A 57,671-nucleotide genomic window follows, 5' to 3' on the forward strand; every position below is an offset into this window, starting at 1 on the left:
GCTCCGGAAGCCTTAGTTACACTTATGTAGATAAGAAAATTTTATACTTTCTTATCTACTAAAAAAAACCCCTCATTTTCATGAGAGGCTGTGTGAAATCCCTGTTACTCCTTCTTATTATCATCTGAAGGAACATCTGGTTCATCGTTCTTTTTTTCTTCTAATTCTTCTTTGCGTTTTTCTTCTGACTCTTTTTTAGCATCTTCATACGATTGAGGCTCAACATCGTCTTCTTCTCTCTTCGACTGAATGTTCACTTTTAAATCTGTATTTTCTTTTACGTTGTTTGTAGTGTCTTCTTTTGCCTCATTGCTTTTTTTCAGATTGTCTTTCTTATCTTCCTTAACTTCCTCTACTTCTTCTGGTTCTGGAAGGAATCCATCTTCAAATAATGATTTAATTTGTTTAGCATCTAGAGTTTCTACCTCAAGAAGTGTTGAAGCTACTAGTTCTAACTTATCTTTGTTTTCTGTAAGAATCGTTTTTGCACGGTCATAACAGAAGTTAATAAAGTTTTGCATTTCTTTATCAATTTCATGTGCGATCGCATCACTATAGTTCTGGTCGTTTTGAATATCCCTTCCTAGGAACACTTCTCCACCACCACTTGTAAACTGTAGCGGGCCAATCTTATCACTCATACCATATTCGGTAATCATCTTACGAGCAATTCCAGTCGCACGTTGGAAATCGTTGTGAGCACCAGTACTTACTTCACCGAAAATAATTTCCTCAGCTACTCTTCCACCTAAAAGCCCAGTGATTTTATCGAGTAATTCCGGTTTTGTCATAAAGTAACGATCTTCTTTAGGTAGCATAACAGCATACCCGCCTGCTTGACCACGAGGTACAATCGTAACCTTATGCACCATATCTGCATCATCAAGTACCATACCAATAATCGTATGTCCACTTTCGTGATACGCAACAATATTGCGCTCTTTTTTAGAAATCACACGACTCTTCTTAGCAGGGCCGGCAATTACACGATCAATAGCTTCATCTACATCAAGCATATCAATTTTCGTCTTATCATGACGAGCAGCTACCAATGCAGCTTCGTTTAGTAAATTCTCCAAGTCAGCACCCGAAAATCCTGGAGTACGTAGAGCAATTGTTTTAAGTTCTACTGTGTCATCAAGTGGTTTATCCCTAGCATGAACTTGTAACACTTCTTCCCGACCCTTAACGTCTGGGCGATCCACTGTAATTTGACGGTCAAAACGACCTGGACGTAAAAGTGCCGGGTCAAGAATGTCTGGGCGGTTTGTAGCAGCAATCATGATAATTCCTTCATTAGCTCCAAAACCATCCATTTCAACAAGCAATTGGTTTAGTGTTTGTTCACGTTCATCGTGACCACCACCAAGGCCAGCACCACGCTGTCTACCTACTGCATCGATTTCATCTATAAATATTATACAGGGAGCATTTTTCTTTGCATTTTCAAACAAGTCACGTACACGAGAAGCACCAACACCAACAAACATTTCCACAAAGTCTGAACCACTTATGGAGAAAAATGGTGTACCTGCTTCACCTGCAACCGCACGAGCAAGCAATGTTTTACCTGTCCCTGGAGGTCCTACTAAAAGAACACCCTTAGGGATACGTGCGCCAACTGCTGTGAATTTGCGAGGGTCCTTCAAAAAGTCAACAACTTCAACAAGTTCTTGCTTTTCCTCATCTGCTCCTGCAACATCTTTGAAGCGAACTTTCTTTTTATCCTCACTATACATTTTAGCCTTACTTTTACCAAAGTTCATTACACGGCCACCGCCGCCACCTTGAGATTGGCTTAGTATAAAGAAGAAAAATAGACCTAATATTAGAAAAGGTATCATCGTTGTTAAGAAGGTAACCCATCCGCTTGGTTGTTCTTCTTCTGCAACGTTAAGTACACTTTGTTCATTAGCTTGCTCTGTAATGCTTGCAATGATTTCAGTATTGTCCGGAACTTGTGCAACAAACTCCTGATCATTTGACAACGTTCCAGTATAACGCATAATTCCATTTGCTGGTTGCATTGTCATTTCATCAATTTCACCATTATTTAAAGCATCGAAAAATTCTTGTACATTAAATTGTTCTGCTTGATCATTTTGTCCATTAAATACCCCTATTACGCCAATAACGACTAGAAATATGAGTAAATAAAAGATGACATTTCGAAATATCCGGTTCATTACTTACCTCCTCCCAAGCGGGAAAAACTATATTAAATAGTACCATAGGAAAAAGTGCTAATACAACTAATTCCACTTACAAAAAACATTTTGTTTTGCAGAGGGTGAAAACTATGTACTACAAAAGCAAATTTTACCTTTTTGTGACCATTGTTAACGTAACTCTTATATCTTTATGCTTCTTCTCCACCATATATTTCAGGCTTCAATACACCGATGTATGGTAAGTTACGATACCTCTCCTGATAATCCAAGCCATATCCTACTACAAATTCATCTGGTACATTGAATCCAATAATATCAGCTTTAATTTCTGCAGTTCTTCCTGATGGCTTGTCTAGCAATGTCACAATTCTTATAGATTTAGCCTTACGATATTTAAATAAATCGACTAAGTAACTTAACGTGAGACCACTATCAATAATGTCTTCAATGATAAGTAGATCTCGTCCCTCTACTTTTGTGTTTAAGTCCTTTTCAATTTTTACTTCCCCAGACGAACGCATTGCGCCACCATAACTGGAGACATCCATAAAGTCCATTTCAAGGTGTGTTTCTGTGTAGCGAAGTACATCAGACATAAAAGGCATTGCCCCTTTTAAAACGCCGATAGCTAAAGGGAACTTACCATCGTATTCTGTTGTGAGCTGTTGGCCAATTTCAGCACACTTTTTTGCGATCTCTTCTCTTGTTACTAATATTTTCTCGATTTCATTATGCATCTTAGATCCTCCTATGCATGACCCTTATCATAATCTAGTTGAATAAATGAGGTGTTTTTTCCTTGCTTTGTAGGGTAACCTTTCTTTAAACCGACAATCCACAAAATCTCACCATTACTATCATGAACGATTGGCCATCTGTCACGAGCAGTTAATGGTATTTTTGCATCGATAAAAATATCTTTAACCTTTTTGCTTCCTTTTAACCCTTTCCACCGCATCCGATCACCTGACTGCCTCGTCCTTATATGTAGTGGGAGTGATATTTGAGATGTATCACATACAAATGTATCCTGATCCTTATTCTCAATCTCATCTGCATAAGAGGCAATTATCCTTGAACCATCAGGTAATTCTGTCTCGCCTGGAATAGATATTATTTCTTGAAAGGAATATTCTAGGCTTTTGTTTGGGAAATCACAAACAATTTTTTGATATTCTTTTTTAATTTGTAAATGATGAGGAAAGTCAATCTTTACATTGCTTCTTTCATTTCTTAATAAAGCAAAAAATTGTTCTTCATGTACATATGATAAATTTTTAGGCAATTCATCATATAGGTAACTTAATATTAGATGATAGGCTCGCCTTTGTAAAGCAGATGAGTAGGTTTCAAATAAGTTACTATTAAATGATGCTTTTTTCTTATTTTCATCTAAAATTACCACATGATCAACAAGCTTTCTTGCTTCTTTCATTAAAAACTGCTCATCTTCTTGTAACGACTCACTTAAACGTTGCACCGTATTATGTATATTACTATTTTTGACTTTTAGTAGTGGCAGAAGATGTTTGCGAAAATAATTTCTAGTATAGTTAGTCTCTTCATTTGATGGATCTAATCGTGGTGTAATGTTGTTTGTGTAACAATAATCTTCTAGTTCTTTTTTATCAACACATAGAAAAGGGCGAATAATATACCCAGTAGCAAATGGACGCTTCATCGGAATACCGGATAAAGCTTTTGGATTACTTGATCGAACAAAGCTCATCATCATTGTTTCAATCTGATCATCACCATGATGCCCCAATGCGATATAATCTGCTTGGTATATTTCCATTTGTTCCTTGAAATAGGCATACCGTAAATCACGAGCCGCTACTTGTGTACCTAGATGCTTATCTCTCTTATACGATGGGACATCTAAAAAAGTTCCATCAAATTTAATATTCCATTTTTCACACATTGCCTTTACATAATAAAGATCTGCCTTAGATTCCTCAGCGCGTAATTGATGGTCCACCGAAATAGCCACAATTTTTATATTCCATTCCTCCCGTATAGAACATAAAAAATGTAGGAGTGCCATTGAATCTGGACCACCAGAAACACCAATTAATACGGTCGTATTTCTTGTTAGTAATTGATGTTTCTTCATAAACGCAGTAACAACGTCATTCATGTATGCCCTCTCCATTATATTACTGTTTGATAGAATATATTAATCCTATCATACCTTTTTTCCCAAACAAAGAAACTTGCGATACTATGGTAAAAATAAGGAGAATACATAATAAAATAAAGCAATGAAGAAAATCGAACCTGTTTCTATTAACAGTGGTCTTTTAGAAGTTTCTTTTGCATCTGTACCCTTTCTTTGTTGTCTAGTTCGCTGAACACGATATAATGTAGCGGCAACTTCCTGTTTCATCTCCGCACTAGATTGATATTTTCCATAAATAGCTTTTTTAAGGCAATCCCGGTAAATTTTTAGTTGTTTCACTTCATTTAACTTGTTCAGAAGTGTCACTTCAGGCTTTGGCCCTTTTTCAAACCTCCTTGGGTAATAGATAGTTAAGATAACCATCACAAGTGCAAACAAATCATAACTTGGCTCTGCTTTTCTCGAACCCATAGTCCAGTATCCACGATCGTAGAATTCGGTGTATTCCTTAATTGCTCTTCCTACCTGGGTTGTACCTCCAACGTCTATCCAGCGAATTCTAGTAGGTGAACTCACAACTAATAGATTTTCGGTTTTAAAATCTCCAAATACCCACCCGCTTCGGTGCAACTTTTCTAAATCTTCGAGGATTTGGAGCATAAAGACGCCTACCCATTCACCGCCGTTAGCTTTAATAAAGGTTGATATTGTTTCTCCCTGTAAATATTCCATTACATAGAAAGTGAATTTCATGCCATTTGGCGCTTCCCAATCATCGACATCCAATAAATAAGGTCCAAGACGATTTCCTTGGACCTTTTGGAGCGACTTTAATACATTTACTTCCGTAGTCATCGACGAACTTTTATCACTTATTTTCAATGCTGCCTGTTTTCCTTGATATTCACATAGATAAACAGTTCCAACTGCACCTTGACCAAGTGTTTTTTTAATTAAGTAGGTCTTTTTATGCCATTTCCCTTTAATACGCATTCCAGGTCTAATGTCAATGCCATGCTTCTTCCACGTCTGGTTCATCTTCATCTCTAAAGCTCCTTAACAAGCTTTTCTTGCCAAACTGATACATCGCTTCCCGAATTGCCGGTCCAGTGGGAGTAATTCCACCACTTGAAAGCTTAGGAAAAATAGTGGAAACCGCATCTAGCTTCGGGGACCAGTCAAACACTTTTTGAATATCCTTCCTTTTACCTGGGAAGCTAAAAATACAAAAGCGATTCCGTCCTATTCGTGCATTTAAGCTTATAGACAGATCAATCAACGCTTCCTTAACAGTAGGAAGTTTATCATGCATACTTGCACTTGTGTCGATTAATACGAGCACTTCTAAATCACATGTCTCCCCTAAATCTTCTACAACTTCCATTATCTCTCCACGTTTTTCAGGGTCAAGATCTTCCATATTTTGCTTTGGTCCAAGAATTTGTTGCAGCTCTTTGTTCACAAATCCTTGTAACGTTTGTGTCATCGCTTGCTTTGTTACCATCTGGACTGTTTGTGATAAAGCTTGCTTGTAAACTAACTGACTAACACCACCACCAGATGATGCAACTTCTTCTACCTCTTGTAACCCTTCAGGATCTTCTGTTTGATCATCATCTAAAATACCGATTACATTAACCGTTATTCCTTGCTGGTAAGCTAATGCAGCAGTTGCAGAAGGATCTTCACCCTTGTTAGAGCACCCGTCTGTAATTAATAAAATCTGCTTCAACGTACCTTTCTTCACACAAAACACCTCCAACTATTCCAGTACCATCATCACCAGAAAAAGGAATATTTATACATAGAATAGAAAAGCGGAGAGGGCTTGCCCAGCGGTGACATGCGTAAGCAAGTGACCGTAGAGCAACGGTTTTATGCTCGAAGTGTCAATTGCTTACGTCACGAACCGCTAGCTCGCGCAGCTAGACAAGAAAAGCGGAGGCGACTGTTCAGAAGCAGACGCATAAGCAAGGAACCGTAGAACGCATGCGTTTGAGCGTTCGAAGTGTTCATTGCTTATGACGGAAGCTTCTAGGAGCCGCAGCTAGACAAGAAAAGCGGAGCGAGCTTGCCCAGCGGCGACATGCGTAAGCAAGTGACCGTAGAGCAACGGTTTTATGCTCGAAGTGTCATTTGCTTACGTCACGAGCCGCTAGCTCGCGCAGCTAGACAAGAAAAGCGGAGGCGACTGTTCAGAAGCAGACGCATAAGCCTTTCCGGGCGCTTGCGCTTTATTGTTACTGTGCTTTTTCCACATAATGTGGGATGGAAGCCCACTGTGGTGTGTTTTTTACAACTTTTGCTACGAGTACCGTCATATCGTCTTCAATAGCACCTGACCTTGTGCGAATTACTTCCTCTAAAACCAAATCTGCTATTTCCTGTGGATCGTTGGTTTCCATATCTCGAATTTTTCGTTTCAACCAAACATCTGTGTTCTCCACATGTTTTGGTCCGTCAAATATTCCATCGCTCATCATGATTAGCAAATCCTCGGATTTTAATTGCTCGCTGACGATGTCGACGTCAAATTCCTGAATGATTCCCATCGGTAGGTTGCTAGCCTCTACTCTTAACATTTGATCGCCTCGCTTTATAAAGCTAGGGGTAGAACCAATTTTTAAAAATCGCACAAATGCATTGTGCAAGTTAATAACAGCTAGGTCGAGTGTCGCAAACATCTCATCTGTTGAACGCAAAGCCAGTATAGAATTTATTGATTTAATTGCTACTCTTTCCGGAATACCCGTTTGCAATATTTGCTGCAATAACCTTAGTGTTTCACCACTTTCTTCTCGCGCCCGTTTTCCATTCCCCATCCCATCACTGATTGCCATAGCATATTTTCCTGCCCCTAACTCTATCGTCGTATAGCTGTCACCAGAGATTAATCCTCCACCTTTGGCAGCATGTGCAACACCTGTTTCTACAACAAATTCTTTAGCCGAACCAAAAGACAGATAACAATATCCATTAGGGAAAGGGGAAACCTCTTCATTCTTCACTATAATCATTTCATTTAGAATATCTGATAATACTGGGGCAATTAATTTCGAACCTTCCCCATGATAGTCATAAAATGAGGCAGTGATTTCTATATCGACATTCCCCTTCTCTAACTGATAGATATCTAGTTTTTCCAGTTCAATGCCCATATGCTTTAACGCATGCATAATTTGAATTTCTTGATTTTCATGATGTTGTCGTTCTTTTAATATCTCTTTTGCAAAGTCTTCCATTACTTCAGATACACCTTGTAATTGATCTGCTACAAAACGCTTACTTTCTAGTACCTGTTTTTTTAATTTTCGGTTGGCTTCAAAAAATGACAATTCTTCTTTCATTGTTTCCAGTACTTTTTTTGATTTTACACAGTGATTTTCGAATTCACGGACTAATTTTCGATTTGGTTCAGGGTTCTCTCCTAAATCATCTTTTAAGTCCTCCATTAATTCATAGGTTTTGTCAAATTGCTGCTGCCAACAGCGGTCTTTCATAAAGCACGATTGACACGTTTTTTCAGTTACTTGACTTAAAAAATAATCCGTCTCTCGTTTTTCTATTTTTTCATCTTGCGAAAACTCCTCCGCCGTCGTAAAACTTTTAGACAATGCTTCAAATACATCTGAAAACTGTTCAACTCGTTTTGCTGTCACATTACGAACCTTTTGTAAATATTGTTCTTGTTCATTTGTATATTCCTCTGTACCAGGTATATAACGTGAAAGCTTTTTGAACCAACTTGCCGGGGTTAAGAAGAAGAAGGCTATAGCGATTGACGATTCTAATACAGATGGCAGTAGTGTTGATGAATCACCATAAATTCCAACTAAAAATGTTCCAACTAATAAACCAGCTGCAACTCCTACTTTCTTTCCCTCTTTCAGTAACCCTCCTAGTAATCCCGAAAACGCCAACAGACTCATTTGATATAAATTTGCTACATTGGCTAAGGATAAAATCAAACCCGCAACAACACCTACCGTAGATCCTATTGCAGCGCCGCCTACAAATGCCAATACTAATACAAAGTAACGTGAAAAAATTTGCTCAATAGAAGCATCATATAACTGCCACCCAATTGTTCCTGTCAAAATCGAGGCAATCAAAATAATCATACATACAATTTCTTCATTTTTTAATGTGGGTTTATATTTGTTTGGTGATAATAATGGAATACTCTGCATAAAGATTAATACTAGGACAGTTCCTAAAATACCTTCAACAAGTAAAAGCATCCATTGATACGTGGAAAGTTGATCGGTTATCGAATATAAAAATATACGTGGTGCCACAGTGGACAAGAATACAAACACCGGAATTATGATTTGTTGCTTAGAAGTACGTTTAAATATACCTGCAAGCAAAATAAATACAATCATTGCTAAAGCAACGAAAACACCGTGCCCAATGGAATAACTAGCTGCCCCAGCTAGAACTGCAAGCATAACCGTTGGAGTTTTCTCTTTATGTACAATCCAGATCGTTGCTAAAAACGCTACTGCAAACGGAGATACCATTGATAATATTATAGCTCGTCCCAATAAGAAGCCAACAATATAAAACAGCCAGCCCTTTTCCAGCAAAATCGATTTTACTTGATTATAAACTCTATGACGAAATTTCATCCAGTGATTATTATTTACCCCGTACGTTTTTGATTCCACTCTTGGAATTGAATCCATCATATAAAACCACTCCTATCTATGAAGCATATTAAATCATATGATGCGTTCTTTTTTTGTCAAAACAAGAGAGCATGTCAAAAAAATCGTTCGACTACATTCTTAAGGGACATGCTGATTTCTACACGAACTAACGTATTCCGTTATTACATCCTCCAAGCTGGTGGTTTATTTTGGCATTTTTATTTTATAAGCTGATTTAGGATCAAAGCTATAACGTGCCCCCTATGCTGAACTGCCATCTTCCGACTAAAGATTCGACTAATCATTCCAAAGAAATCCTATTGACACAATTTATCGCCTGTTGTATTATAGCACTTGTGACTTATTTGGCGGTGTAGCTCAGCTGGCGAGAGCGTACGGTTCATACCCGTGAGGTCGTGGGTTCGATCCCCTCCGCCGCTATTCATTAAAAACCTGGTGTGCTAATGCATACCAGGTTTTTTATATACCTTATTTACATAGACCAAAAGCGGATGCGTCTCGAAAAACACGAGAAGCATAAGCAGATCGCGTAGTTTGGATACCTTTCCCATACAGAGTCGAACTGCTTATGTCTCGAGTGGCTAAGCGCTGGACGAGGTTTACACAGTTAATAAATTATCTATAGAGTCCTAATTTTATAATTTCCAAAACAACAAAAAGGCAGGTACCAACATGTTGTGGTACCTGCCTTTTTGTTCTATTAAAATATAGAGCATTGTCATAGACAGCAACTGCTATCCTCTTTTAGCACCTCGACCCCCACGTTTGGATTCCGTGTGCTTCTTTAAAGAGGCTAAACGGTCTTCAGAGTCTTTAAGAAATTTGTTCATTTTTGATTCAAACGTTTCACCGCGATCGCGATTATTTCTTGGACGTTTTTGTGGTTTATCCTTTGCTTTTTTAATGGATAAACCAATTTTACCATCCTTCTCAACATTAATAACTTTTACCGTTACCTCATCACCAACAGTAAGATGTTCATTAATGTCTTTGACATAGTTGTCAGCAACCTCACTAATATGGACAAGTCCAGTTTTTCCTTCCCCAAGCTCTACAAAAGCTCCGAAATTAGTGATACCAGTTACCTTTCCCTGCAGCTTGCTGCCTACTTCGATTGACATAAAAAAAATGCTCCTCCTTAGAATTTTAGAAACCTACCTATCGCCAATGGCGAAAGACAAAGCTTTCACATATATTTTAGACCTTAGAAACTAATTAGCTTCTAATGTCATTAAAAATATTGTTACTATATATTATAGCTAACCTTATAAAAGTGTGTCAATATGAGGGTTTCTCATCAGGCATCTTAAAAATTAGCTCGCCTTCTTTGGAGAAAAAATAGTTTGTACGCGCTATCTCTAGTACATAATCCTCATTATTTAACAGATTAATCTCTTCACGAAGATTTTCTTCTTCTTCTTTTAAAGACGTGTATTCTTCCTGTAATTGTTCATATTGATCAGCCTTTTCAGATTGAAGTGTGCGTTGTTTGATATGGTAGGCCGCCATGGATCCAATCGTAATCATTACCAAAATAGAAAATAGCACAAGACGGCGAAATAATCGCTGTTTTTTCTTTCTCTGCCTTTCTAGGTAAGTATCATATTGCTGCATATAATTTGAATCTAATCTAGTTACTGTTTTTTCTCTTTTAGACACAGGCTGCTTACCTCCTCATGTGCTTCAAGTATTTCTTAACTATATTCTTCATTTTATAATAAAATCCTTTAATTTTCTTTAAAAAGATTTTGGTATTCTCAGGTAATAGTCGATAGAGTAATCCTAGAATCCACTTTATTGGTATATAAATCACTTTTACTACGAAAAAAAAGATAGCATTGATTATATGTACTATAAACAAAAGACACGTCAGTAACAAGTTTATAATAAATTTGATTGGAATAATAATAAGGTATTGGACCATTTTTTCCAAAAATCGATAAATCGCCGCGATAATGTTAATGATGTGTTCCAACAGCTGCTTATACCAGCTCGCAAATAATGACTGGTATGTTGCAAAGCCTAATAAACAAGCAAGGAATACATATAGTCTTAATTCCCCTGCATTTACTAGAAATAGCACATAAAACAAAACAAGAGTCTGGGTGAACCAAAAACAAATTTCCATAAAGTATAATAGAAATATGTTACCCTTCCAGTAAACAGATACCCGACGAAAGGTGTCCAGTGTCATACCTAAATAAATACCACCTGAAACCATTACAATCATCGTAATAAACTGATCGTTTAAAGTCATCTAAATAGCTTGCTAAAGAATCCTTTAGCTTTCTCCTGGTGATGCTCGTCTACATAGGAAAGCTCATAAATTCTACCTTTAATCGATACAATACCTTCACCAACATCTAAGTTCTGTAATTGGAGATTTTGTCCACGTACAATTAAATAGCCCATTACAGTTTCGAGCAAAAACTCCTCATTATCAAAACTATCTACTTCCTTGACACCTGTGATCTCTAGGCTTTTACGGTTATTAATTGTTAGTTGATGATCCTGTTGTACGCGTGTAGTAATTTCTTTATCATAATAATTCATTTTTTCGCCCTCCTTATCAGTATTACTGTATGAAAGGAGGGACAAGTATAGAACTATATCAACTATTAAATTTTCTCTTAACTATTAACTTGTTCTTCTTTAATAATGTTATATAGCATTTCGGCTTGATCTTTTTTTACTGTTTCTTTTATATCGTTTATTTGTAATGTTACTAGTTTTTGGCCAAATTTAATTACTAGTTCATCACCTGGTTCCACATTTGATGATGCTTTTGCCTTATTTCCATTAATGGTAATGCGGCCTTGATCTGCTACTTCCTTTGCCATAGTACGACGTTTTATAAGACGGGAAATTTTTAAAAATTTATCTAGTCGCATTTCTATCACTCTCTTCCTTTAGCTTGTTCCCACAAACTATCCATTTCTTCTAATGTTACTGTACTAATATCTTTATCGGCTTCATTTAATTGATTTTCAATATAGGTGAACCGGGAAATGAACTTTCCATTGGTTTGATGTAGGGCGATTTCTGGATTGATTTTATAATACCTAGCTACATTGGCTAGTACAAATAATACATCCCCTAACTCTTTTATTATTTCTGTATTATCTTTTTGTTCAATTGCCTCATGGACTTCCTTTAACTCTTCATCAAGCTTTAACCAGATATCATTAACATCATCCCAGTCGAAGCCTACTTTTGCAGCTTTTTTTTGTAACTTATAAGCTTTGGAAAGTGAAGGCAGGCCAATAGGTACACCGTCTAGTACTGATACGCGCTGCTCCCCTTTCTCTTCTTGTTTTAACGTATCCCAATTTTTATAAACATCTTCCACTGAATCCACACTTGTATTTGCAAACACATGTGGATGTCGATGAATCATTTTGTCTGTGATCGAACGTATAACATCATCGACCATAAAATAGCCCTCACCCTCACCAATTTGACTATGAAGCATAACCTGCAGAAGAATATCGCCTAATTCTTCAACAATCCATTCATCATCCTGTGCGTCGATTGCCTCGATTAATTCATAAACTTCTTCAATCGCATATTCACGTAACGACTCATGTGTTTGTGCTTGATCCCAAGGACAACCGTTTGGACCGCGTAATGTTGCAATAACTTCTCTTAGACGTGTAAAGGTATGATGTAACATACTAGGTGGAGCGGGTGGTATATAGACACTCGTTAAATTAGTTACTTCAAGTGAATGATCAAGTTCTTCAAGGGAAATAGTTGTAATCTTTTCGTGATGGCTGCCTGCCGCTTCTACTACGGTTATTTGGTAATCGGGTGGCAAATCTTCTAATAGCGCTAGTTTTACATCACTTGCTATCATCCGGTCATATACTTGGCAAAAAACAATATGGTGCCGATAATCAAGCTGGCTCCGATCAAAGGAAGTGCCATCAACAAACTGAAATCCATCAATTGGGTCTATTCTTAAGGATGTAAATAAATCATCTAAATAGCTATGCCCTCCAATAATCTCCACATCAGCTTCCGTGTGTTCGAGTAATAACTGTACAGTCTTCTCAGCTAGCATTGGGTGGCCTGGGACAGCATAGATAACAGGGGCATTTTTAGCAAAACCGATTATCTTTTCAACTATGCTGCAATAGACATCTTCAAACATCTCATGTGATGTATAGACATTATCAAAGGATTCAAAGACAACCCCCTCATCCCGCAATTCAGATAAGACAGGATGATCAAACGTACGTACTACGATTTTCACTTCTTTATTTGTTAGTTTTTTATATACACCTAATGGCAACTGATTAATGTCACCCGCACCTAAACCGATTATTTCTATTTTTTTAGTCATGGATGTTCCTCCCTTTATGTATTCGAATAAAAAACCCTGCAAACGGAAGCATGGAAAGTTCTACTTCTGTATATGCTTTAAAGCGTAGTAACAAAAATATGTAAATAAAAGCGCCCGTTATAACTGCGAACATAACATAGACTAATAATTCTAAACGTGATGAAATGGTTACATATGTAGTAGCGTACTGAATGATATATAAATAGATGACCATCCCACCACTTGCTATCATAAGTGCTTGCCATTTAATTTGCCTTTTATAATCCAGTCTTGGTAATTTCCTTTTTAACTCCACTAACACTATTACGCATAGTATCAATAGACTAATAACAGTAGCAATGGCACCACCTGTAATGCCCCATATCGGAACTAGCATTTGGTTAGCGGTCCACTTGATAAAACAAGCAATTACTATAAATCCTGCTGTTCGTTTAATATACCCTAATCCTTGAAGAATAGAGGCTGCTGTTATAGCAATAGAGCTTAGTAAAACAGCAATAACCAATACTTGTAAACTAACTGTTCCGCTATCATCTTGAAATAGTAATACATTCACTTGTGGAAATATTACTATTAAGCCAATTGTAGCACCTACTGCTAAATAAAAACTAAACGTTAAGGCACGCTCAATATACAAATAGATTGCATTAGGGTCTAATTCCAGCTTCCTCCTAGATAACGTAGGAACAAGCGCTAATGCAAAAGAGGAGCCGAGAACTGTTCCAAGTTGTATCAATGGTTGGCCTCGGTCAAATATCCCTTTAGCTTGCATTGCATCTTGTTGCATAAGACCATACTCCATCAAACTTGGAATTAATGTAAACGTATCTGAAAATTGAATAACCAACAACACCATGTGATTTAGTGAAGCAATAATACCAAAAATTAATAGCGTCCTTACATAGTAAGTCCAGGGAATAAGATAATTCCGTTTGGCCATAACAGTTGGCTTCTTTTTTATAAAAAATACAGCTAAAATGATGACTGCCGTAACTGCACCTAACACTGAAGCCAGTACGGCTACTTGTCCAATTATATAAATATCCTTACCTTGCATAGTAATGATCCATGCAGCAGCAATAATGATAGATACTCGGATAAGTTGTTCACTAACCTGAGAATAGGCAGTAGGTTTCATCATATAATTACCTTGGAATACCCCTCTAAGTAAGGCTGAAAAAGGGATGAGTAAAAAAGCAAATGACGCATATTGATAGGTACTTTCCAAGCTAGCATCCCCGACCCAAGCGGCAAGAGAGCCTGCATTTAAGTATAAAAACAAAAATACCCCGCCATTAACAAGGATTAGAATAGAAAATATCGGGACATAGAATTGCTGAAACGATAACCCTTTTCCATCTGCTTTTAGTTCTACTGTCATTTTTGAAATTGCTGAAGGAAATCCGTACAAAGCTAAAACCATCGTAATACCGAGGATCGGATAAACCTGTTGATATATATAAAAGCCCAGATCCCCTGTCATATTTTGCAGTGGAATCCGGTAACCTGCACTTAATATTTTACTTATCAATCCTGCTAAGGTAAGAAGTAATGCACCTTTTACTAACTTATTTGTCTCATTACCATCCATGATTAACGCCTTTCCGTTATTTTATAGCCATTATAGCATAGATGGATAAATGTATAGAAAGCGGATAAAACAGCGGTAATATTAGTCCGCTATTTTATCCGCTTCTTAGAAAATAATTGCTTATCGCCAAATTCATACTGGCGTAAGTGGGTTATCACTTACACGTTAAACCAATAAATCTTATTCTTTCCTACAACCTACTCCATTTGTTTTGCCAAAAAGCTTGCGGCCGTTTCAATTGCTTTTTGTTCCACATTACTAAGTTTGTTGCCATCTTTTGAAATCATCATTACACACCCAATTGGGTCACCATTTGCTATGATTGGACTTATACAATAAGAATCAACATCTTCATCTTTCCCTTGAAGTAATTCTACAGATCCAACTTCAGATTCCATTTCTGGCGATCTGTTTTCCATTGTAGATTCTAATTTAGAACCGATGTTTTTATTTAAGTAATCTTTCTTTGATTCTCCTGCGACAGCTATAAATTCATCCCGGTCACAGATGAAAACTGGGAAATGAAGAGAATCAAATAATGCCTCTGCATATTCTTTAGCAAAATTACTGAGCTCACTTATTGGTGAATATTTTTTTAGAATTACTTCGCCTTCTCGGTCCACAAAGATTTCCAGTGGGTCCCCTTCCCGAATTCTTAGGGTCCTTCTTATTTCTTTCGGGATTACGACCCTTCCTAAATCATCAATTCGACGTACGATACCTGTTGCCTTCATTAATGAAGCCTCACTTTCCTATGATGATTTTCTCTGATGAACTTACACTTTCTTCAGTTAGATTTAATTAGAAAAACTTGGCCGGTAAGCTTTTATATGGCGAAAAGTCCCCATCTTTGTAGTTTAAACCTAGAATGTAAGTTACTTCCCAAAAGTGCAAAAATCACCAGTTGTGGTTTTAGTATGAATCATCTGGAAAGAAGTATACACAATATTTTCTATTCAACACGGTCTACTGTAGACAACTTATCGATAATATCTTCCATTATGTCATATCGCTTATGTTTCGTATCTTTGGATCCTGTAAATGTTATTTTCAATTTATTGTTCTCAGTCCCTAGTTGTATACCACGTCCAAACGCATTTGCAAGTTCAAATAACTTGGAACCGTCAATTTGTTTACTACGATTCTCATCAATCAACAACTCTATTTTCTTGTTTTTTTCTGTCACGGATTCAACTTTTTCACGTTTTGCCAGCATTTTTAATGAAGTGACTACAAATAATTGCTCTACTTCTATAGGATACTCACCAAAACGGTCTATTAACTCATCTTTTAGATCATCCATATCTTCTGATGTACTGATCGTTTGAAATTGTTTATATATGTCGATCTTTTGTTTTTCATCTTTAATATATGACTCTGGGATAAAGGCATCAATTGTGAGCGCCATTTCAGGTTCAAATGGCTTGATATCATCCAATTCTTTGCCTGCCTTACGTGCATCAATTGCATCTTTTAGCATTTGAGAATACATATCAAAACCTACAGAATCAATAAACCCGTGCTGTTGAGCCCCTAATAAATTACCAGCTCCACGGATCGATAAATCACGCATTGCAATCTTAAACCCTGACCCTAACTCTGTGAATTCTTTAATGGTCTCTAATCGTTTTTCAGCAATTTCCGTTAGCACTTTATCCTTTTGATAGGTAAAGTATGCATACGCTACACGATTCGAACGTCCAACACGCCCTCTTAGTTGATATAATTGACTTAGTCCCATACGATCTGCATCATTTACGATTAATGTATTAACGTTTGGAATATCTACTCCCGTTTCAATGATCGTTGTACTCACTAATACATCATATTCTCCTTCTAAAAATCCAAACATGACATTCTCTAGTTCTGTTTCATTCATTTGACCATGTGCGACTGCAATTTTAGCATCATCTACAAGATTTCCAACGTCACGGGCTACTTGATCAATATTTTCAACCCTGTTATATAAGAAAAATACCTGTCCGCCCCTAGCCATTTCTCTTTCGATAGCTTCCCGGATTAGTATTGGATTGTATTCCAATACATATGTCTGAATAGGAAAGCGATTTTCTGGTGGCGTTTCTATTACAGATAGATCTCGGACACCTAGCATCGACATATGCAAGGTTCTTGGAATCGGTGTTGCAGTTAACGTCAAAACATCCACATTTGATTTAAGTTGCTTGATTTTTTCTTTATGTTTAACTCCAAAACGCTGTTCTTCATCAACGACAAGTAAGCCCAAATCCCTGTAATTAATGTCTTTAGATAATAACCTGTGAGTACCAATAACAATATCCATAGTTCCTTTTCGTAAGCCTTCGGTGGTCTCTTTTTGCTGTTTTTTTGTACGAAATCGACTCAGTAAACCAATGTTTACCGCGTGATCCTGAAATCGTTCTTGTATTGTTTCATAGTGCTGCTGTGCTAATATAGTTGTTGGAACTAAGATAGCCACTTGCTTGTTGTCTGCTACAGCCTTGAATGCTGCACGAATAGCTACCTCTGTTTTTCCATACCCTACATCCCCACACAGTAATCGGTCCATTGGCTGCTCTTTTTCCATATCCTGCTTTATTTCTTCGATACACCGTACTTGATCATCTGTTTCCTGATACGGAAATGAAGCTTCAAAATCTTGTTGCATGTCAATATCTTCGGAAAATGCATAGCCTTTTCTCGCTTCTCTCTCAGCATATAGCTTAATTAAATCGTCTGCAATATCTTCAACAGATGACTGTACTTTCCGCTTAACTTTCGTCCATTCACTGCCACCTAGCTTGTAAAGTTTCGGTTCTTTGCCTTCTGAACCTACAAATTTTTGTACTAAATCGATTTGATCAATTGGTACAAATAATTTATCATCACCAGAATACTTAATTAGCATGTAGTCCTTATGTAAATCATTAACTTCGAGCGTTTCAATTCCTATATACTTCCCTATTCCGTGATTGGCATGGACAACATAATCTCCTATTTTTAAATCCTGATAATTCTTTATTCGTTCTGCATTTGATATTTTTTGCTTTTTACGGGGTCGTTTCGTCCTTTTTTTGAACAATTCATTTTCCGTAATAATAACCAGCTTGTGCATGGGAAATTCAATACCACTACTAATATTACCAATTGCTATTGTTGGTTTTTCAACAGGGAGAACTAAATTTTTTGTTGTAGTTGCCTCGATATCATAATCCGTAAAAATAGATTGTATTTTTTCAGCCCGTTTTTCATTAGGTGCTAGAACAACAATTGAATTTTCCCCTTTTTCCCAACGCTTTACCTCATTTTTAAATAAATTCATTTGACCATGAAATTCCTGCATTGCTCTTGAGGAGAAATTAATTATATTTTGTGGTTGTGTATTTGGTATATGTCTTAAAAATACGGAAAAATATAATCGTTGATGATACATTTTTTCCCAAATTGCATGCCAATCAAATGAAAATGTACTATCAATAACCATTTTATTAGACTCCAGTAGACTACTGTACCATTCAGCTTCTTCTGTGTCTAAGTTAGTTGCAGTCTCTTGAATTCTGCTCAACTCATCCATAATAATTAGTCCATTAGAAGGTAAATAATCTAACAAACTAGTAGGATTTTTATAGAGGAATCCGATATACTTATTCATTTCCTGAAAATGTTCTAAGTTTTTCAACCGATCAATATCATATTCTATTACTTCTAGTAACTTTTCTTTTGCTTCATTTGACTTACGTTTTTTCAGTGTTTTAGCTAGCGCTTCTTCAAGTCGATTCGCACCTGTCAATATGTCTTCCTGGTTCAGTAAAAGTTCTGTTGCAGGGCCAATTGTTACTTCTTTCTTTTTGTTCAACGAACGTTGTGTTTCCGCATCAAAATAGCGTATAGAATCTATTTCATCATCAAATAATTCTATACGTATTGGATGTTCTTCTGTAACAGGATATATATCAATGATACCTCCACGCAAACTAAATTCACCAGGCGTGTTTACCATAGATACTCGTTCATAGCCCATATCTACTAATGACGTTAAATATACATCCACATCAATTTCTTCTCCTAACCGAAATGGAAGTTGGTAATTTTCCCAATAGTTAGGAGGCGGTAAAATACGCTTTAATGCAGCAACCGGGACAACTAGAATTCCTGATTTTCTTCTTACCCATTCCGTTAATGCCTCAATCCGCTGACTTCTCAGCTCAGGACTAGCAATAGCAATTTCTGAAGCAATTAATTCGTTAACAGGGTATAAATGAATATCGCGTTCATCCATGAATTCTGATAAGTCTTCATATAGCTGTTGGGCTTGCACTAATTGATGTGTTACTAGTAAAACTGGTTTGTTTATAGATTCGTTTATAATCGATACAAGCAAACTTCTCCCAGAACCGGATAATCCAGCTACTAATTGCTCTTTCATCCCACTAGAAATACCACTTATGATCGATTCTACATCTTCCTTTGATCGTAAATATTCATTTATTCCGTTCATCATTAAACCCCCGAAGTATAAATAAAAGTGCAGGCGACTGTTTAGGGTGAAACGCATAAGCAAGGAACCGTAGAGCTCATGTACTTAGAGCTCGGAGTGTTCATTGCTTATGACGCGAACCCTAGGAGCCGAAACTAGATAAATAAAAGTGCAGGCGAACTGCATATTAGTTGGTATAATAGCGCAAAAATGCCTTGGTTTCTAAACCAAAGCCTTCCTTGCATATTTTATTGTATAAAAAAATCTAATTCATGATAGTGCGGGTTATGTCCCAATGATTCTTCACAATTCTCGCATATTACTGTTATATGGACATCTCCATTATTCTGATACTCGATCATTTCTTTTCTATCTTCGACTGACAATTGATCAAAACCAAGCATGGTTGAATCAATAACCTGCTGATCTAACTTTCCAACGACATGTCCACAGTGCCTGCATTTATAGACAATAGACATAGAAAAAACCTCCTCGAATAAACATGGGGTATAATAAAGTTTATCCGAAAAGAAAACTTTTATACGTTTTTAAGATAGCATCTTGGTTCCATATAATTGTATGTGACTATTAACTATTAAATTCATTCATCACTTCATTAAATGGCTTTTCCATCCATGCAATACATGCATCCGCAGCATTGTTAATGCTTTTAGAAGCATCTTCCTGCTGGTGTTTTGGAAACTTTCCAAGTACATAGTCAACTACTGGAATCGGTGTAGTTGGTCTTCCAATACCAATACGAATTCGATTGAATTCTTTCGTACCTAAATGGTCAATTGTTGATCGGATGCCGTTATGACCTCCGTGACCACCTTTTTGACGCAACCTGATTTTACCAGTAGGAAGGTCTAAATCATCATAAATAACAAGCGTATCTTTCACATCAATATTATAGAAATCAATTAATGGTCCAATCGCTTCACCAGAAAGATTCATATATGTCTGCGGTTGTAGGAGAATTACTTTTTCTCCATCAACATTTTCCAGTGTATAGTTGCCATTAAATTTGGTTTTATTAAGTTTCCATTTATATCGGCTTAATAATTCATCAATAACCATAAAACCAATATTATGTCGCGTTTTTTTATACTTTCTTCCTGGATTACCTAAACCTACAATACATTTCATTTCATTTCTATCCTTTACGTTGGGTTACTTTTTTTATGTAATCACAGAGTCACCTATACAATAATCCCTCCTATAAAGAATGTTATACATGTCAATCTTTTAATAGGAGGGCTTTATAAATTATTTTACTATTTTACTAACGTCTTATTTTTCTTCTTCATCATCAGAAGCGCCCACTAATTCTGGCTCTGCGTTTTCTTCTGGAGCTTCTTCCACATCATTTAATGTGTCCGGTGGAACAACAGTAGCGATTGTCGTTTCCTCGTCATCGGTAAATTCGTACTTATCCGATTTCGGTAAATCCGCTATTGCGATTGAATCACCAATTGCTAATGAAGACACATCAACAGAAATCTCTTCTGGAATATCCGCTGGTTTTGCACGTACTTGCAATTCATATAATGGCTGTTGTAGTACTCCACCATCTTTTGTGCCAATTGCTTCACCCTCTAAATTAAGAGCTACTTCAACATCCATTTCCTCAGACATATTTACAATATAAAAGTCAACATGTTCAAGTTCATCTTTAAGTGGATCCATTTGATATTCATGAAGCATTACATCTACTGGCTTATCGCCCTCAATATCAAGAGAAATGATTGCATTTCTTCCTTCGTCGCGTACAGTCTTCACCAAATCTATGCTATTTACAGCAATAGATTTAGACTCTTTTTCTTTCCCGTAAACTACTGCGGGAACATGTCCACTCTCTCTGATTTGTCTAGTTGCAGATTTTGCATAACTATTTCTTTTAGTTGCTTTTAATGTTACTGCCATGTTATCACCCTCCATTATTTGAACTTGGTATGACCAAGCTTGAAAAACACTTTGTTATGATGAATTTGGGAGAATTTCTACCCCAAAATATTTACCCGATTATTTCATTGTATAAACGCTTAATCAAATAAAATACTTACTGATTGCATCTCATGTACACGAATTATTGCTTCACCAATGAGCGGTGCGACAGATAATTGTGTAATCTTATCACTATGTTTCTCTTCTGGCAACGGAATTGAGTTTGTAATGATTAGTTCTTTTATTTTTGAATTATTGATTCGTTCGATTGCTGGACCAGATAAAACGGGATGTGTACAACATGCATACACTTCCTTTGCACCATTTTCAACTAGGGCATTAGCTGCAAGTGTTATAGTTCCAGCTGTATCAATAATATCATCAATTAAGATCGCTGTCTTGCCTTCGATATTTCCGACGATGTTCATAATTTCAGCAACATTTGGACGCGGGCGTCTTTTATCGATTATTCCGATAGGTGCTTTTAGTCGGTCAGCCATTTTACGTGCACGTGTAACACCGCCATGATCTGGTGATACAATAATGATATCCTCTAGGTTTTTCTTCTTAAAGTAATCAGACAAAATTGGTACACCTTGTAAATGATCAATTGGAATATCAAAGAAAGCCTGAATTTGTGGTGCGTGTAAATCGAGCGTAATTACTCGATCTGCACCTGCTTTTTCTACTAGGTCCGCCACAAGCTTAGCGGTTATCGGTTCTCTGGATCGTGCCTTTCGATCCTGTCTAGCATAACCGTAATAAGGCATAACGATATTTATAGACCTTGCTGATGCACGCTTTAATGCATCAATCATGATTAATAATTCCATGATATGTTGATTAACAGGTGAGGATGTTGATTGTACAACGTATACATCACAACCACGAATACTTTCTTCGATGTTGATTTGAATTTCTCCATCACTAAATGCAGTTACAGAACACTGGCCTAGAGAAGTTCCAATATGATTTGCAATATCTTCTGCTAATTCACGATTTGAATTTAACGTAAATACCTTTAAGGATGAGTCCCTGTAGTTAGATGCCATGAAATAAACCCTCCGCTAATCTTTTTGTCTGTTTTTAATTTTAGATGCATAGCCTTCTTTATTCGTTTGTCGTGCACGGGCTATCGATAAAGAATCTTCAGGTATATTCTTTGTGATCGTAGAGCCTGCAGCTACATACGAGCCTTTTCCAATGGTCACTGGTGCAACCAGGTTAGAATTACAGCCGATAAATGCATCATCTTCAATTGTTGTTAGAAACTTCTTTTTTCCATCATAGTTCACTGTTATTGTACCACAACCTACATTCACATTGTTACCAACTTGTGCGTCGCCAATGTAGCTTAAATGGGAAACTTTGCTGAAGTCATTAATCTTTGTCTTTTTTATTTCAACAAAGTTGCCTATTTTAACTTCATTTCCAATGGCTGTTTCTGGTCTAATATGAGCATATGGACCTATTTTTACCCGCGCACCAATTTGACTGTCGTTTGCAACACTTTGTTTTATTACTGTTGCCTCTCCAACCACACAATTTGAAATTTCACTATACGGGCCTAATTCAGCATTGGTTTTTATAGTTGAGTCACCCGTAATAATTGTTCCCGGGTGGACGATTACATCTTGTTCAATTATAACATCTGGGCCGATATATGTGTTATCTGGGTCAATGATGGAAACGCCATTTCGCATATGTTTTTCGTTAATTCGCATTTTCATTGTTTTTTCCGCTTGAGCAAGTGCTACACGATCATTAACACCTAGCGTTTCTTCAAAATCAGGTGTTAATGAAGCAATAACCTTCTCGTTTTTATTCTTGAGTATTTCGATGACATCTGGCAAGTAATATTCACCTTGTACATTATCATTTGAAACTTCCTGTAATGCTGCAAATAATGCCTTATTATCAAAACAATAGGTTCCGGTGTTAATTTCATCTATTTGACGCTCTTTTTCACTTGCATCTTTATGTTCAACGATACGTTCCACTTCATTTTTTTCATTACGAATCACCCTGCCATATCCTGTAGGGTTGGGTGCTTTAGCAGTTAAAATGGTGGCTTTTGCACCTTCTTGTTCATGATGATCAAAAAGAGCTTTGTATGTCTCACTTGTTATCAACGGTGTATCACCACATACAACGATAGTTGTACCTTCTTTATCCTGTAATACGTTTTCTGCTTGTATTACAGCATGACCCGTTCCCAATTGTTCTTCTTGCAAAACAAATTGACTTTTATCTCCTATATGATCGATTACTTTGTCAGCACCAAAACCGACTACTGTAGCCATTTCATCTAATTGAACTATTTCTAACTGATCTATAACGTGTTGAAGCATTGGACGGCCTAGAACAGGATGAAGTACTTTATATAACTTCGACTTCATTCTAGTGCCTTGTCCTGCTGCAAGTATGACAGCATAACGATTTGACATGAAGAAACCTCCATTCTGATTATCCATTACGAATATATCCTAAATACCAAGTCATTTCAACAGATTAGAAGTACCAGAATGTAATTTTAGGCTGTTTTCACACGCATTGTTGCTTTTTCATCCTTCATAGTTGATGTAAAAATGCGACGTAACTTTATGTGACGGTTAACCTACCGCTACGGAAATACACTTCGCTTTCACCCATCCGGGTACAAGTGCGACATCTGCTTCGTTTCACTGCGCAGTGTCTTCTACCCGTGGGCGGCTGATGACCCTCCTCGAGCTAACGCTCTCTGGGTCTCAACTAGGCCTCTTCTCCCACAGGATAAGGAAAGCTACATAGCTAGACATCGCACGCAGAAAATCGGTTTGTATTTTCAAGGAGTCTACGTGTATTTCCTCCGCTGTTATTTCCGTTACTGTCGTGGGACTGTATCTGTATTGATAAAACACCTTACCAGTTTGGGTGAGCGGAGGGCGGTGACTCCTGCGGGAACAGCACGTGTCCGAAGACCCCGCTTAGATGCGCCTGCGTCTTCTAGTAACGCTTCGAAGTATGCTTCCTCAGCGCAAGGGAACGAAGAAGATGATTCAAGTAGTACCCTGGCTGAGGCCGTGCCCGCGGAAAGCATCCGTCCGTAGCGATCCCGGACGGCAGCAATAGAAGTAAGCCTAAAGTTACGTCGCAGTCTATATCTATTCTCTCAAAAGAAAAAATCTTTACGGAAACAGCCTAAGTAAAATAGTCATACTATCTGTACACAGTTTTGATCCTATGTAGAACGAAAACTAAATTCAATTATGATTATCTATCTATTTCAGGCAAAAAAAGAAGGCTAATCCATGTAAGATTAGTCCTCTTGTTGTTCGTACGAATTAGGAAGCTCCTGCTTCTTCATATTCAACTTCAGCTTCACCTGCACGGCGGTATTCTTCTAAAACTGCATCCTGAATTTTTGCACGGGTATTCGAATTAATTGGATGTGCAATATCTCTGAACTCGCCGTCAGGAGTACGTTTAGATGGCATAGCTACAAATAGTCCATTATTTCCGTCAATTACGCGGATATCATGGACTACAAATTCCTGATCCAAAGTAATTGATGCAATAGCTCGCATTCTTCCCTCTGTATTCACGCGGCGTAATCTTACGTCAGTTACTTCCATGATGATTCACCACCTTTTCCCTTTTGAACTTATTACAAATATTCAACAAATTTTAAAAAATTCCTGCTTAATATTAAAAAAAAGTTAAAAAAAGATTAAAAAGATTACTTTAAGAGGTAAAATGTCCTGTTTGATTAGAAAAAACGTAGATATTTCTATTATTGTATAAATAAAAAACCTTTCTTAGGTTATAAAAAGAAAGGTTTATCTATTATTAAGTGAAATTTCCACGACGAACTTCAATTCGTTTATGCTTCAAGTCTACGTTAGTTATTTTTACTAATGATTTATAATGATGAACAATACGCTCATCCTCTTCGTCATCTGCTTCAACCAAGACACCTATAGCCTGTACATTAGCATTAAATTCTTCCAATAAACTTGTCATTCCAGTGATGGTGCCTCCTGCTTTCATAAAGTCATCAATAATACAAACATTAGCTCCCTCTTTTAAACTGCGCTTTGGTAGCACCATTGTTTGTATTTTACGGGATGATCCTGAGACGTAATTAATACTAACAGATGACCCTTCTGTCACTTTTGGATCTCTTCTCACAATAACAACTGGTACATTCAAAAATGATGCCACTGCATAAGCAAGAGGAATACCTTTTGTCGCAACCGTTACAACGGCATCTATTTCCAAGTCAGAAAATGTTGAAGCAAATATATGGCCTATTTGACGAATCGTTTTAGGATTACCTAGTATATCACTCATGTAAAGGTACCCACCTGGAAGGATGCGGTTTGGATCCTCCAATTTATGGCATAACTCATCAATGATCTTCATGCTCTTTTCTTCAGTATCATTAGGGATATAGGTAACTCCACCACCAGCCCCGGCAATTCTTTTTAAAAAACCGAGTCCTTCTTGTTTGAACACTTTATCAATAATATCCAAGTCTTCGCTTATAGAAGATTTTGCTGCATTATACTTTAGCGTAAAACTTGGTAACGGTGTATGCTCTCGTGGGTTTGTCAAAAAATAATTAGTCAACGCAACTAAACGGTCGCTCCTTCTCATACATTCACCTCAAAAACCGAATATTTAGTACTGAATATAACACTTTTATACGTGTTTTAGCAAGTGTTATCCATGACCAAACATTCGAACTACATACACTTCATGACAAAACCCTCGTAAACCATTATATATGCGATGTGCTTTGCTCTCGTGTTCAACAAGACCGAACACAGTAGGTCCACTTCCACTCATAAGTACACCAAGGGCTCCATACATCGTCATTTTTTCCTTTATACGCTGTGCTTCAGGATATAGCTTTAACGTTACTCCTTCTAGAACGTTACCTATATTACCACAAAGCAATGAAAAGTCTTTCTTGTGTAAGGCATCTATAATCTCTTCTGTATTAGGATGCACTATATCCTCAAGGCGAAGTTGCTGAAATATTGTTCTCGTGGATACCCCTATATTTGGCTTGGCTAACACAACCCAACACGGGGGTGGTTGTGGTAAGTAGTAAATTTTTTCTCCTTGCCCTTTTGCAATAGCAGTTGATCCGTAAACACAAAAAGGGACATCCGAGTCGATACTCACACCCAGGACAGCTAGCTCATGAAGCGGAATATTTAATTTCCATAACCGATTTAAGCCACGCAGTACTGCTGCTGCGTCACTACTTCCACCACCAAGACCAGCCGAAACAGGTATATGCTTTTCTATTTTGATATAAACACCCTTGGTGATATTATAGTTTCGTTTAATAAGATCCGCAGCCTTATAAGCCAAATTACGTTCATCGTTTGGAACGTACTGGTTGTCTGCTGTCACTTCAATTAAATCGTAATCTAAAGGATGTAGTTCTATTCGGTCTATTAAATCGATTGTTGTCATAATCATCTCTACATCGTGATGACCATCATCACTTTTCCCTAGTACATCCAGTGATAAGTTAATTTTTGCTGGTGCCTTTTCAAAAAGAACCATCGCCGTCACCCACTTTAAATATCTACACAAATTGTATCATATTTTATTACTCTGAAGCGACTTCAATGCAAAAGCGCAAGCGACTTGAATGTTTAACAAGCAGATAAGATCATTTAGAAAACTTGGCTTATCGCCAAGCCTTAATGGCGAAAGCCTTAGTTGCACTTATGTAGATAAGAAAGTTTTATACTTTCCTATCTACTAAAAAAGACAAACCCCTCAGGGTCTGTCTTATTTTTGCATACTTTGCTCGGCTATTTCAATCGCTCGTTTCACCATATTACCGGCATCGCGCGACTTGATACCGCCCCATCCCTCTTTTTGCACGGTGTCGTAAAAACCTAACTCTTTGGCAATTTCTTCTTTCATATGGTCTGACATAAAACTTTGACGTCTAGCCATGAAAGAACAACCCCTTTCTGTTAAGAGTACTTACGACACACTTATCATTTGTTTAATAACTAAAAATAACCGTGTTATAACTATACAAAAAAGGAAATTTTTTAATTGGAAAAGTCATATTACTTTAACATATTTTCAAGTTTTAATGCTAAACCTATATTACCGTTCATTTTTAATTTACCCGTCATAAATGCGGTAGTACAATCAGATCTTAAAATTCCTTATCTTTTATTTTTAGCACGGCAAGATGCTTCTTATGTATTCTCAGTATAAACAGTAGCAATCCCATCATTAAAGTCTAATTGATATACTCCATTTCCCATATCCGTGATCTGAAATTCATATGTAACTCTTATCTCTGAATAGGTTTTTTTCCTCTAGTTTATTCGTGATTAATTCCCATATCTCTTTTACAGTTTTGTCTTCTATCGAAACCAGTATTCGATTCCCTTTCGAAAAGTAAATTTTAGACAGAACAAAAGAGTAAGCGAATCGATGTTGACTTATCGTAAGGATGATCGCTAGTCGTTGGGAACCGGACGTGGATTAAAATAGTTACTATTTATCTACAGACTTCTAATGTGATAATTTCCTAAGACAAAAATATAGCAGTAAACGTTAGTTTACTGCTTCAAAGCAATTGCCGCTTCTTCTAGGAAGCTTAATTCTACTGTTTCTGTTAAAACGTCTGCATAGCTATACGAAACACGTTCGAATGCATTTTCGTCTTGGTCTAGCTCAACAATGAAAACAGAAGGATATGTCTCTGCTAATATTCCACATCGTTCTATTGTTTTTCTTCTTCCGCCATTGGCTCTAAGACGCAATTTATTACCAATTTGACATTCCAGACCTTGCTTAATTTCGATTAATGTTTTAGCCACTATACTCCACCTCACTATTTATACTATAACACAAGCTTGTATTAATGGTCAAATAAAACTTTATATTATAACAATATATCTTTCCCCTTGCAATAACAAAAAGCTAATTTTTTACTATTATCTCAAATTATTAACAATTTATGTATGTTATTTGTTGGAAGTGGCACAGATTTAGGTAATGTGCTAAATAACAATTGAGCTGATGATTACACCAGCTCAAACTATAAAGATTCCATTGTTTCGTCCTCGTTTTCCTCATCTTCCTCTATATAAGGCATACCAGTACGAAGAAGGCCTCTGGTTTCTACTCCACCCATTCCCTTGTCTCCGGTTAATGTATTGCGCAACGCATCCCAAACACTCACTTTTTCCATGAAAGGCGTATAGGCAATCTTTGCAGCAATATAAACAGGGTCTAAGGCATGAATGTTTATACGAGATGGGGAACTTGCAAAATTAGCCCCAGCACGAATAAGCGACTCAAAATGAGACTGACAAGCACCTGCGAATATTACAAGCTGATCCAGGTGTGGTGTAATCCTTCTCGCCTCGCGTACTGTCTCAGCAAAATATCTCGAATGACGATAAGCACGGATATCATTTTTTAATCCTTTATTTTTCGAAAACGAATCATGCCCAGTTATCACAATAATATCTGGTTGAATTTTATCTACCAATGATGCGATCTCTAACGGCATTTCTTTCTCATTTAAGTGAACCCCGTGTACTTGCAAACCCATTCGCTGGTATAAATGAATACATTTTCGCAAATACATACTATCCCCATCCAAGTGCAGTACTTTTGCAGGTATTTGAAAAATTTTAGTTGAATGATGATAACCATCTGTTGATTGATATGTTCGTTTTTCTTTCATAAGTTTATAGTCCTGGCGAAATAGACGATAGGAAAAGTCCTCATGCTCCTTTCCTTTTCGACGTCTCTTTTCCAATTCTGCATCCTGAACACGTGTTAAATCGTCTACTGACGCATCAGCTTCTAAACGAATATCCTCTCCATGTAATAGTGCTGTATCCTTTGTTACTGATACAACACGAAATAATAAGTCATGATTATAGGAAATGCGTGTCACAAGTTCCCCTGTTTTAAAGCTCATAAAGCCACCTCACAGCCTAAGCATCCTAACATAGACTATGTGATGATAGTCTCTACTGTGCTTAATTAACCCATAAAAAATGAGGAGTGGCCATTGCATAAATAGCCTCTCCTCAATTAATTATTATCTTTATAGAATAAGTTGGCCAATGCTGCAAACTCACTTATATCAAGGGATTCGCCGCGCCTGGTACCATCTATCCCAATACCGTCTAACATTTTACCAATGGTTTCTTTGTCATATTTCTCTTTAAAAAAATGACTTAAATTGTTCCGCAACGTTTTTCTTCGTTGGGCAAAACTTGCCTGCACGATAGAAAAAAAGTGATCTTCATTTTCAACATGAACTGGCGGATTCTCTCTTGTGGTTAGTCTTAATACACTAGAATCGACATTAGGTTGAGGCATAAAAACACTCTTAGGTACTTTCATTACAACCTCAGCTTCGGTGTAATACTGCACAGCAACTGTCAACGATCCGTAACTTTTACTATTCGGCTTTGCAGCCATTCGTTCAGCAACTTCTTTTTGAATCATTACCGTTAAACTAGATACAGGTAACTGCTCCCGTAACAATTTCATTAAAATAGGTGTGGTAATGTAATAAGGTAAATTGGCTACTATATGAATTGGTTGATCTGGTTTAAAATTTGCTTTTATTGCTTGTTCCACTGTTGCTTCTAAAATATCCTGATGAATTAATTCAACGTTATCATAGCCTTCAAGTGTGTCAGCTAAGATCGGCAGAAGTCGTTGGTCAATCTCATAAGCTAACACTTTTTCAGCATGAATAGCTAATTGTTCTGTTAATGCACCTATTCCAGGTCCAATTTCAATTACTCCGGACTTTTTATCTATCCCCGCATGCCTGATAATGTTTTCTAAAATATTTACATCAATTAGAAAGTTCTGACCCAAGCTTTTTTTAAATGAAAATTTATATTTTGCTAATATTTCTTTTGTCCTCATCGGAGTTGCTATATGTTTTTTAGAGATCATGGCTCTCCTCCTGCTGTATTTGTTTGACAGCGTCCTTAAATTGTTGCTTTGTTATTTGGAACATGGTTAACCGTTTCAATAACTGCTTCCCGTTAGTGTGTCCGATTTGCAATATTTCACCAAGCTTATCCCTACTTGAACTTGCATTGGAACTTCCAATAAAACCATGAAAAATTAGATCTTCTTTGGTTATATCGCTTTTTTCGAAACTCTTCAATTCATATACGTCCCTTAAAGCCTGTTGGATCGCATCAATTGATGCATGTTCAATCCCCAAACTCTGATTATGGGGGTTCTTAGACCTTGCTTCATTACGTGATAAAAAGGCATGCTTACAACCTGGAACAGCATCATCTATAATATGTCGGATTCGTTCCCCTGGGTAGTCCGGGTCTGTAAAAATGATGACACCGCGTTTATTTTTAACATGCTGTATTTGTTTTAATATAGACTCATTTATAGCTGATCCGTTGGTTTCAATCGTATCCGCATCAACTGCGAGGCGAATTTTTGCTGTATCATCTCGACCTTCCACAATAATAACCTCTTTGATCTTCAAATCAGTATTCCTCTTTTCATACATAAAAATATTAGAAAACTTGGCTTATCGTTAAAGGGATTCTAAGAAAGCATAGTATGCTTTCTTAGAATCTCTTATGCTTTGGAGTGCAAGCCTTAATGACGAAAGCCTAAGTTGCACTTATAGTAGATAAGAAAGTTTTAAACTATCTTATCTACAAATAAAGCTCTTACCACTATAACATGGTAAGAGCGTATTTATTCTAATCAAGTATTTTTACTTTAACTTTTCTTACACCAAATCTATACGCATCCGATTTTGTTGGAACGTGTACATCAATACGATGGCCTTTAATACTACCACCTGTGTCACCAGCAACTGCTTCTCCATATCCTTCAACCCAGACTCTTGTTCCTAAAGGGATAACACTTGGATCTACTGCAATTACTTTCATATCGGGATTAGCATTTAAATTGATTCCAGTTGATGTATAACCAGAACAACCACTACACCCAGCTGTATATGCACTTGCGGTCATAGTCATTTCTTTTGAACTACTTTTTGAACTATCGCTTGATAATGTAACAAGCTCTTTTTGCTCTACTTTTGTCCCAACTGCTACAACTTTATTTTGACTTTCCTGGATTACTTCTTCATTTATTAGTTCACGACTTACTTCTTCACCATTTTCCTTCACTATTTCATATTTCTTAACAATAGTGCCGTTCCTACCTTGGGTAACGACTTTTTCTTTCCCTTTTTCAAGTGAATTGTCGTTTTTCCGTTCTGTGCTAAATGCCACTGTCTCTTCAACTTCATCAATTTCTTTCTGTACACGAGTGATGACAATTGGTTCATCCTTCGTTACTTCTTCATCAATAGCCGGCTTGATCTTATCAAGGTTCTCATCGTATGTAATATCGTTTTGCTGCAATATGTCCTCAATCGAACCACCAGTGGTCCATACTTGTTCTTTATTACCACCATCATTAATGGTAACCTGGTAAGCTTTTGCTATATCTAATTGTAAGCCGTTTTTTATACTTTCGTCAGTTTGATGTGATACTTCATCATATTCTGAAAGTGTAAGGTTCTGCTCTTTTAGGAATTGTTCGATTGTATCCATCGTCGTAAAATAGTCTTCTTCTTTGTCATCTATGGTTACAGTAACTTCTTTTGCTGTTTTATATTCTATTTCCATCCCTGTTTCAACCTGTGCTGTTTCGTCATGCGATAAAGCATCATGTTCTCCAACAGAGATACCTACTTCTTCAAGCAGTTCTTCTACTGTATCTGAATGTGTTGTAACGGTTTGCTCTTTGCCATTTTCTGTTACGATTACCTCAGCCTTTGTAGCTTCGAATATCATCATACTAGAAAAAACCAAAAGCGCCAAAACACCTATACTCGAAATAACCAGCTTCATTTTTGATGCCGGCAATAGCTTTGAAAAAATTTTCATGCTTCTTGCCTCCTTGGTATACGAAATCTATTCTAGTAAACAAGTATATGCAAAGTCAAAGCATATCCGATTACGATTCCTTTACAATTAGATTACACTTGATAATACATGCCCTATATCACAACCTTTTTAGAGACATAACCATTGATAATGCTAGATTTACACACAACTTAGCTCCACTAAAAAAGAGACTAGCTTTTTAGACTAGTCTCAAAAGGTTATCCAGTTCACCTGTAGTTTATAACAAAAAAATTACGACTAATTACGAGGTTTTCCGTTAATTCCAAACAACGAGAAAGCATTATCTGTCGTAACTTTGCTAATTTCCCCGAATGACATTTCTCGTAGTTCTGCAATCTTTTCCGCTACTAATTTTACGTATGCAGGTTCATTTCGCTTTCCACGGTTAGGATGTGGTGCTAAAAACGGGGCATCGGTTTCCACAAGTAATCGGTCCAACGGTACTTGAATAGCCACTTCTTTTGGCATCGTCGCATTTTTAAATGTAACTGGGCCTCCAAGTGAGATGTAAAAATTCATATCAAGACATGCTTGTACATATTGAACAGAATCATTGTAACAGTGCATAATTCCGCCAACCTCTTTAGCATTTTCCTCCTGTAAAATTTCAATAATATCCTCCGTTGCTTCTCGATTATGAATAATAATGGGCATATCCACTTTCTTAGCAAGACGAATTTGCTTTCGGAAGACATTTTTTTGTACCTCTCTAGGTGACTTGTCCCAGTGATAATCTAGTCCCATCTCTCCAATAGCAACCACTTTTGGATGGGAGGATAACTCCTCAATCCACGCTAATTCCGCATCCTTCATATCAATTGCATCTACAGGATGCCAACCTACAGCAGCATAAATGGTTTCATACTGTTCCGCTATTTCAATTGCTAATGGAATCGTCTCTCTGTCAAAACCTACAACTACCATATAGTTTACTCCATGATCAAATGCACGTTGAATTGTCTCATCACGGTCTTCAAAAAATTGTCTGGCATTTACATGCACGTGTGTATCAAATAGCACAATAATCCTCCTATTTTTCAAATGAAAAGGCCAACCCTAAAAATAACAAGAGTTTGACCTTCTTAGAAAACTTGGCTTATCGCCAAGCCTTAGTTGCACTTATGCAGATAAGAAAGATTTATACTTTCTTATCTGCTAAAAAAATTATTTAACAACAGAACCATTGGATAATGATTCTTCAACAGAAGTAAGAACTAATTTCCCAGTGTCATCTTCACCACAGAGAATCATTCCTTCTGACATCTCACCACGTAACTTCACAGGCTTCAAGTTTGTTACACAAATTACTTTTTTCCCTACCAAGTCCTTGGGTTTATAATATTCTGCAATTCCTGAAATCACTTGGCGCTTTTCATTTCCAATATCGAGTTGCATTTTTAACAACTTATCAGCCTTTTTCATTTTTTCTGCTTTTAGAACCTCAGCAACACGCATATCAAGCTTCATAAAGTCATCAAATGCAATTTGTTCTTTTTGCTTAGCTGGTTCTGTTTCAGGAGATTTTTTCTTTTCCTGTGAAGGATTTTGCATCATTTGCTTAATTGCTTCCACTTCCTTCTCTACTTCCAAACGAGGGAAAATTGGATCTCCTTTTTGAACACGTGTTCCAGCTTTAATTTGTCCATCCGTATAGATGCTATCCCATTGTTGCAGTGTCTCATCTGTAACACCCAATTGCCTGAAGATCTCGACAGGTGCTTCTGTTAGAAATGGTTGAATCATAACAGCAACTTTGCGAAGCGATTCGGATAAATGTGCCATTACATTACCAAGACGTTCTTTCTTTGCTTCCTCTTTCGCCAATACCCATGGCTCTGTTTCATCAATATATTTATTGGTACGACTTACTAATTGCCATAATGAAGAAAGTGCTACAGAAAATTGCATGTTTTCCATTGCATCTTCAACTTTTCCGATTGTTTCTTTCGCAAATTCCTCAAGTGTTTGATCGATTTCTGTTTCAGAAGCTTTGAATGCAGGTATTTCACCATCAAAATACTTTTGAACCATCGCAATTGTACGATTTAACAAATTCCCCAGGTCATTAGCTAAATCATAGTTCGTCCGATCTACAAATCCCTCTGGGGTGAACACACCGTCAGAACCAAATGGCACTTCACGTAATAAGTAATAACGTAGTGCATCAAGACCGTATCGATCCGTTAGACTAACTGGATCTACCACATTCCCTTTGGATTTGGACATCTTACCATCCTTCATTAGGATCCAGCCATGTGCAAAAATTTTCTTCGGTAGCGGTAAGTCCAACGCCATAAGCATGATCGGCCAATAGATGGTATGAAAACGAACGATTTCCTTGCTCATTAAATGAACATCAGCTGGCCAAAACTTCTCATATTTTTCCGGATTATCCGTGCCATACCCGAGCGCTGTAATATAGTTACTCAACGCATCAATCCAAACATAAATAACATGTTTCGGATCACCTGGAACTTTTACACCCCAATCAAAGGTTGTACGTGATACAGCTAAGTCTCCTAATCCAGGTTTAATAAAATTATTAAGCATCTCATTTTTACGACTTTCCGGTTGAATGAATTCAGGGTTTTCGTCGTAAAACTCGACAAGCCTGTCGACATATTTACTCATTTTAAAGAAATATGACTCTTCTTTTACTTTTTCAACAGCACCGCCACAATCAGGGCAATGTCCATCCTCTAGTTGGCGTTCTGTGAAAAAGGATTCATCTGAAGTACAATACCAGCCTTCATACTGATCAAGGTAAATATCACCTTGCTTTAAAAGCTGGTCAAAGATTTTTTCGACCACCTTTTTATGACGTTCTTCCGTTGTTCGAATAAAGTCATCATTAGTTATTTTAAGTTTACTCCATAGTTCCTGAATTCCACTGACTATCTCGTCTACATACGCCTGTGGGTTCATCCCTTTTTCTTTTGCTTTGCGCTGAATTTTCTGCCCATGTTCATCTGTGCCCGTTAAATACATGACATCAAATCCTCGCATCCGCTTATAACGAGCGATCGCATCTCCAGCTACTGTCGAATATGCATGACCAATATGTAAATTACCACTTGGATAATAAATTGGTGTTGTTATATAAAATGTCTTTTTCTCTTTCGGCATGTGTTTTCCTCCTCAACTAAAAACTTTCCTAATTACATGAAAACTACTTCTATTGTAGCGATTTTATCATAAGATTTCCATTGAGGGACAGTGAAGTTAGCAAATATCCGCAATAATAGCTATTATGATCCACAATAACTATTAAAAACCATAAATATTACAATTTATTCCTCTTTTTTAATATAAAAGTAAAGGAATAGTAAAGTAGAAGAAATTTTCAAATTTATCTTTATTTTTTAACAAAAATTTATTGACACTTATGGTAATGGTTGGTACTATATTGCTTAGGAAGATGTCGAAACATAGCGAAAATTATTTCCGAGTTACGTGTATGAAGGGGAGAATGAAGAGTATGAAGTCTACTGGAATTGTACGAAAGGTTGACGAGCTAGGCAGAGTTGTCATACCTATTGAACTACGCCGAACACTTGATATTCGTGAAAAAGATGAATTAGAGATTTATGTAGATAACGATCAAATTATTTTAAAGAAATACAAAACTAGTATGAGTTGTCAGATTACGGGAAAAGCATCTGATGATAATATTTCTTTAGCTAACGGAAAGATTGTACTAAGTCCAGAAGGTGCAAAAGATTTAATTACAGAAATTGAATCTCGATTAAATAAATAGTTAGTATGGACAAAAGGGGATGAAGGCTTTACGTAAGCGTTCACCCCCTTTTTTTATTAGTATTAATTCTTGTGCTCTACTTAGTCTTCAATATGAAATGTTTGATAAACGTCCCTCTTTGGCATTTGCCTTTGGGTAGCCACTTTTTTAATAGCTTCTTTACTTGTTAAATTCTCTTCTTCGATATAATAATTCACATGATCATTTACCGAAAGATGGCTCCACCACAAATTAGCTCCTGCTTCTTCCATTTCTGTTGTACCTTCTACAATGATGCAAAACTCACCTTTTAATTCATTTTCCTCAACCCAGACCATTAATTCCTGCACAGTTCCTCGTGCATACTCTTCAAACTTTTTCGTTAGCTCACGTGCTACAGCTATTTGTCTGTTACCAAGTTGCTCAAAAATGGTCTTCAACGTATCTTTAACCCGGTAAGGCGATTCATATAACAAAAGGGTAGCCTGAATAGACTTCAATCGATTTAATTCCGCTTCTTTATCCTTCTTTTTTCGGGGTAAAAACCCGTAAAAATAAAACTCGCTTGTAGAAAGTCCAGAACCAACGAGTGCGCATAGTGCAGCATTTGCCCCAGGTAACACGACGACGGGTTGATCAATTTCCAGCGCAGCTTGAACAAGTTCATATCCAGGATCAGATATAGCGGGCATACCGGCGTCACTCACAATCGCAATGGATTCTCCATTTTCCAATCGATTAAGTAATTGTTGTTCACGTCCAGCATTACTATGTTCATGATAGCTTACTAGCGGTGTAAAGATTTCAAAATGATTAAGTAATTTCTTCGTATTACGTGTGTCTTCTGCAGCAATTACTGTAACTTCTTGTAAAATCTTTACAGCACGATAAGTGATGTCCTCTAAGTTACCAATTGGCGTTGGTACAACATACAATATTCCTTCTGCTCTGTTATTAAAGCTTTTCTGTATTTTCATATTGCATCACTTCTTTCAGTTTATCCCGGATTAATTGGAATTTTTCCTTTCTGGTAAGTTGTTTAATTTGATATTCCTTTTGTAAAGCTGCCTCTTTTGTCGTTAATTTTTCCACAAATACCACTTGGAATGGCCCGCGGCCTCGTGTATATTTGGCACCTTTACCAGTATTATGCATTTCCAGTCGGTGTTCTAAATCATTTGTATAACCGGTATATAGTGTATTATCGTTACATTTCAACATGTAAACAATATGTTCGTTATCTTCCATTTATAATAACCTCTGCTTCCTTGGTATATGTATTGTCATCGTTATAAATATATATAGGTGGGAGTATCTTTAAATCTGCTTTTCCATCACGTAGGGCTTCAATTAGCAGTATATTCGCCTCTCTCCCTTTTTTGGGATAGACAAACTGCATTCGTTTTGGTTCTAGGTTATAGGAACGAAATAATGTTATTATATCTATTAGTCTTCCTGGACGATGAACCATAGCAACTTTTCCACCAGGTCTTACGTGTAGTTTACACGCTTTTACAACATCCTCTAATGTACAATAAACCTCATGTCTGGCAATCGTCAAAAATTCATTTTGATTATACTCTTGTTTTGACGGTGTACGAAAATAAGGTGGGTTACATGTAACTACATCAAAACTGCTATGACCGAGTATTGGTCGCATTTCCTTCAGATCACCATGAACCATTGTTAATTGCTCTTTTAACATATTTATTTCTACCGACCTCCTGGCCATATCTATTAGCTTGGACTGAATCTCAACACCAGTGATATGAGCATTTGTCCGTCTTGATAGGATAAGTGGAATGACACCATTTCCCGTGCACAAATCTAAAATTGCCCCTTTCTTTATGGGTACATATGTGAAATGAGCAAGCAACACAGCATCAAGGGAGAATGAAAACACGGTAGGACTTTGAATAATCTGCATATCTCCTTCTGCAAACAAATAATCAAGACGTTCATCATCGTGTAACTGTACCATTATTAGTTCCTTCCTATGTTTAAAAAGCTGTCTCTAGGTTATAGAGACAGCCAATTATTACTTATTTTGTTTTGTTTAAAAATAACAGACAGAACAAGCAATCTTCATCTTGTCTTGGGCTACCAAAATGAACATTACAAATATGGAACCCTTCTTCATATAATCTTGCTAAATTATCATACCCTTCACCGGGTATTTCCTTCAGTTGCTTCTCAGTTCGGCTTTCTTCTAAGTTGTCCTCATCTTCAGTGGCGTCGAATCGATTACGCAAATGGTGATTCTCCATAGACAATCGATTGTTTTCCTCTAACAAATCACCTAACTTGCTCTTAAGGTCACCAAGCTGCTCATACAACTCACCGATTTGCTTTTCCATATCCGATACCTGATCAAAAATTTGTCTCTTATTCACGACTGGTTACACCCCACTATTCTGTGGCTTGTGCTGTAATAATTCCTTCTTCAATAAGTTCGTCTAATGTATATTCGATTACTCGTTCTTTTTCTGGAATTTCGATTTGGATAACACGTTCAAGGATGTTTAAACCAACTACTTTACCTTTACCATAAGGTGTCTTAACTCGTTCTCCTAAATCAGGTAGTTCTCGCTTTCCAGATTCGTAATCATCATTTTCGTATTTCAAACAACACATTAAACGGCCACATAAGCCTGAAATTTTTGCCGGATTAAGTGATAGATTTTGATCTTTTGCCATTTTTATAGAAACTGGTTCAAAGTCTCCTAAAAATGTTGAGCAACAGAGCATCCTACCACAAGGTCCAATTCCACCTAGCATTTTTGCTTCATCCCGTACTCCGATTTGTCTAAGTTCGATACGTGTTTTAAACATCGCAGCCAAATCCTTGACCAAATTACGGAAATCAACACGGCCATCAGCCGTAAAATAAAATATAATTTTATTACGATCAAATGTATATTCTACTTCCACTAGGTTCATATCTAAATTATGTTCTACTATCTTATCGGTACACGCTTTAAAAGCCTTTTCTGCATGCTCTTTATTTTCAACAACACTTAATTTGTCTTTTTCATTAGCAATTCGAAGTACTTTTTTTAGTGGAAGTACAACATCTTCCTCGTCTACCTGTTTATTTGTAAGCACAACTTTTCCAAATTCAATGCCACGCACTGTTTCTACAATAACGTAACTGTCTAAAGAAATGTCGTGTTGATCTGGATCAAAATAGTATATCTTACCCGCTTTTTTGAAGCGAACACCAATCACTTCTACCATTTATATCACCTCTTAATTTGAAGTGTAAGCTGTTCCATCACTAATGTTGGATGAACGTTCAGCTTCAATTTTTGCTTTGCTTGTAAAATGGCATGGAGGATAGCCATTAGCTTTTCCTGTGAAAAATACATCACTGCCATTTCAAGCTTTTCATCATCTTTTTGAAAAACCACCATTGTTTCTCCCTTTTCCAGATGGTAGTAAAGCATATCCCTGAAAGCTAGCAATAATAAATCCATGCCCTGCTCCAGTTGCTTTTTTTCTTTAAAATGAGGGATCCAATGGTTATGAATATATAAGTACACGTCATTTGGATTTGATGAAAACATTTCTACTAATTGTACCATTAACTTTCTTGCCTCTGCAAACCACTCATCTTCATTCCAAGCAATCGCCTCATCCAAATTATTTGTTAACGCACTCATCAAGCGCGCATTTGCTTCTGTTAACCCTGCGTCCATCAATTGCTTTTGAAAATGAAGTGGGTTTAAGGGCTGCAAATCAATAATCTGACAACGCGAACGGATCGTTGGAATAATGGATTGACTATTATCTGTCAGCATAATAGCTGTTGTTTTTTTACTCGGTTCTTCCAGAAATTTTAAAATGCGATTTGCAGCATTTAAAGTTAACGTATCAGCACCTTTAATAATATAAACTTTTTGGTTGGATTCAAGTCCAGAATACGTAAATTCTTTTTGCAAATTTTTTATTTGTTCAATCTTAATCGATTGTCCCTCTGGCTCAATCCAATGCACGTCTGGGTGATTACCGGATGTAATTCGCTTACATGTATTACAATCATGGCATGGCTCTGCATCTGAGGTGTGCTTACAGAATAAGGCCATCGCCAATAACAATGAGATCTCTTCTTTACCCGTTCCTCTTTCTCCCTGAAGCAAATAGGCATGAGAAACACGTCCTTTTTTCATGCTATTTGTAATGATTTTACTAGCTAATGGTTGGACTTGTGCTACCTCAGACCACGTTTTCATAATTCCCAGTACCTTTCTGTACAGTTAAGTATATAAATTAACCAGCAGACCCTTTATCTCACCAATAAGACCAAGAATGTCTACTGTCTTTTTTTCCTGATTCATAATTTCTTCTGTTAGTTCAAGTAATTTTTCATCTACTTCTTTCACTATAGCAAGTTTTCGATTTTGCCCATCTATGCTAAAGCTATGTGTTTTTTGAAGGTCTAAGCCATTATAAACGGTTTCCTGTAAAAAACCTTTTACCATTCGTTTAAATTTTACAAGGTCACGAAACGAACGAAATCGCGCAAGCTTGTCACCTTGTAGTGTAATATCTTTCATTAACTTCTTAAGCTCTTCTTGCTTCAATTGTGCAGTTTGGGACTGAACCATTGCATTAAAAGAAGGATTTCCACCAACTGTTGAACGTTGGTTATTTGTTGTCGCTTCTACCTGTGATCGCATCTCTTGATTAATTTTCATACGTTCAGCCCCTTCTTTCATATTTTAAAAAACTATCTTGGTTAAAATTGGAAAAACGATTCGATTGGCAAAATAAATACTGTTGCGCCACCTACTTCTACCTTAACAGGCTTTGGAATATAAGAATCGGCATTCCCACCCATCGGTGAAATTGGAGCTACCATTTGTTCGCGTTGCGAGCAGTTGTCCCGAATGATATCTAAGGCTTCATCAACATATTGATCCTCACAACCAATCATAAGCGTTGTGTTACCTTCTTTTAAGAAACCACCAGTTGTTGCAAGCTTTGTCGTTTTAAAATTTTCATCTCCTAAAGCATCAGTCAGGCGATTAGAATCTTTATCTTGAACAACAGCAATGATTAACTTCATGAACTTTACCTCCTTTACCATAAATTATTTTTTTAGATATGACGTAATCTTTTCAAGTGAATCCGTTTCAACCTTTTCAAGCTTTTGATCTGCATCAATGGTTTTAATGCGTGCAGGAAATTTCTTAACAAGTTGCTGATATGCTTCGTATACTTTCTCATGAAAATGAATATTTTCTAAATCTAAACGATTTCTTTCTCTATCTTTATTCGCGGCTATACGCTGTAATCCCTTTTTTGGCTCAATATCAAAAAATAATGTTAAGTCTGGCATACATTCCTGAATTGCAAATTGATTAACCGAAAATACTTCGTCCATCCCGAGTCCTCTAGCGTGTCCCTGATACGCAAGACTACTATCAATAAAACGGTCACATAATACTATATTCCCATTTTCCAATGCTGGTAGTACTTTTTCTACTAAATGCTGTCTGCGTGCTGCAGCATATAGTAATGCTTCGGTTCGCCCATCCATTGTGGTATGAGTTGGATCCAGAATAATGTTACGTATTTTCTCTGCTATTTCAATGCCTCCAGGCTCACGTGTTGTTACAACATCATAACCCAAGTTGGCAATTTTATCTTGAAGAGAATGAAGAATCGATGTTTTACCAGCACCTTCTCCACCTTCAAATGTTATAAAGTATCCACTCACAGCTTTATCTCCTTATTGAAAAACGCTAATTCCATTATTTATATTACGATGTTGGACCTGTACACCATGTCCTAGTAAGTGTTCCAACAACTCTATATGTATAGCTGTAATCCGTTCCCCTTTTAGAACAATTGGAATACCTGGGGGGTAAGGGATGATTGCTTCAGCTGCTACATGTCCTTTTGCGTTGTTTAATTTGACTTGTTTTGTTTTTCGTTGTTGCATCTCTTGATAGGAAAATACAAGTTCTTGTATAGGCTTTGTAAAAAGCTTTGTTATATCTATTGTAGCATGATTAGGCTCCATTTTTAATCTTTCATTTATTCTTTTTAGTGCTTGTTTAACTTTAGAAAATTGTTTAAATGGAGCTAGTCCATGAATAAATAGTACTTGATTGTGTGTGGTTAGCTCTGGATATATTCCTTCCTGCTCAAACATTTTTGCTACATCTTCCCCAGATAATCCCTGATTGATATGTATCGTTAGTTTTAATGGATCATCATTTTCTTCCATTGGAATAACCCTCCATAAATCACTTTCTTGCATAAGCTGACGAAATTGTTTAGTACTAGTTAGAACTTCATCCACTTGTTCGGGATTCATATTTGCTAAAAAAGATCTGGCAATATCCAGTGATGCCATTAACGGATAAGAAGGACTGCTTGACTGAAGCATTTGTAAAAAATGTGCGATACGAGTAGCGGGGATACGAGTAGAATTAAGATGTAAATAAGCTGTCATCGTCATCGCAGGTGCCATTTTATGCGCAGACTGAACTACCACATCTGCCCCATGCTCTATTGCAGAAGTTGGAAAAGGTGTACCCAATGAAAAATGAACACCATGTGCCTCATCAACAAGTACAGGTGTGTTACATTCATGTGCATACTTAACCATTTGTTTTATTGAAAATGTTTTACCAAAATAATCCGGATAGGTTAATATAACCGCCTTTGCATCAGGATGTGCATCAAGTGCGTATGCTAATGTTTGAAAACTAGGCGCTGTATATCGATCCATTCGACTTTCATATTCAGGAGCAATAAATATAGGCTTTGCTCCACTTAATTCAAGGCCATTTAAAACTGATTTATGACAATTACGTTGTACAATTATTTTCTCCCCTGGTTGGCAAGTTGCTAAGATCATCGCCAAATTACCAATGGTACTGCCCCCAATCATAAAAAAAGTATGATCTACGTTGAAAAAATCAGCAGCTAGTAATTCTGCTTCGCCAATAACACTATGTGGAGCGTGCAAATCATCCATACCGGTAAGCTCCGTCACATCAAAGGGAAGTATGGAGTTGTAAAATGATAGTGCGTTTCCTGGCCATACAGTTCCGTTTTTATGACCAGGCACATGGAATGATATTGGTTCACTCGTTCTAAATTGTTTAAGCTTCTCAAACAGTGGCATGGTTTGTTGATCATATTTCATTGTTATTACGTCCTCTTTTTTTATTTAGGCTGTTTTCTTAAAGATTGTTGCTCTACAACTATTCAACAGTTGATATAGAATGCGACGTAACTTTAGGCTTATTTCTAAGAACGCGTGCTATTGCCGCCGTCTGGGATCGCTACGGGCGGATGCTTTCCGCGGGCACGGTCTCAGCCAGGGTACTACTTGAATCATCTTCTTCGTTCCCTTGCGCTGAGGAAGCATACTTCGAAGCGTTACTAGAAGACGCAGGCGCATCTAAGCGGTGTCTTCAGACACGTGCTGTTCCCGCAGGAGTCACCGCCCTCCGCTCTCCCTGACTGGTAAGGGGTTCTATTAATACTAATACAGTCCCACGACAGTAACGGAAATAACAGCGGAGGAAATACACGTAGACTCCTTGAAAATACAAACCGATTTTCTGCGTGCGATGTCTAGCTATGTAGCTTTCCTTATCCTGTGGGAGCAGAGGCTCATCAGCCGCCCACGGGTAAGACACTGCGCAGTGAAAGCGAAGTGTATTTCCGTAGCGGTAGGTTAACCGTCACATCAAGTTACTTCGCAGTTTATATCTATTATGTAGCAATTTATATCAATAGCAATAAACTGTGCGAAAAAAGCCAGCATTTATTTAATTAAGCGTACAAAAAAAGTCCTTGCATGTAAAACTGCAAAGACTCATATCAATTTATGAATATAATGTTGGTTGATTCATATTTTTTAATTTTTGTAGATAATAGTGGTATTTTTCTTCCCTTGGTTCTGTGTGAATCATGTTGCGTTCACATTCACAGCAGATAAATAGTTTATAAAGATGAATTCCTCTTTCCTTCTCTTCTTCACATATACCGCAGCGCTCGCTTACTTGTATAGGTTTCATTTCCCCACCTCCGTTAGCTTAGTATCTCCTAATCTAACGAAATCTATACATAAAAATCTTTGAAACAAGGAATCTTTCTTATTTTTAACTATATGTGTTGTTAGCCTGTATGTTTACACTTTTCTCAATTTAACTTCTTATTATTTTCGGTAGTTAACCAGATTTATGTCCAAATCGTTATAATCTTGTACAGATTCTATTTCGTTAGTTTCTAGTTGCATCGTTTTATTTTCAAAACTAATGCCAAAGCTGTGAAATGTTACGCCTTTTTCTCTAATCGATTCCAATAATTGAAAAACTCTTTGCAGCTCTTTATCTTTATTATGATCTGTGATCTTTGTTTCACGCATGGAAATACCCGCCTCCACGCTTGTTACATCCTTGTAGTTAAATATGGTTCCATCTTCTGTAACAGAAGGGTCCTGCTCCAAAATCGTCTCGACAGAATAGTTCTGTCTATCAGGATATATTTCTTCAATGACAGAATTCAATTCTTGTCTGGCCTGGTATCTCCATGTCGCACTATGAAAAGAATCTTCTATTTTATTAGTTCTAGGGTTTTGACCGATATAAAACTCAATATCCTTATGGTTTTTTTCATATGCATATGCGTAATAGGTTGACCCATGATTCATATCATATCTTGTTTTCTTAATAACAAAGTCCCTATCATACTTCTCTTCCAGGGTCGTTTCAAACTGATCTTTATAAGTGAAATACTCCCATGGTTTCCCGTAATTAAAATAAATAATAAAGCCTCCTACAGCGATTACCACTACAGCCATTAACAGCAACAACATCAATCTCGTTTTTTTCATTAGTACCCTCTAAAGAAAAAAATTGCATGTGAATTCTAATAGACTTCACATGCAATTTTACCTTAATTATGCACTTGTTGTTATATGACAAATAAATGAATCGCTGCAAGTGAAGCTACTCCAAACAATCCCAGAAAGCCTGAAACGACTGTTGTGAACAGGTTAATTGGAATATGCAACCCTATTGCTCCACCAAATACATTAAAGAAAAATAAAAATAAAATTCCTATCCCTAGTTTTATCGTAGTTTGTCCGAGAAAACGCATTGGCTTGATTGGAGCGCCAACAAATAGAAGTAACACGATTAATGTTACCATGATTGTAATAACCAGTGTAGAACTCAAGCCTATCAACTCCTTTTCCTTGTCCCCTTACTAGTACATATGAAAGGAAACATGAAAAAAGAACTTAAACTCTATATCGTATTGCACTGATATTTCTTCGCCGTGCTTCACGTAATAGAAATAAATAGTTCGCTCGTGATATTTCCTCTTTAGCAATACCACTTTCAGTAGGTTCCACACTTTTTTCTAAAAGCGATTGTATTTGTTTCCATTCTCGATCTATTATAAAGATAGAATCTAGTAATTGTACATCTACATCGCGTTTTCTAATTTTTCTAGCCATGCCCTCACCTAATCCTTACAAATCTCTTCTACCCTCTAATGCTTTGGATAGCGTTACTTCATCTGCATATTCTAAATCTCCACCAACTGGTAATCCATGAGCAATCCGTGTTGTTTTAATACCTGATGGTTTAACAAGACGAGATATATACATGGCTGTTGCTTCCCCTTCGATGTTTGGATTTGTAGCAAGAATTAACTCGTTCACATCTTCATCCTTTAATCGATTAATTAAATCAGGAACATTAATATCTTCTGGACCTATTCCATCCATCGGTGAAATGGCTCCATGTAATACATGATATTTCCCATGATATTCTTTCATCTTTTCCATTGCGATAACGTCTTTTGGATCCTGCACCACACAAATGATCGACTGATCTCTTGATTCGTCCTGACAAATGGAGCATGGATCTTGATCTGTAATATGTCCACAAGTCGTGCAGTGTGTAAGTTCTCTTTTAGCATTTACTAAGGCATTTGCAAACCCTAATACATCATCATCCTGCATATTAAGAACAAAAAAAGCCAGACGGACTGCCGTTTTGGGTCCGATCCCTGGCAATTTTGTAAAACTGTCAATCAGTTTGGAAATCGGTTCTGGATAATACATTCGGTATGCCTCCTAGAACATTCCACCAGGCATATTTAACCCTTTCGTGAATTGTCCCATAGTTTCATTTGTTTTATCTTCAATTTGTTTTAATACATCATTTGTAGCTGCAAGAATAAGATCCTGTAGCATTTCAACATCATCAGGGTCAACGACCTCTTCTTTTATTTGAACGTCAGTAATTTCTTTTTTGCCGTTTGCACTAACTGTAACCATTCCGCCTCCTGCAGATGCTTCAAAGCTCATTTCCTGCAGCTCTTCTTGTGCCTGTGCCATTTTCTTTTGCATTTTTTGCATTTGTTTCATCATGTTACCCATATTTCCACCTTTCATGGAAATCGCCTCCTCAAAATTTTATATAGTTAGTCGTGAATTTCCAACAAATCATCACCAACAAGTTTTCTAGCTTCTTCAACTAATGGGTCTTCCTTATCTTCTTGTTTGGTTTCGCTTTGTTCTTGCTTATTTATATATTCATTACGCAATTCCTGCCAGTTATTCTCAGGAATAGGAATGATGGTCAATGGTTTATCAACAGAATTCGATAATACCGATTCCACTGTTTCTCGGTTATCTAAAAATAATGAACAGTGGATTTCATATTTAAACGATACAATTAAAGCTTTATCAGATGATGCTACCGGCTTACTATCTTGGATCGTTGCATGTGCAGGTGCATGTGTATTCTTCAAGTTATTTAAAAATGTCGCCCATTGTGATTGTACATTCTTCAAATTAGGCTTAGATGCCTCAGTTAGTACGTGTCGTATCTTTTCATATGGAATCTTATAGCCATTTTTCGTTGGCCTGGGCTGCGTTCGCCTAGTTTCCTTTGCTGGAGCAGAATTACTTGGTTGACTTGGTGCATTTTTAACTGCTTGTAATTCTTTCTCAAGCTTTTCTAATTTAGTTGCTAATTTAGATAGCTCATTATGATCAACTGTACCAGCAACACTGGTTTGTTCTTGTTGTTGTTTATTTGTAAGACTTAACAACGTAACTTCAATAAATACCTTAGGGCTATTTGTCCATTTAATCTCCTGCTGACATTGATTAAGTTGCATAATCGCATCTTGAATCCAATCCATTTGTGCTGTTTCTGCGAGTTTTTTAAAATGGTCATCAATCCTCGCACGCTCCAGAATACCTTCTAATGATGGTGCGCTTTTAAATAACAATAAATCACGCAGGAAGTATATGAGATCAAAGACAAAGCGTCCTGGGTCTTTTCCAGTCTGAATGAGTTCATCCAACAACTTTAATGCATGATGGGCATCCTTATTATACATCGCTTCTATAATATTTGTTAGCGTTTGCTGGGAAACACCACCAGTAACGGCGAGAACATCTTCTAATTCGACACTTTCTTCACTATAAGAAATCGCCTGATCTAAAATACTTAATGCATCACGCATTCCACCTTCAGCTGCTAAAGCAACTGTTTCAAGTGCATCTGATGAAACAGTGATGTTTTCTGCATCAACAATTGATTTCATACGCTCTACAATAGCTTGATTAGAAATTGGTTTAAAGTCAAAGCGTTGGCATCTGGAAATAATCGTTAACGGAATTTTATGTGCCTCTGTTGTTGCTAAAATAAAAACAACGTGTTTTGGAGGCTCTTCCAATGTTTTCAGTAAGGCATTAAATGCATTTACAGAAATCATATGTACCTCATCAATAATGTACACTTTATAAGGAACAGAGCTTGCCGCATATTTAACTTTATCGCGAATTTCACGAATATCATCGACACTTGTGTTTGATGCAGCATCAATTTCAATGACATCCGAAATGGAACCATCCTGAATGCCAAGACAAGCAGAACACTCATTACATGGTTCTTTTACAGGTGCGTGTTCACAATTAATAGTTTTTGCAAATATTTTAGCAGCACTTGTCTTTCCCGTACCCCGTGGGCCAGAAAATAAGTACGCATGAGAAAATTTTTCTTGTGAAATCGCATTTTGCAACGTACGTGTGATATGTGTTTGTCCAACAACGTCCTGAAAGTTCCTCGGACGCCAGACGCGATAGAGTGCCTGATAGCTCATAACATTCGTTCCCCTTTTCAATATCACCCTAATTATACTCGAATTTAGGGGTAAATGTGAACCTTAACGAACGATTCCACATATAAATTTAATAACCACATAAAGTCTAATCACTTCATAATAAGACAAAAAGCTGTATCAATAGTCAGATTGACTTTTGATACAGCCTTTATAAAATATGTAAGCCGTGCACCCATCGTTGATGAGTCGACCCTAAGCGTTACTCAAGTTCATGGCTCGGCCTAGGCTTCCCCGCGGCACACGGAGATAACCACTTACTGCTGCTTCCTTCCGGATCTGACAGAATTCATGGGTCTCTGTTGCGCAGGACCTGAGCGTCAACACCAATCCCTTAAGGCAGACCCTAAAATCGGCTCACCTAAAATGGGGATTCAACCTCGCTATAGCGGATTGCGAGTACAGGGCACCGCTACCTCCCCGCTTAGCACGACATGATTTATTATAACGATTATCCAGTAAAAATGCAATACGAAATCGATGAGAGTATTTGGAAGTTTACTGCTTTTTCTTATTTCGCAGTTCTCTGAAAAAGTTGGATAACAATTTTGAGCATTCTTCTTTTAGGATTCCTTTTTCAACATCCACCTGATGATTAAACCGTTCATCATTCAACAGGTTCATAAGTGTACCAGCACAGCCTGCTTTAGGATCAGTTGCACCATAAACAACTCGCTTGATCCGTGATTGAACAATTGCTCCTGCACACATGGGACATGGTTCAAGCGTCACATACAACGTACAGTCTTCCAAGCGCCAGCTTCCTATATTTTCATTCGCTTCTTCAATTGCAATTAACTCTGCATGAGACAACGTTGTTTGTTCCGTTTCTCGAACATTATATCCAGTAGCAATTACACGATCTTTAAAAACAATTACAGCACCAATAGGGACTTCTCCGATTGCTTGTGCTTTTAAAGCTTGATTCATTGCTTCTCTCATGTACATTTCATCCATCATTTTATCACAGCTTTCAAGAAGTTTTATTTTTTGCCAAACGCGGAACACTACTAATAAATAAACAAAAGGAGCGAATAGATGAATTCCACACATAAAAACGCTGCTATAATTTTTGTTGATATTATTAACGACTTTGACTTTATCGGCGGTGATAAGTTACTGAAAAACACCAAGGATATCTTACCCAACTTAAAAAAACTGAAAGACTATGGCAAAAAAAATGATATACCTTTAATCTATCTTAATGATCATTATGGAATGTGGCAAGCAGACTTTGATAAAATCATTAATTATTGTAAAAACGAATCCAATCAAGAGATTATTGATAAACTCAAACCTGATAAAGAGGATTATTTCTTTATTAAACCACAGCATTCTGCATTTTTTCAAACACCATTACAATCATTATTAGTTGAATTGGAGATAACCACACTGCTTATGGCTGGAATTGCAGGGGATATCTGTATTTTGTTTTCTGCAAAAGACGCTTATATGTATCAATATAACATGCATATTCCAAAAAATTGTATGGTTTCAGAGGAAAAAGAAAGTAATGAGTACGCGCTATCTTTAATGCATTCAGTCATGAAAGCGAAGCTCGATCCAATCTAAAAAGGTATATCTGGAAAACTCTCTTCATAAAGTGTAAGTAGTATTTATTTGCTTAAAGGAGGGAGTTTTTTTGCAATATCATGTTGTAAGTCAAGGGGAGACGATAACCTCTATTGCTAACACGTACAATACATCTCCAAACTCAATCACCGAAGCTAATGAACTTGATGCCCCTAATAATCTGGTTGTTGGCCAAGCGCTTGTTATACCTATTGTTGGTCAATTCTATTTTGTTCAACCGGGTGATAGTTTATATTCAATCGCACAACGGTTTGGCATGTCTTATCAAGAATTAGCACAAATCAATAACATATCTGTAGATGCAGTACTTTCAGTTGGAGCCCGTTTATACATTCCAGAACAACCGAAAAGAGAAATTACGAGTAATGCATACATCGAGCCAACAGGAGACACCGTATCCCAAACACTCATAAATTCCGCAAATAAGAATGCACCGTACTTAACATATCTGGCACCGTTCAGTTATATGGTTAATCGAGACGGAAGTTTAGCACCCCCACCACTGGATAATTTCAAACAAATAGCTGAAGAGAACAATGTCGCATTAATGCTTGTCGTAACAAACTTGGAAGAAGGAGCCTTCAGCGCTGAATTAGGTCATATCATTTTAACCGTTCAAGCAGTACAAAACACGTTATTAGATAGTATTATCAATACCGCAAATGAGGTTGGGTTTTCAGATGTTCATTTTGATTTTGAATTTCTACCACCTGATGATAGAGAAGCGTATAGGACATTTTTACTAAAAGCAAAAGATCGTCTGTCACAGGCAGGATTACTAATGTCAACCGCTCTAGCACCAAAAACGAGTGCAGAACAAACTGGTGAATGGTATGAAGCTCATGATTATGCAGTACATGGTGAGATTGTTGATTTTGTCGTACTAATGACATATGAATGGGGATATAGCGGAGGACCGGCGAGAGCAGTATCCCCAATTGATGAAGTCCGCAAAGTTGTCAATTATGCATTAACGGAAATGCCTGCTGAGAAAATTTTATTAGGTCAAAATTTATACGGTTATGATTGGACGCTACCGTTTGTCGAAGGTGGCGAACCTGCAGAGGCAATCAGCCCACAACAAGCAATCGCAAGAGCACGAGAGCAAAATGTAGAAATTGAATATGATGTTGAAGCACAAGCTCCATTTTATACGTATACAGATGCAGACGGAAATGACCACGAGGTTTGGTTTGAGGATGCAAGGTCAATCCAGGCGAAATTTGGTATGATCAAAGAATTAGGGTTACGAGGTATAAGCTACTGGAAACTAGGGCTAGCATTCCCGCAAAACTGGCTCCTCCTGCAGGATAACTTTACGATCACAAAATTAGATTAATAATAACCCCCTACGCGCAACTTCATGCGTAGGGGGTTAAACGTCTATTTTAATAACTTCAGCGACTCGCGATTAAACGCTGGAATATCATCTGGTTGACGGCTAGTAACTAACTGATTGCCAAAAACGACTACCTTTTCGTCTTTTACTTTCGCACCAGTATATTCCTTGTCTACCTGAATGGACTTAAATCCAGTCACCATATGTCCTTCTAACGATTTAGCAGTAATTAGTAGCTGCGGACCGTGGCAAATTTCACAAAACGATCGTCTGCACGTAATTGATCTGGTGAAAATCCACCCGGGATAAACAATACATCAAATTGAATTGGATTTACGTCATCAATTCCTTCATCTATTGTTACTGATGCTTCCTTATTTTTACCAGATACTACTTTCTCTTTTTCTTTTTCAATGGTTACTACTTCATGTCCAGCATCCCTAAATGCTTTGACTGGTTCTGTATACTCTTTATCCTCGAACATATTGGTTAAAACGGTTGCTATTTTTTTACTCATTTGTAATCCACTCCTTTTGGAAGTTGATACATAAATGGTTCTACCCGTATTGAAATTAAACATAGAAAAAGGGAGCCAGTATAGGCTCCCTTTATTATTTATTCTTCTAACGTGGACGTATCGCCCGTCGGCAATCCGAGTTCCCATGATTTCAACAAGCGACGCATAATTTTACCACTACGCGTTTTAGGAATGGTATCTTTCACTTCAATCTCGCGAGGTGCTGCATGCCCACTTAAACCAGTTTTAACAAACTTCCGTATATCAGCAAGCAACTCATCAGAATTTTCATAACCATCATTTAAGGTGATAAACGCTTTTATGATTTCACCACGCTCTGGATCTGGCTTCCCAATTACACCAGCCTCGGCAACAGCAGGATGTTCGATCAGTTTACTTTCAACTTCAAACGGACCAACACGTTCACCAGATGTATTAATAACATCATCTAAACGACCCTGAAACCAGAAGTAGCCATCTTCATCACGATACGCACTATCACCAGAAACATACCAACCGTTAATGAAATAGCTTTCAAATTTACTTGGATTATTCCAAACCTTACGCATCATCGCAGGCCAACCTTCTTTTATTGCTAGATTCCCCATTTGATTAGGTGGTAATTCGTTCCCTTCGTTATCAACGATGGATGCTTCAATACCAGGAATTGGTTTCCCCATTGAACCAGGTCGAATTTCCTCTGAAGGAATATTTACAATAAGCATTGCACCTGTTTCTGTCATCCACCATGTATCATGGATACGAAGATCAAATGCTTTCAAGCCCCAAGTTATAACTTCTGGATTTAATGGCTCCCCTACACTCATAATATGACGCAACGATGTCAGATCATGTTTTTTAACCGTGTCCTCACCCGCACTTACTAGTTTACGTAATGCGGTAGGTGCTGTATACCAAACTGTTACATTAAATTTATCCAACGTACCATACCAATCGTCTGGTGTAAAACGACCTCCACGGATCACATTGGTAACCCCATGTAACCATGGAGCAAAAATACCATAACTTGTACCTGTAACCCAGCCAGGATCAGCAGTACACCAATACACATCATCTTGTTTCATATCGATTACCCACTCAGCAGTAGCATAGTGCTGAATCATTGCATTGTGTACATGATAAACACCTTTTGGTTTACCAGTAGAACCAGATGTGTAATGAATGAGCATACCATCCTCTAAATCTACCCATTCGATATCAAAGTCAGTTGTTGCATCGTTCATTTCTTTTTTAAAATCAATGTATTTGTCAGAATCCTCACTATTGTCTCCAACAAGAACAATTTTTTCTAGATCAGGTAAGTCCTCTTGTGGAACTCTACCTAAAAGTTCAGGTGTTGTGATCAACATTTTCGCTTCACTATCCTGCAAGCGGTCGCGAATAGCTTGCTCCATAAAAGCTTCGAATAGCGGTCCTGCAATAGCTCCTGTTTTTAATATGCCAAAAAAAGCAGCATAAAACTCAGGGCTTCTCGGCATGAATAAAAAGACACGATCTCCCTTATTTACATGATACTTTTTCAATACGTTTGCGAATTTATTACTTTCCTTACTAAGTTGTTCAAACGTAACTTTCTCTTCACGACCTGGGGAAGAATACAATAAAGCTACTTTATCTTTTTTACTTGGATCCTCAGCGTGGCGATCAATTGCTTCATGGGCAATATTTACTTTACCAGTTTCGTTCCAGCTAAAATTATTTTTTACATCATTCCACGAAAAATTCTCGCGCATTTTCTTATAGTCTTGTAGATTGTGATTACCATCTCTTGCCGGTATGCGCTGCATATCCATCCTATCACCTCATCCTAAAATTTTGAAACCGATTACAAATACCCCTACTAAGAAGGTTATTTTGTAATCTTAAAAAACATGCTATTAACAATCATTTAAACATTTCGGTAACTTATTTCTATTTTAGAACATTCTGTGACAATTTTAAAGTACTTCACACTTAGGTAGTGAAAATTATTTCTTGACTCTTTCTAAAAATCCTATGTTTTATATACAAAAAAAGAGCAAGGACTACATTTTATATAGTCCTTGCTCTTTTGTGTTATGCCCCCGGCAGGATTCGAACCTGCGACACACGGTTTAGGAAACCGATGCTCTATCCCCTGAGCTACGGGGGCAAAATCAGACAATATCTATTATACAAAATACTGACCATAATGAAAAGGAAGAGTTTTTTTAACATGGAATTGGTCGATTTAATGTGATAAAATAAGACACATCTGTCGAAAAAAATTAAGGTGATTAGGAGGGGAAGTTGATGGCGGAGGTTCCGTTTATTGCAATAGAAGGACCGATTGGTATTGGAAAAACATCGCTTGCAAAAAAACTTTCTGTCCATTTTGATTTTCATTTGTTAAAAGAAATCGTGGAAGAAAATCCGTTTCTTGGTAAATTTTACGATGATATAGATGAGTGGAGTTTTCAAACGGAAATGTTTTTTTTATGTAATCGTTTCAAACAACTAGAAGATATTGAGCAAAAATACTTACTTGAAAATAAGGCAGTAGTTGCTGATTACCATATATCGAAAAATATGATTTTCGCAAAGCGTACTTTACAAGCTGATAAATTTGAAAAATACGAGCAGATCTACCATATATTAACAAAAGATATGCCTGTTCCCAATATGATGATCTACTTACATGCAAGCCTTGATACGATATTAAAACGAATTCGCCTGCGTGGTAGGGAAATTGAGCAAAACATAAAGGCTTCCTATCTTGCACAACTTGCTCAGGATTATGAGGATTACATGAATGAATTTGAGAAATTGCATCCAGAAATACCTGTAATTCGCATAAATGGAGATGAAATGGATTTTGTAAAACACCAAGATAATTTGGATTATATCATTAATCAAGTAGATTTACATTTAAACAACCATAAAACCGTAGCGAAGAACTAATTAGTTTATAAAGGGGAACAGATAGAATGAATCTTAGAGAAAAACATCTCATTCCAAACGATAGTATTATTACAATAGCTGGAACTGTTGGAGTAGGGAAATCAACGATGACAAAAGCATTAGCAAATGCTTTAAAGTTTAAAACATCCTATGAGAAGGTTGAGACAAACCCGTACTTAGGAAATTTTTATAATGACTTTGAACGTTGGAGCTTTCATTTACAAATCTATTTCCTAGCAGAACGTTTTAAGGAGCAAAAGAAAATTTTCGAATATGGTGGTGGTTTTATTCAAGACCGATCTATATACGAAGATACGGGGATTTTTGCAAAGATGCATTATGAAAATGGTACGATGTCCAAGACAGATTATGAAACGTATAATAACCTTTTTGAAGCCATGGTTATGACACCATATTTTCCACATCCAGATCTACTCATTTACCTCGAAGGTACGTTCGATGAAGTGTTAGAACGGATTCAACTACGTGGACGTGAAATGGAAAAAAATACACCCATTTCCTATTGGGAAGAAATGTATAATCGTTATGAAAATTGGATCAATAATTTCAATGCATGCCCTATTTTACGAATCAACATTTCTGATTATGATCTCATGCAAAATGAAGATTCAGTAGAGCCGATTTTAGAAAAAATTGGTCATTTTATACAACAATCCCGCCGCTGGAAATCAAGAAAACTTATCAAGTAATACGATGGGTGTCCCAAAAGCATTTGGGTCACTTATTTTTATATACCTTAACGTACGAATTGAAGCTTAAATATGAATAAAAAGGCTTCATATATCCATTGAAATAGGTGTGAGAACAGGAACCGGATGAGTTGAACAGAACGTTTTGCCAAATAAAAGGGAACGCTCATATCTTTAATGTACTTTGTAAAAGGACAAATAACTAAGAATAAAGATAGACTTACCATATGAGATTTAATCATAACCGCAATGGGGAAACCAGCGACAATATTACCTGCTGTTAAAAGTATAAGAATACCTGTAGAAACTGTCGCAACAGCACTAACTAGACATACCTTATTTAGGTGATGTATGGCATTTGACGTACTATAATGACTTCTATCTTCATATTGCCATATAAGTCCCATTAAAAATATAGCAACACCAAATAGTAAAAATATAGCTAACACTAAATTCAAATCGAAATACATGATCATTCCTCCACAAATTCATAATCGTTACTAAAGACGACAAATTCCAAGCGGGCATTCTTCACAATGGCAAATTGCTTTTAATGCATCAAGATCAAGAATGAGAATACGTCCGTGATTATAATCAATAATTTTGTCTTTCTTTAACTGGCCAAGCATACGATTTACTGTTTCCCGTGTCGCTCCAATTAAGCTAGCAAGTTCTGCATTGGTGAATTTTTCAACAAAAGATATTCCTTTTTTACCCTGCACACCATACGTATTAGCAATTCGAATTAGTGTCGATGCAAGTGCTCCATTTTTTCCGTGAAACATAAGATCCCGTAATTTCATCTGTGTAAATTGCTGCATATACCCCAACCATTTTGAAAATTCGATAGCTAAATTGCTGTGACGCCACATTAATACTTCCAAATCACGTTGCTCTATTACTCCAATTGTTGCATTTTGGATGACTTCAGCAGTAAATGTACTCATTTTTTCATCTGAATAGTTATATTCACCAAACATATCCCCGGTCTTATAGTAATAAAGACATAGATCCTTCCCATCGTCGGTGGTTTTTGTTAATTTAATAGATCCGCTTTTCACATAATACATTTTATCTGCTAAGTCCCCTTCTAAAAACACGTTTGTTCCAGTAGGGTATACACACTCGTTCATCAATCCTTTAACTTTTCTAAACCACTCTTTTGTAAATTGATCTGTATTTCCGCCGGTAAACGTTTCTTGTTCTAAAGCAAGCTCCATACTAATCTCTCCTCTAATTTTAATTCCTTGATATAATCATATAAAATATTACCATTTTACGGAATTAGGAGATTCCCCTATTCTGTGATGTAAATCACCTTATTTATTCGTTTTTATTTTTCTCCTTATAATTTTCCTCATTAGAAAACCTGGCTTATCACCGATCCTTAATGGTGAAAGCCTTAGTTGCGCTTATGTAGATAAGCAAATTTTATACTTTCCTATCTACAAAAAAATATCAGGGTTTTCCCTGATATTTATCCTTTTCCCTAGCATTCAGCTGTGATTGCATTTACTTTATTTCGATTCTCCTAACTCCTTGGAGCGTTCACGGGCACTTTTCACACACTCCATTACGATTTTTTGAAAATCAAACCTTTCTAATGTCTCAAGACCTGCTTGTGTCGTACCAGCTGGGCTTGTAATATTTTTGCGTAATGTTTCCGCAGACTCACCTGAATTTGACAGCATTTCACCAGCACCAATAATGGTTTGTGTGATTAATGCTTTTGCAACTTCTCTATCCAACCCGGCTTCTATTGCTGCTCTTTCCATTGCCTCCACAAAATAATAAACATAAGCTGGACCGCTTCCGGATATACCAGTGACCGTGTGCATATCCGTTTCTTCTACAACTGTGGTGGTACCAATTGTTTCAAATAAAGCTTTTACTTGTTTAACTTGTTCTTCGGTTGCGTTCTTTCCTTTCGAAATGGCTGTGGCTGACTGTCCTACAGCAGCTGAAGTGTTAGGCATTACCCGAACTACCGGTATGTTTTCGCCAATTTGCTCAACTATATAATCAGTTGATATCCCTGCAACAACTGAAACAACGAGTTGATGAGGGCGAACATGATCCTTAATCGAATTGATAGCAGCTTCTAAATCATATGGTTTCATGGACAATATGATCATTTCCGCTCCATCTATAACATGCTGCTTATCATGTATACATTGTACATCGTAGCACTCTTTTAGGTTTTCTAATCGTTCTTGGTTATTTTTGTTCGTTACAAAGATTCTCTCCTTTGTTAATAAACCATTTTTAACAATTCCTGATATAATGGCTTCTGCCATAGAACCTGCTCCAATAAATGATATTTTTTCCAAAACAGTTTCTCCTCCTTCTAATATATATTATTAATAAAAACAAAAAACCCTACTCCGTCCTATTAC

The 57,671-nt window shown here is 37.0% G+C and carries 59 protein-coding genes, 2 tRNA genes, 1 other RNA gene and 1 pseudogene; 6 read left to right on the forward strand and 57 right to left on the reverse strand.

Translation table 11 applies throughout. The features are described from left to right. Positions 1-104: 104 nt before the first annotated feature. From ftsH to spoIIE, 6 genes are all read right to left on the reverse strand, one after another. The gene (ftsH, locus tag ACFQ3N_RS15925; RefSeq protein ID WP_390363522.1) at positions 105-2,186 is read right to left on the reverse strand and encodes an ATP-dependent zinc metalloprotease FtsH; all 2,082 of its coding nucleotides are present in this window, start codon (positions 2,184-2,186) and stop codon (positions 105-107) included. 173 nt (positions 2,187-2,359) lie between these two features. Then, positions 2,360-2,908, reverse strand: a complete 549-nt coding sequence (hpt, locus tag ACFQ3N_RS15930; RefSeq protein WP_390363523.1) for a hypoxanthine phosphoribosyltransferase — start codon at positions 2,906-2,908, stop codon at positions 2,360-2,362. 11 nt (positions 2,909-2,919) lie between these two features. Next, complete coding sequence (gene tilS / locus ACFQ3N_RS15935) at positions 2,920-4,311, reverse strand: tRNA lysidine(34) synthetase TilS (RefSeq protein WP_390363524.1); 1,392 nt, start codon at positions 4,309-4,311, stop codon at positions 2,920-2,922. An 84-nt stretch (positions 4,312-4,395) separates the two neighbouring features. After that, positions 4,396-5,337 (reverse strand): protein kinase domain-containing protein, encoded by a 942-nt coding sequence (locus ACFQ3N_RS15940; RefSeq protein WP_390363525.1) that lies wholly within the window; start codon positions 5,335-5,337, stop codon positions 4,396-4,398. Then, on the reverse strand, positions 5,300-6,040 hold the full coding sequence (locus tag ACFQ3N_RS15945) for a VWA domain-containing protein (RefSeq protein WP_390363526.1): 741 nt from the start codon (positions 6,038-6,040) through the stop codon (positions 5,300-5,302). The genes ACFQ3N_RS15940 and ACFQ3N_RS15945 overlap by 38 nt, the downstream gene beginning before the upstream one ends. A gap of 493 nt (positions 6,041-6,533) precedes the next feature. Further along, positions 6,534-8,984 (reverse strand): stage II sporulation protein E, encoded by a 2,451-nt coding sequence (gene spoIIE / locus ACFQ3N_RS15950; RefSeq protein ID WP_390363527.1) that lies wholly within the window; start codon positions 8,982-8,984, stop codon positions 6,534-6,536. A 328-nt stretch (positions 8,985-9,312) separates the two neighbouring features. Between spoIIE and ACFQ3N_RS15955 the strand changes: the two genes are divergently transcribed. Continuing rightward, positions 9,313-9,386, forward strand: a tRNA-Met gene (locus ACFQ3N_RS15955). A gap of 314 nt (positions 9,387-9,700) precedes the next feature. On the opposite strand, the gene ACFQ3N_RS15960 is transcribed toward ACFQ3N_RS15955, so the two are convergent. From ACFQ3N_RS15960 to metG, 26 genes are all read right to left on the reverse strand, one after another. Further along, positions 9,701-10,087 (reverse strand): S1 domain-containing RNA-binding protein, encoded by a 387-nt coding sequence (locus tag ACFQ3N_RS15960; RefSeq protein WP_390363528.1) that lies wholly within the window; start codon positions 10,085-10,087, stop codon positions 9,701-9,703. 157 nt (positions 10,088-10,244) lie between these two features. Next, positions 10,245-10,625, reverse strand: coding sequence for an FtsB family cell division protein (locus ACFQ3N_RS15965; RefSeq protein ID WP_390363529.1), 381 nt, complete (start codon positions 10,623-10,625; stop codon positions 10,245-10,247). 7 nt (positions 10,626-10,632) lie between these two features. Continuing rightward, entirely contained in the window at positions 10,633-11,223 is a 591-nt protein-coding gene (gene yabQ, locus ACFQ3N_RS15970; RefSeq protein WP_390363530.1) for a spore cortex biosynthesis protein YabQ, read from the reverse strand. Next, entirely contained in the window at positions 11,220-11,519 is a 300-nt protein-coding gene (gene yabP, locus ACFQ3N_RS15975) for a sporulation protein YabP (protein WP_390363531.1), read from the reverse strand. Before yabP ends, yabQ begins: the two co-directional genes overlap by 4 nt. Positions 11,520-11,596: 77 nt before the next feature. Then, positions 11,597-11,857: an RNA-binding S4 domain-containing protein gene (locus tag ACFQ3N_RS15980; protein WP_390363532.1), complete on the reverse strand. Its 261-nt coding sequence runs from the start codon at positions 11,855-11,857 to the stop codon at positions 11,597-11,599. Between the two features lie 5 nt (positions 11,858-11,862). Then, positions 11,863-13,311 carry a bifunctional methyltransferase/pyrophosphohydrolase YabN gene (locus ACFQ3N_RS15985; RefSeq protein WP_390363533.1) on the reverse strand — a complete coding sequence of 483 codons (1,449 nt, stop codon included), beginning with the start codon at positions 13,309-13,311 and terminating at the stop codon, positions 11,863-11,865. Beyond that, positions 13,304-14,902 carry a putative polysaccharide biosynthesis protein gene (locus ACFQ3N_RS15990; protein ID WP_390363534.1) on the reverse strand — a complete coding sequence of 533 codons (1,599 nt, stop codon included), beginning with the start codon at positions 14,900-14,902 and terminating at the stop codon, positions 13,304-13,306. Before ACFQ3N_RS15990 ends, ACFQ3N_RS15985 begins: the two co-directional genes overlap by 8 nt. Before the next feature lie 197 nt (positions 14,903-15,099). Then, complete coding sequence (gene spoVT / locus ACFQ3N_RS15995) at positions 15,100-15,636, reverse strand: stage V sporulation protein T (protein WP_390363535.1); 537 nt, start codon at positions 15,634-15,636, stop codon at positions 15,100-15,102. Between the two features lie 218 nt (positions 15,637-15,854). Then, positions 15,855-19,379: a transcription-repair coupling factor gene (mfd, locus tag ACFQ3N_RS16000; RefSeq protein ID WP_390363536.1), complete on the reverse strand. Its 3,525-nt coding sequence runs from the start codon at positions 19,377-19,379 to the stop codon at positions 15,855-15,857. Positions 19,380-19,606: 227 nt separating this feature from the next. Then, positions 19,607-19,837, reverse strand: a complete 231-nt coding sequence (locus ACFQ3N_RS16005) for an anti-sigma-F factor Fin (protein ID WP_390363537.1) — start codon at positions 19,835-19,837, stop codon at positions 19,607-19,609. Positions 19,838-19,946: 109 nt separating this feature from the next. Then, entirely contained in the window at positions 19,947-20,507 is a 561-nt protein-coding gene (gene pth / locus ACFQ3N_RS16010; protein ID WP_390363538.1) for an aminoacyl-tRNA hydrolase, read from the reverse strand. Positions 20,508-20,651: 144 nt separating this feature from the next. Continuing rightward, a complete protein-coding gene (locus tag ACFQ3N_RS16015; RefSeq protein WP_390363539.1) occupies positions 20,652-21,284 on the reverse strand; it encodes a 50S ribosomal protein L25/general stress protein Ctc in 633 nt (210 codons plus the stop codon). A gap of 119 nt (positions 21,285-21,403) precedes the next feature. Beyond that, on the reverse strand, positions 21,404-22,357 hold the full coding sequence (locus ACFQ3N_RS16020; protein ID WP_390363540.1) for a ribose-phosphate diphosphokinase: 954 nt from the start codon (positions 22,355-22,357) through the stop codon (positions 21,404-21,406). Positions 22,358-22,372: 15 nt separating this feature from the next. Beyond that, on the reverse strand, positions 22,373-23,752 hold the full coding sequence (gene glmU, locus ACFQ3N_RS16025) for a bifunctional UDP-N-acetylglucosamine diphosphorylase/glucosamine-1-phosphate N-acetyltransferase GlmU (RefSeq protein WP_390363541.1): 1,380 nt from the start codon (positions 23,750-23,752) through the stop codon (positions 22,373-22,375). A gap of 876 nt (positions 23,753-24,628) precedes the next feature. Next, positions 24,629-24,919, reverse strand: coding sequence for a septation regulator SpoVG (gene spoVG, locus ACFQ3N_RS16030; RefSeq protein WP_390363542.1), 291 nt, complete (start codon positions 24,917-24,919; stop codon positions 24,629-24,631). A 214-nt stretch (positions 24,920-25,133) separates the two neighbouring features. Further along, entirely contained in the window at positions 25,134-25,943 is an 810-nt protein-coding gene (gene purR, locus ACFQ3N_RS16035; RefSeq protein WP_390363543.1) for a pur operon repressor, read from the reverse strand. Positions 25,944-26,009: 66 nt separating this feature from the next. Beyond that, on the reverse strand, positions 26,010-26,867 hold the full coding sequence (gene ispE, locus ACFQ3N_RS16040) for a 4-(cytidine 5'-diphospho)-2-C-methyl-D-erythritol kinase (RefSeq protein WP_390363544.1): 858 nt from the start codon (positions 26,865-26,867) through the stop codon (positions 26,010-26,012). Positions 26,868-27,098: 231 nt separating this feature from the next. After that, positions 27,099-27,269 (reverse strand): small, acid-soluble spore protein, alpha/beta type, encoded by a 171-nt coding sequence (locus tag ACFQ3N_RS16045; protein WP_390363545.1) that lies wholly within the window; start codon positions 27,267-27,269, stop codon positions 27,099-27,101. A 119-nt stretch (positions 27,270-27,388) separates the two neighbouring features. Next, positions 27,389-27,487, reverse strand: coding sequence for an SCP2 sterol-binding domain-containing protein (locus ACFQ3N_RS16050; protein ID WP_390363584.1), 99 nt, complete (start codon positions 27,485-27,487; stop codon positions 27,389-27,391). A gap of 405 nt (positions 27,488-27,892) precedes the next feature. Beyond that, positions 27,893-28,153 (reverse strand): biofilm formation stimulator Veg, encoded by a 261-nt coding sequence (gene veg, locus ACFQ3N_RS16055; protein ID WP_390363546.1) that lies wholly within the window; start codon positions 28,151-28,153, stop codon positions 27,893-27,895. A gap of 221 nt (positions 28,154-28,374) precedes the next feature. Beyond that, a complete protein-coding gene (yabG, locus tag ACFQ3N_RS16060) occupies positions 28,375-29,268 on the reverse strand; it encodes a sporulation peptidase YabG (protein ID WP_390363547.1) in 894 nt (297 codons plus the stop codon). A 116-nt stretch (positions 29,269-29,384) separates the two neighbouring features. Further along, positions 29,385-30,263, reverse strand: coding sequence for a 16S rRNA (adenine(1518)-N(6)/adenine(1519)-N(6))-dimethyltransferase RsmA (gene rsmA, locus ACFQ3N_RS16065; protein WP_390363585.1), 879 nt, complete (start codon positions 30,261-30,263; stop codon positions 29,385-29,387). Next, positions 30,256-30,825, reverse strand: a complete 570-nt coding sequence (gene rnmV / locus ACFQ3N_RS16070; protein WP_390363548.1) for a ribonuclease M5 — start codon at positions 30,823-30,825, stop codon at positions 30,256-30,258. The genes rsmA and rnmV overlap by 8 nt, the downstream gene beginning before the upstream one ends. A 223-nt stretch (positions 30,826-31,048) precedes the next feature. Further along, on the reverse strand, positions 31,049-32,248 hold the full coding sequence (locus ACFQ3N_RS16075; protein ID WP_390363549.1) for a ubiquitin-like domain-containing protein: 1,200 nt from the start codon (positions 32,246-32,248) through the stop codon (positions 31,049-31,051). A 258-nt stretch (positions 32,249-32,506) separates the two neighbouring features. Beyond that, complete coding sequence (locus ACFQ3N_RS16080) at positions 32,507-33,289, reverse strand: TatD family hydrolase (protein WP_390363550.1); 783 nt, start codon at positions 33,287-33,289, stop codon at positions 32,507-32,509. Between the two features lie 144 nt (positions 33,290-33,433). Beyond that, entirely contained in the window at positions 33,434-35,395 is a 1,962-nt protein-coding gene (gene metG / locus ACFQ3N_RS16085; protein WP_390363551.1) for a methionine--tRNA ligase, read from the reverse strand. 352 nt (positions 35,396-35,747) lie between these two features. Between metG and ACFQ3N_RS16090 the strand changes: the two genes are divergently transcribed. Then, positions 35,748-36,026 (forward strand): AbrB/MazE/SpoVT family DNA-binding domain-containing protein, encoded by a 279-nt coding sequence (locus tag ACFQ3N_RS16090; protein WP_390363586.1) that lies wholly within the window; start codon positions 35,748-35,750, stop codon positions 36,024-36,026. 80 nt (positions 36,027-36,106) lie between these two features. Here ACFQ3N_RS16090 and rsmI read toward each other — a convergent pair whose 3' ends face one another. From rsmI to tadA, 19 genes are all read right to left on the reverse strand, one after another. Next, the gene (gene rsmI, locus ACFQ3N_RS16095) at positions 36,107-36,982 is read right to left on the reverse strand and encodes a 16S rRNA (cytidine(1402)-2'-O)-methyltransferase (protein WP_390363552.1); all 876 of its coding nucleotides are present in this window, start codon (positions 36,980-36,982) and stop codon (positions 36,107-36,109) included. Beyond that, the gene (locus ACFQ3N_RS16100) at positions 36,960-37,253 is read right to left on the reverse strand and encodes a GIY-YIG nuclease family protein (protein ID WP_390363553.1); all 294 of its coding nucleotides are present in this window, start codon (positions 37,251-37,253) and stop codon (positions 36,960-36,962) included. The genes rsmI and ACFQ3N_RS16100 overlap by 23 nt, the downstream gene beginning before the upstream one ends. Further along, complete coding sequence (locus tag ACFQ3N_RS16105) at positions 37,243-37,986, reverse strand: tRNA1(Val) (adenine(37)-N6)-methyltransferase (RefSeq protein ID WP_390363554.1); 744 nt, start codon at positions 37,984-37,986, stop codon at positions 37,243-37,245. The genes ACFQ3N_RS16100 and ACFQ3N_RS16105 overlap by 11 nt, the downstream gene beginning before the upstream one ends. A gap of 61 nt (positions 37,987-38,047) precedes the next feature. Beyond that, positions 38,048-38,398, reverse strand: coding sequence for a DNA replication initiation control protein YabA (gene yabA, locus ACFQ3N_RS16110; protein ID WP_390363555.1), 351 nt, complete (start codon positions 38,396-38,398; stop codon positions 38,048-38,050). Positions 38,399-38,414: 16 nt separating this feature from the next. Further along, positions 38,415-39,242 (reverse strand): PSP1 domain-containing protein, encoded by an 828-nt coding sequence (locus tag ACFQ3N_RS16115; protein WP_390363556.1) that lies wholly within the window; start codon positions 39,240-39,242, stop codon positions 38,415-38,417. Positions 39,243-39,247: 5 nt separating this feature from the next. Then, on the reverse strand, positions 39,248-40,237 hold the full coding sequence (holB, locus tag ACFQ3N_RS16120; RefSeq protein WP_390363557.1) for a DNA polymerase III subunit delta': 990 nt from the start codon (positions 40,235-40,237) through the stop codon (positions 39,248-39,250). Between the two features lie 24 nt (positions 40,238-40,261). Beyond that, the gene (locus ACFQ3N_RS16125) at positions 40,262-40,702 is read right to left on the reverse strand and encodes a YaaR family protein (protein ID WP_390363558.1); all 441 of its coding nucleotides are present in this window, start codon (positions 40,700-40,702) and stop codon (positions 40,262-40,264) included. A gap of 41 nt (positions 40,703-40,743) precedes the next feature. Next, entirely contained in the window at positions 40,744-41,073 is a 330-nt protein-coding gene (locus tag ACFQ3N_RS16130; protein ID WP_390363559.1) for a cyclic-di-AMP receptor, read from the reverse strand. A gap of 24 nt (positions 41,074-41,097) precedes the next feature. After that, positions 41,098-41,727, reverse strand: coding sequence for a dTMP kinase (gene tmk / locus ACFQ3N_RS16135; RefSeq protein WP_390363560.1), 630 nt, complete (start codon positions 41,725-41,727; stop codon positions 41,098-41,100). Between the two features lie 12 nt (positions 41,728-41,739). Continuing rightward, complete coding sequence (locus tag ACFQ3N_RS16140) at positions 41,740-43,167, reverse strand: aminotransferase class I/II-fold pyridoxal phosphate-dependent enzyme (protein WP_390363561.1); 1,428 nt, start codon at positions 43,165-43,167, stop codon at positions 41,740-41,742. Between the two features lie 688 nt (positions 43,168-43,855). Then, positions 43,856-44,047, reverse strand: a complete 192-nt coding sequence (locus ACFQ3N_RS16145; RefSeq protein WP_390363562.1) for a sigma factor G inhibitor Gin — start codon at positions 44,045-44,047, stop codon at positions 43,856-43,858. 140 nt (positions 44,048-44,187) lie between these two features. After that, entirely contained in the window at positions 44,188-44,865 is a 678-nt protein-coding gene (locus ACFQ3N_RS16150) for a hypothetical protein (RefSeq protein ID WP_390363563.1), read from the reverse strand. Positions 44,866-44,945: 80 nt separating this feature from the next. Beyond that, positions 44,946-45,209, reverse strand: a complete 264-nt coding sequence (locus tag ACFQ3N_RS16155; RefSeq protein WP_390363564.1) for a pro-sigmaK processing inhibitor BofA family protein — start codon at positions 45,207-45,209, stop codon at positions 44,946-44,948. 64 nt (positions 45,210-45,273) lie between these two features. Beyond that, positions 45,274-45,492 carry a YaaL family protein gene (locus tag ACFQ3N_RS16160; RefSeq protein ID WP_390363565.1) on the reverse strand — a complete coding sequence of 73 codons (219 nt, stop codon included), beginning with the start codon at positions 45,490-45,492 and terminating at the stop codon, positions 45,274-45,276. Between the two features lie 15 nt (positions 45,493-45,507). After that, positions 45,508-46,104, reverse strand: a complete 597-nt coding sequence (gene recR, locus ACFQ3N_RS16165) for a recombination mediator RecR (protein WP_390363566.1) — start codon at positions 46,102-46,104, stop codon at positions 45,508-45,510. Between the two features lie 12 nt (positions 46,105-46,116). Continuing rightward, positions 46,117-46,437, reverse strand: a complete 321-nt coding sequence (locus ACFQ3N_RS16170; protein ID WP_390363567.1) for a YbaB/EbfC family nucleoid-associated protein — start codon at positions 46,435-46,437, stop codon at positions 46,117-46,119. A 29-nt stretch (positions 46,438-46,466) separates the two neighbouring features. Further along, the gene (gene dnaX / locus ACFQ3N_RS16175; protein ID WP_390363568.1) at positions 46,467-48,158 is read right to left on the reverse strand and encodes a DNA polymerase III subunit gamma/tau; all 1,692 of its coding nucleotides are present in this window, start codon (positions 48,156-48,158) and stop codon (positions 46,467-46,469) included. 185 nt (positions 48,159-48,343) lie between these two features. Further along, positions 48,344-48,609, reverse strand: an RNA gene (ffs, locus tag ACFQ3N_RS16180) — signal recognition particle sRNA large type. Between the two features lie 65 nt (positions 48,610-48,674). Then, entirely contained in the window at positions 48,675-49,136 is a 462-nt protein-coding gene (gene tadA / locus ACFQ3N_RS16185; protein ID WP_390363569.1) for a tRNA adenosine(34) deaminase TadA, read from the reverse strand. Between the two features lie 78 nt (positions 49,137-49,214). Here tadA and ACFQ3N_RS16190 point away from each other — a divergent pair, with 78 nt between their 5' ends. Together ACFQ3N_RS16190 and ACFQ3N_RS16195 are read left to right on the forward strand one after the other, a co-directional pair. After that, positions 49,215-49,748, forward strand: coding sequence for an isochorismatase family cysteine hydrolase (locus ACFQ3N_RS16190; protein WP_390363570.1), 534 nt, complete (start codon positions 49,215-49,217; stop codon positions 49,746-49,748). A gap of 70 nt (positions 49,749-49,818) precedes the next feature. Continuing rightward, a complete protein-coding gene (locus tag ACFQ3N_RS16195) occupies positions 49,819-51,108 on the forward strand; it encodes a LysM peptidoglycan-binding domain-containing protein (protein WP_390363571.1) in 1,290 nt (429 codons plus the stop codon). A gap of 44 nt (positions 51,109-51,152) precedes the next feature. Here ACFQ3N_RS16195 and ACFQ3N_RS16200 read toward each other — a convergent pair. The 3 genes and pseudogenes from ACFQ3N_RS16200 to ACFQ3N_RS16210 all read right to left on the reverse strand — a co-directional run bounded on the left by ACFQ3N_RS16200 (position 51,153) and on the right by ACFQ3N_RS16210 (position 53,777). Next, a pseudogene (locus ACFQ3N_RS16200) lies at positions 51,153-51,625 on the reverse strand (DJ-1/PfpI family protein). A 98-nt stretch (positions 51,626-51,723) separates the two neighbouring features. After that, complete coding sequence (gene acsA, locus ACFQ3N_RS16205) at positions 51,724-53,439, reverse strand: acetate--CoA ligase (RefSeq protein ID WP_390363572.1); 1,716 nt, start codon at positions 53,437-53,439, stop codon at positions 51,724-51,726. Positions 53,440-53,704: 265 nt separating this feature from the next. Next, positions 53,705-53,777, reverse strand: a tRNA-Arg gene (locus ACFQ3N_RS16210). A 140-nt stretch (positions 53,778-53,917) separates the two neighbouring features. Here ACFQ3N_RS16210 and ACFQ3N_RS16215 point away from each other — a divergent pair. Together ACFQ3N_RS16215 and ACFQ3N_RS16220 are read left to right on the forward strand one after the other, a co-directional pair. After that, positions 53,918-54,565 (forward strand): deoxynucleoside kinase, encoded by a 648-nt coding sequence (locus tag ACFQ3N_RS16215; RefSeq protein WP_390363573.1) that lies wholly within the window; start codon positions 53,918-53,920, stop codon positions 54,563-54,565. Positions 54,566-54,591: 26 nt separating this feature from the next. Continuing rightward, positions 54,592-55,275: a deoxynucleoside kinase gene (locus ACFQ3N_RS16220; RefSeq protein WP_390363574.1), complete on the forward strand. Its 684-nt coding sequence runs from the start codon at positions 54,592-54,594 to the stop codon at positions 55,273-55,275. A 47-nt stretch (positions 55,276-55,322) separates the two neighbouring features. On the opposite strand, the gene ACFQ3N_RS16225 is transcribed toward ACFQ3N_RS16220, so the two are convergent. From ACFQ3N_RS16225 to proC, 3 genes are all read right to left on the reverse strand, one after another. Beyond that, entirely contained in the window at positions 55,323-55,745 is a 423-nt protein-coding gene (locus ACFQ3N_RS16225) for a hypothetical protein (protein ID WP_390363575.1), read from the reverse strand. Between the two features lie 30 nt (positions 55,746-55,775). Continuing rightward, positions 55,776-56,495 carry a Crp/Fnr family transcriptional regulator gene (locus ACFQ3N_RS16230; RefSeq protein WP_390363576.1) on the reverse strand — a complete coding sequence of 240 codons (720 nt, stop codon included), beginning with the start codon at positions 56,493-56,495 and terminating at the stop codon, positions 55,776-55,778. Between the two features lie 297 nt (positions 56,496-56,792). Next, positions 56,793-57,605, reverse strand: a complete 813-nt coding sequence (gene proC / locus ACFQ3N_RS16235) for a pyrroline-5-carboxylate reductase (RefSeq protein WP_390363577.1) — start codon at positions 57,603-57,605, stop codon at positions 56,793-56,795. Between the last annotated feature and the right edge of the window lie 66 nt (positions 57,606-57,671).

The sequence above is a fragment of the Virgibacillus byunsanensis genome, assembly GCF_042675965.1.
Classification (GTDB): Bacteria; Bacillota; Bacilli; order Bacillales; family Amphibacillaceae; genus Virgibacillus_R; species Virgibacillus_R byunsanensis.

Bases quoted from the DNA above. Each gene is read 5' to 3' on its own strand.
- ACFQ3N_RS16125 (WP_390363558.1), bottom strand. From the start codon at position 40,702: ATGAAAATTAATCAAGAGATGCGATCACAGGTAGAAGCGACAACAAAT.
- ACFQ3N_RS15940 (WP_390363525.1), bottom strand. From the start codon at position 5,337: ATGAAGATGAACCAGACGTGGAAGAAGCATGGCATTGACATTAGACCT.
- tilS (WP_390363524.1), bottom strand. From the start codon at position 4,311: ATGAATGACGTTGTTACTGCGTTTATGAAGAAACATCAATTACTAACA.
- ACFQ3N_RS15990 (WP_390363534.1), bottom strand. From the start codon at position 14,902: ATGGATGGTAATGAGACAAATAAGTTAGTAAAAGGTGCATTACTTCTT.
- ACFQ3N_RS16190 (WP_390363570.1), top strand. From the start codon at position 49,215: ATGAATTCCACACATAAAAACGCTGCTATAATTTTTGTTGATATTATT.
- yabQ (WP_390363530.1), bottom strand. From the start codon at position 11,223: ATGACTTTAAACGATCAGTTTATTACGATGATTGTAATGGTTTCAGGT.
- ACFQ3N_RS16160 (WP_390363565.1), bottom strand. From the start codon at position 45,492: ATGGCTAGAAAAATTAGAAAACGCGATGTAGATGTACAATTACTAGAT.
- ACFQ3N_RS16090 (WP_390363586.1), top strand. From the start codon at position 35,748: ATGAAGTCTACTGGAATTGTACGAAAGGTTGACGAGCTAGGCAGAGTT.
- ACFQ3N_RS15985 (WP_390363533.1), bottom strand. From the start codon at position 13,311: ATGACTAAAAAAATAGAAATAATCGGTTTAGGTGCGGGTGACATTAAT.
- metG (WP_390363551.1), bottom strand. From the start codon at position 35,395: ATGCCGAAAGAGAAAAAGACATTTTATATAACAACACCAATTTATTAT.
- ACFQ3N_RS16015 (WP_390363539.1), bottom strand. From the start codon at position 21,284: ATGGCAGTAACATTAAAAGCAACTAAAAGAAATAGTTATGCAAAATCT.
- ACFQ3N_RS16145 (WP_390363562.1), bottom strand. From the start codon at position 44,047: ATGAAACCTATACAAGTAAGCGAGCGCTGCGGTATATGTGAAGAAGAG.
- purR (WP_390363543.1), bottom strand. From the start codon at position 25,943: ATGAGAAGGAGCGACCGTTTAGTTGCGTTGACTAATTATTTTTTGACA.
- dnaX (WP_390363568.1), bottom strand. From the start codon at position 48,158: ATGAGCTATCAGGCACTCTATCGCGTCTGGCGTCCGAGGAACTTTCAG.
- ACFQ3N_RS16130 (WP_390363559.1), bottom strand. From the start codon at position 41,073: ATGAAGTTAATCATTGCTGTTGTTCAAGATAAAGATTCTAATCGCCTG.
- ACFQ3N_RS16220 (WP_390363574.1), top strand. From the start codon at position 54,592: ATGAATCTTAGAGAAAAACATCTCATTCCAAACGATAGTATTATTACA.
- hpt (WP_390363523.1), bottom strand. From the start codon at position 2,908: ATGCATAATGAAATCGAGAAAATATTAGTAACAAGAGAAGAGATCGCA.
- ACFQ3N_RS16045 (WP_390363545.1), bottom strand. From the start codon at position 27,269: ATGGCTAGACGTCAAAGTTTTATGTCAGACCATATGAAAGAAGAAATT.
- ACFQ3N_RS16105 (WP_390363554.1), bottom strand. From the start codon at position 37,986: ATGGTACAGTTACACGATGATGAACGTCTTGATTATTTGTTTGCAGAA.
- rsmI (WP_390363552.1), bottom strand. From the start codon at position 36,982: ATGAAAATACAGAAAAGCTTTAATAACAGAGCAGAAGGAATATTGTAT.
- ACFQ3N_RS16230 (WP_390363576.1), bottom strand. From the start codon at position 56,495: ATGGAGCTTGCTTTAGAACAAGAAACGTTTACCGGCGGAAATACAGAT.
- ACFQ3N_RS16075 (WP_390363549.1), bottom strand. From the start codon at position 32,248: ATGAAAATTTTTTCAAAGCTATTGCCGGCATCAAAAATGAAGCTGGTT.
- ACFQ3N_RS16140 (WP_390363561.1), bottom strand. From the start codon at position 43,167: ATGAAATATGATCAACAAACCATGCCACTGTTTGAGAAGCTTAAACAA.
- pth (WP_390363538.1), bottom strand. From the start codon at position 20,507: ATGAAATGTATTGTAGGTTTAGGTAATCCAGGAAGAAAGTATAAAAAA.
- yabP (WP_390363531.1), bottom strand. From the start codon at position 11,519: ATGAATTATTATGATAAAGAAATTACTACACGCGTACAACAGGATCAT.
- ACFQ3N_RS15960 (WP_390363528.1), bottom strand. From the start codon at position 10,087: ATGTCAATCGAAGTAGGCAGCAAGCTGCAGGGAAAGGTAACTGGTATC.
- glmU (WP_390363541.1), bottom strand. From the start codon at position 23,752: ATGTCAAATCGTTATGCTGTCATACTTGCAGCAGGACAAGGCACTAGA.
- acsA (WP_390363572.1), bottom strand. From the start codon at position 53,439: ATGGATATGCAGCGCATACCGGCAAGAGATGGTAATCACAATCTACAA.
- ACFQ3N_RS16215 (WP_390363573.1), top strand. From the start codon at position 53,918: ATGGCGGAGGTTCCGTTTATTGCAATAGAAGGACCGATTGGTATTGGA.
- ACFQ3N_RS16020 (WP_390363540.1), bottom strand. From the start codon at position 22,357: ATGGCATCTAACTACAGGGACTCATCCTTAAAGGTATTTACGTTAAAT.
- ACFQ3N_RS16100 (WP_390363553.1), bottom strand. From the start codon at position 37,253: ATGGAAGATAACGAACATATTGTTTACATGTTGAAATGTAACGATAAT.
- ACFQ3N_RS15980 (WP_390363532.1), bottom strand. From the start codon at position 11,857: ATGCGACTAGATAAATTTTTAAAAATTTCCCGTCTTATAAAACGTCGT.
- ftsH (WP_390363522.1), bottom strand. From the start codon at position 2,186: ATGAACCGGATATTTCGAAATGTCATCTTTTATTTACTCATATTTCTA.
- ACFQ3N_RS16005 (WP_390363537.1), bottom strand. From the start codon at position 19,837: ATGTCTATTGTCTATAAATGCAGGCACTGTGGACATGTCGTTGGAAAG.
- ACFQ3N_RS16115 (WP_390363556.1), bottom strand. From the start codon at position 39,242: ATGGTAGAAGTGATTGGTGTTCGCTTCAAAAAAGCGGGTAAGATATAC.
- ACFQ3N_RS16150 (WP_390363563.1), bottom strand. From the start codon at position 44,865: ATGAAAAAAACGAGATTGATGTTGTTGCTGTTAATGGCTGTAGTGGTA.
- ACFQ3N_RS16225 (WP_390363575.1), bottom strand. From the start codon at position 55,745: ATGTATTTCGATTTGAATTTAGTGTTAGCTATATTTTTACTATTTGGT.
- holB (WP_390363557.1), bottom strand. From the start codon at position 40,237: ATGAAAACGTGGTCTGAGGTAGCACAAGTCCAACCATTAGCTAGTAAA.
- tadA (WP_390363569.1), bottom strand. From the start codon at position 49,136: ATGATGGATGAAATGTACATGAGAGAAGCAATGAATCAAGCTTTAAAA.
- mfd (WP_390363536.1), bottom strand. From the start codon at position 19,379: ATGAACGGAATAAATGAATATTTACGATCAAAGGAAGATGTAGAATCG.
- spoIIE (WP_390363527.1), bottom strand. From the start codon at position 8,984: ATGATGGATTCAATTCCAAGAGTGGAATCAAAAACGTACGGGGTAAAT.
- yabG (WP_390363547.1), bottom strand. From the start codon at position 29,268: ATGAGCTTTAAAACAGGGGAACTTGTGACACGCATTTCCTATAATCAT.
- ispE (WP_390363544.1), bottom strand. From the start codon at position 26,867: ATGGTTCTTTTTGAAAAGGCACCAGCAAAAATTAACTTATCACTGGAT.
- ACFQ3N_RS16170 (WP_390363567.1), bottom strand. From the start codon at position 46,437: ATGAAAGGTGGAAATATGGGTAACATGATGAAACAAATGCAAAAAATG.
- recR (WP_390363566.1), bottom strand. From the start codon at position 46,104: ATGTATTATCCAGAACCGATTTCCAAACTGATTGACAGTTTTACAAAA.
- spoVG (WP_390363542.1), bottom strand. From the start codon at position 24,919: ATGGAAGTAACTGACGTAAGATTACGCCGCGTGAATACAGAGGGAAGA.
- spoVT (WP_390363535.1), bottom strand. From the start codon at position 15,636: ATGAAGGCAACAGGTATCGTACGTCGAATTGATGATTTAGGAAGGGTC.